The organism is Pseudomonas sp. zfem002, assembly GCF_032621685.1.
GTDB classification, from domain to species: domain Bacteria; phylum Pseudomonadota; class Gammaproteobacteria; order Pseudomonadales; family Pseudomonadaceae; genus Aquipseudomonas; species Aquipseudomonas japonica.
Map to the genome: position 1 here is coordinate 565008 of NZ_JAVYJH010000002.1, position 54388 is coordinate 619395.

Consider the following 54388-nt stretch of genomic DNA (forward strand, 5'->3'; position numbering starts at 1 on the left):
TCGAATCGCCATGACTCGGCGTCCCGCCCGGGGCCGTGTATGATGCTCAACCCATGTCAGGCGGATTCTCACGCCTGCGTAGTCAAATTCAACACCATCAGGAGATATCGAATGAGCGTGCTCGTTGGCAAAAAAGCCCCGGACTTCACCGTCGCCGCTGTACTGGGCAATGGCGAAATCGTCGACAGCTTCAACCTGGCTTCGGCTATCAAGGGCAAGTACGGCCTGGTGTTCTTCTACCCACTGGACTTCACCTTCGTCTGCCCGTCCGAGCTGATCGCCCTGGACCACCGCATCCCCGAGTTCCAGGCGCGCAACGTCGAAGTCATCGGCGTTTCGATCGACTCGCACTTCACCCACAACGCCTGGCGCAACACCCCGGTCAACAACGGCGGTATCGGCCCGGTCAAATACACCTTGGCCGCCGACATCTCCCACGAGATCTGCAAGGCCTATGACGTCGAGTCCGAAGGCGGCGTGGCCTTCCGTGGCGCCTTCCTGATCGACACCAACGGTGTCGTGCGTTCGCAGATCGTCAACGACCTGCCGCTGGGCCGCAACATGGACGAGCTGCTGCGTCTGGTCGACGCCCTGCAATTCCACGAAGAGCACGGCGAAGTCTGCCCTGCCAACTGGAAAAAAGGCGACAAGGGCATGACCGCTTCGCCAGAAGGCGTTGCCGCGTACCTGAGCGAGAACGCTGGCAAGCTGTAATTGCCATGCATAAAAAAACCGGCCTCGATGGCCGGTTTTTTTATGCGCGGGAAAACGCCTTCAATCGTTGAAGTCGTGCCAGCCGCCCATTTCCTTCCAGCGGTTGACGATGCCGCAGAACAGCTCGGCGGTCTTCTCCGTGTCGTAGCGGGCGGAGTGCGCCTCGCGTCCGTCGAAGTCGATGTCGGCGCTCTGGCAGGCCCGTGCCAGCACGGTCTGACCGTAGGCCAGGCCGGCCAGGGTCGCGGTGTCGAAGCTGGAGAACGGATGGAACGGGTTGCGCTTCATGTCGTTGCGCGCCACCGCGGCGTTGAGGAAGCCGAGGTCGAAGCTGCTGTTGTGGCCGACCAGGATCGCCCGCTTGCAGCCGTTGGCCTTCAGCGCCTTGCGTACACCGCGGAAGATGTCGGTCAGCGCGGCTTCTTCGCTCACCGCCATGCGCAGCGGGTGATCGAGCTTGATCCCGGTGAACTCCAGGGCTGCCTGTTCGATGTTGGCGCCTTCGAACGGCTCGACACGGAAGAAGTAGGTGTGTTCCGGGAACAGGAAACCCTTTTCGTCCATGCCGATGGTGACCGCGGCGATTTCCAGCAGCGCGTCGGTGGCGCAGTTGAAACCACCGGTCTCGACATCCACCACGACCGGCAGGTAGCCGCGAAAGCGCGCTGCCATCGGGTGGCGCGAACCACCGCCGCCCAGACCTTCCTGGTCGTCGTCGAACTGATCGTCACTCACACGTTGTCCTCCAGCAGGCGCCAGCGCATCTGCTCACCGGCGCGCAGCGGAACGACGGTCTGCTCGCCGAACGGCAGGCTGTCGGGGGCGGTCCAGCTTTCGCGGACCAGGGTGATGGTGTCGGTGTTCGCCGGCAGGCCATAGAAGGCCGGGCCGTGCAGGCTGGCGAAACCTTCCAGCTTGTCCAGCGCATTGCGCTGCTCGAAGGCCTCGGCGTACAGCTCGATCGCCGCGAAGGCGGTGTAGCAGCCGGCGCAGCCACAGGCGGCTTCCTTGGCGTGACGGGCATGCGGGGCCGAGTCGGTGCCGAGGAAGAACTTGCTGTTGCCGCTGGTGGCGGCGTCGAGCAGGGCGACCTGGTGGGTGTTGCGCTTGAGGATCGGCAGGCAGTAGAAGTGCGGGCGAATGCCGCCGACCAGCATGTGGTTGCGGTTGTACAGCAGGTGCTGGGCGGTGATGGTCGCGCCGACGTTGGCCGGGGCTTCCTTGACGAACTGCGCGGCATCGGCGGTGGTGATGTGTTCGAACACCACTTTCAGGGTCGGGAAGCGTTCCACCACGCGACGCAGGTGTTCGTCGATGAACAGCTTCTCGCGGTCGAACACGTCGATCTCGCTGCGCGTCACTTCACCGTGGACCAGCAGGAGCATGCCGACTTCGGCCATGGCTTCGAGGGCCGGGAAGATCTTGTCGATGCTGGTGACGCCGGAATCCGAGTTGGTGGTGGCACCGGCCGGGTACAGTTTGGCGGCGTAGACGAAGCCGCTGGCCTTGGCCGCGCGGATGTCTTCCGGCTGGGTACGGTCGGTGAGGTACAGCACCATCAGCGGCTCGAAACGGCTGCCAGTCGGGCGGGCATCCAGGATGCGCTGGCGATAGGCGCCGGCTTCGGCGGCATTGCGTACCGGTGGCACCAGGTTGGGCATGATGATGGCGCGGGCGAAGGTGCGCGCCACGTCGCCGACGGTATGAGGCAGGACGGCTCCATCGCGAAGATGGATGTGCCAGTCATCGGGACGCAGAAGGGTCAGGCGATCGGACATTGGGCTTTCCAGGCGGTTCGAACTCTGGGCGAATGCTACCGGAAAAGCCTGTTCCGAGCACTCGCTATCAAGTTTTGCCGATGCCGTCCGATAGCCTGCAGGTAAGTCGAGAGAATTTTGTGGAGCCGCCCCGTGCGCCAGCGTTATCTAGCCCTGCTCAGCCTGTTCGCCAGCCTTCCGGCCGCCGCGCTCACGTTCCAGACGCGCGTGGAAAACATCGAGTGGAAGGTCGAAGGCGATCAGTTCGAGTGCCGACTGATCCAGCCCATTGCCGACTTCGGCAGCGGCGAGTTCGTGCGGCGCGCCGGCGAGCAGGCGACCTTCCGCCTGCGCTCGACCAGCAACGTGCTCGGTGCCGGCTCGGCGACCCTGCTGGCCGCCGCCGCACCGTGGCAGCCGGGGCGCGGCGACATCAACCTCGGTTCGATCCGCATGGCTCGCAGCGGTGTGCTGTTCAACAGTTCCCAGGGCCAGGCCAGCCGCCTGATCAACGGCCTGCTCGATGGCCGCAGCACGGTGGTGCGCAACTATGCCGGCGAGGCCGGACAGAGCATGGAAGTGCGTCTGCTGCCGGTGAAGTTCAACAAGGCCTATGCCGATTACCAGGCCTGCTCGGTCAAGCTGCTGCCGATGAACTTCGACCAGATCCGCCAGACCCGTGTCGGCTTCCCGGGCAACGGCATCGACCTGGATGCCGACGCCCGCGCGCGACTGGACGTGCTGCTCGATTTCCTCAAGGCCGATCCCACGGTCAACCACATCGAGCTGGACGGTCACTCCGACAACAGCGGCAACCGCCTGACCAACCGCGACCTCTCCCGGCGCCGTGCCCTGGCGGTGCAGGAGTACCTCAAGGCGCATGGCGTGCCGGAGGAGAGCATCGTCGTGCGTTTCCACGGCGAGCGTTATCCGCTGGCGGCCAACAACTCCCCGGCCAACCGCGCGCGCAACCGCCGGGTGAACATCCAGCTGGATCGTGTCACGCCCGTGGAGAAACCCGCCGCGGAAAAACCGGCGGAGCCCGCGGCACCGACGCCGCCGTCAAGCGCCCCGGCGAGTCCCGCGGCCCAGGCCCAGCCAGGTAAACCCGCGATCAAGTCCTGAGTGCGACGGTCCGTCGCGCTCACGACAGTTCCTGTCGCTTTGTCGTCACAAGCTGTCGCCCCACTGTAAATTTCATGGCGGGATGGTAGACTCTACGGTTTTCCGTACAACCCCGTGGAGTGATGGCATGGCGGACGTAAAAAAGGTCGTACTGGCGTATTCCGGCGGCCTTGATACTTCGGTGATTCTCAAGTGGCTGCAGGATACCTACAACTGTGAAGTGGTGACTTTCACCGCCGATCTGGGGCAGGGCGAAGAGGTCGAGCCGGCCCGCGCCAAAGCCCAGGCCATGGGCGTCAAAGAGATCTACATCGATGACCTGCGCGAAGAGTTCGTGCGAGACTTCGTGTTCCCGATGTTCCGCGCCAACACCGTCTACGAAGGCGAGTACCTGCTGGGTACTTCCATCGCTCGTCCGCTGATCGCCAAGCGCCTGATCGAAATCGCCAACGAAACCGGCGCCGACGCCATTTCCCACGGTGCCACCGGCAAGGGCAACGACCAGGTCCGCTTCGAGCTGGGCGCCTACGCGCTGAAGCCGGGCGTCAAGGTCATCGCGCCATGGCGTGAGTGGGACCTGCTGTCCCGCGAGAAGCTGATGGACTACGCCGAGAAGCACGGCATCCCGATCGAGCGTCACGGCAAGAAGAAGTCGCCGTACTCGATGGACGCCAACCTGCTGCACATCTCCTACGAGGGCGGTGTCCTGGAAGATACCTGGACCGAGCACGAGGAAGACATGTGGCGCTGGAGCGTTTCCCCGGAAAACGCCCCGGACCAGGCGACCTACCTGGAACTGACCTACCGCAACGGTGACATCGTCGCCATCGACGGCGTCGAGATGAGCCCGGCCACTGTCCTTGCCGAACTGAACCGTATCGGCGGCGCCAACGGCATCGGCCGTCTGGACATCGTCGAGAACCGTTACGTCGGCATGAAGTCCCGTGGCTGCTACGAGACCCCTGGCGGCACCATCATGCTCAAGGCCCACCGCGCCATCGAGTCGATCACCCTGGACCGCGAAGTCGCTCACCTGAAGGATGAGCTGATGCCGAAGTACGCCAGCCTGATCTACACCGGCTACTGGTGGAGCCCTGAGCGTTTGATGCTGCAACAGATGATCGACGCTTCCCAGGTCAACGTGAACGGCGTGGTACGCCTGAAGCTGTACAAGGGCAACGTCATCGTCACTGGCCGCAAGTCCGACGATTCGCTGTTCGACGCCAACATCGCGACCTTCGAGGAAGACGGCGGCGCCTACAACCAGGCCGACGCCGCAGGCTTCATCAAGCTCAACGCCCTGCGCATGCGCATTGCCGCGAGCAAGGGCCGTTCGCCGCTCTGATTCGGCAGCGTCACTGAAAAAACCCGGCATCGATGCCGGGTTTTTTTATTCGCAGATCGGTGGGGAATGATTTTGTGGCGTCTCGGCGACGATACTGATGCGTTTCCCCGATTCCAGATTGTGCAGCGTCAGCGTTCCCGTCGTTGTGTTCTGCAGGGCATGCCGCGCGATAACTTCCAGAAGCGCCTGTGAACCGGGGCCGGACAGGGTCACCGTGGTCAAGGTTGTTGCGTGTGAAAACGGAAGTGCAAGTGTCGGAGAACTTTCCAGGTTGCGTGCATCCGCTGCAGGGGATGACGTTGCCATTGTTTCCGTTGTCGTGTTTTCCGCCGTCTGATCCTCCGGACCATAAAGACTTTTGGTGTTGAAGTTCAGGGTAAGAAAAAACAGCAATGTCAGAAACGGAGGAAAGCCAACCAGGAACCAGGTGTAGATACTCTGGCTGCTTTCATCCAGAAACGGCAGAGACGCCAGCGCCGATGCTTCGATGATTCCGGCGAAGATGGCGATGATGGTCAGTGGACTCTTCGGTTCTGAGCTGCTCATGGGCGGTGTTCTCTGCGCTGTCGCGCGTCTGCTCGCGGCTGTTCGGGCCGCGTGGTCCGGGGGCTTTGCCGCGAGTCTGGCGCACAATGCGCTGGCTCATCACCGGGTGATGGCTCTTGCCGAGGAAGTCTTTCGGGGGGGCGGCTTGGGACCGCAGGCGACTGGGGCCAGGTGGATCGGACTTATTTCGTGCTTATTAGGGAAATTTCCTTCAAGCAGTCAGTCGTTATTCGTAACGATATTTTTGATGTGCATGGCTAGCATCCGTTGATGCCTTGGTGGCTTCGCACAAGGCGCGCGAGAACCGTCAAACAAAACAGTCTGTAGGAATATTCTGTAAGAGCATTCCCTTATTTATGTAGTACTTGTCTTTGCGTGCAAGTGTTCGCCACAGACATCATGCATTGCACGGACTGACTGGGCTATTGTTGCGGGCCTCTAATAAGTCGAATAGTTAATAATGGATCTTGCCCATGAATAAAGTGCTGATCGTCGATGACCATCCGGTCATTCGCTTGGCCGTGCGTATGCTGATGGACCGGCATGGTTATGAAGTGATTGGGGAAACGGACAACGGCGTGGATGCGCTGCAACTGGCCCGGGAGCACCTGCCGGATATCGTCATTCTGGACATCGGGATTCCCAAGCTCGATGGTCTGGAAGTCATTGGCCGGCTGACGGCCAATGGCATCGTCATCAAGGTCCTGGTGCTTACCTCGCAGGCGCCGGGGCATTTTTCCATGCGCTGCATGCAGGCGGGGGCGGCGGGGTACGTGTGCAAGCAGCAGGATCTCACCGAGTTGCTCAGTGCGATCAAGGCGGTGCTGTCCGGCTACAGTTACTTCCCCAACCAGGCGTTGCATTCGGTGCGTTCGAACCTGGGCGGATCCAGCGAGGCGGACATGGTCGGACGCTTGTCCGGAAGGGAAATGATGGTGTTGCAGCAACTGGCCCGCGGCAAGTCCAACAAGGAGATCGCCGATGGCATGTTTCTCAGCAACAAGACGGTAAGTACCTACAAGACGCGCCTGTTGCTCAAACTCAACGCGCGCTCACTGGTCGACCTGATCGAGCTGGCGCAACGCAACGGTCTGGTCTGATGTCGGTACAAAACGCAAAAAGCCTCCGGTAATGGAGGCTTTTGTTTTTTCAGGCCCATAACGTTTCAAAGATCGAAGTCGTAATCAGCCAGTTGCTTCTGCAAACGGCGCTCTTCCAGCAGATTGTCGATGGTACGACGCTTGCTCAGGTTGGTTTTCGCCGCTTCTACGGGAGTGTCGGAAGCAAACTCTTCAGGCGCTGCGGATTCATCATCAATATCAAGGTCTTCTTTATCAGTGCTCATGTGTCACTCCGTTCCAAGAGGGCCGTTGGCGCTCCTTATAACGATATTCCAGACACGGGTAAAAAAGATTTTTTCAATCAATGGGGCAGGAATTCCCTATTTCGTCAATCGTCGGAGGTCTTCTGCTTGTATTCGCACAAGTCCTCGATCCGACAACTTCCGCAGCGCGGCTTGCGGGCCTGGCAAACATAGCGTCCGTGCAGGATCAGCCAGTGGTGGGCATCCAGCAGATAGGCCTTGGGCACGAACTTCAGCAATGCCTTTTCCACGTCCAGGACATTCTTCCCGGGCGCGATCCCGGTGCGGTTGCTGACGCGGAAAATGTGCGTATCCACCGCCATGGTCAATTGCCGGAAGGCCGTGTTGAGGACGACGTTGGCGGTCTTGCGTCCTACGCCGGGGAGGGCTTCCAGCGCCTCGCGGGTTTCCGGGACCTGACCGTCGTGCTGCTCCACGAGAATGCGGCAGGTCTCGATGACGTTCTTCGCCTTGCTGTTGTACAGGCCGATGGTCTTGATGTACTCGGACAGGCCTTCCACGCCCAGGGCATGGATGGCCGCAGGGGTGTTGGCCACCGGGAACAGTTTCGCGGTGGCCTTGTTGACCCCGACGTCGGTGGCTTGTGCCGAGAGAATCACGGCGATCAGCAGCTCGAAGGGTGAGCTGTAGGCCAGTTCGGTCTTGGGTTCGGGATTGTCTTCATGCAGCCGGCGGAAAATCTCCAGGCGTTTGGCGGCGTTCATCGATCAGCGGTTTCCTTCACGGTCTTGGATGGCCTGTTGCGACAGGCTCGATTGATCAGGGCCAGCAGCAGGCCGAGCAACAGCAGGGCGCCCGGTGCGAGGCTGGCGAGATGCAGGCCGGTGCTGCCCGACCCGCCGGTAAATGAAAGGTGCAGTGCGCCACTGGCCAGCAGTTCGCGGCTACATCCCAGCAGCAGGAACAGCGCGCTGTAGCCAGCCAGCAGCATGGCCACGCGACGCCATTGCCCGGCGTTGCCGAGGCTCTGTTCGAACAGCAGGCAGCTCACGGCGATGAGTTCCGGGTAGATGCCCAGCGCCTGGCGCAACTCCAGGGCCCAGGCCTGCAGGGCCAGGGTCTGGCAGGTGACCACCAGGGCGGCCAGCAGGATACTGGCGAGCCTGCTGCTGGTCGTGTCCAGGCGGCTGCGCAGCGGGGTCATCAGGCCGCGATGGATGCCGATCGCCACGACGCTGAGCAACGCCATGCTGGCGCCCTGGACCAGCGTCTGGCTTGCGCCCAGCAGTGGTGCCAGGCTCAGGGCGGCGAGCCAGGACCTATTCATGAGTGCCATCCTCCGCCAGCCACAGCCGCGCATGCCCGTCGAAGTAGCGCAGGGCGTCCTGGATGGCCTGAATTACCGCCCGTGAGGTCACGCTGGCTCCGGCCAACTGATCGAACTGGCCATTGTCGCGCTTCAGCGCCCAGGCGCCTTCCGGTGTATTGCCCTGGCTGCGACCGTTGAAGGCCTGCAGCCAGGCATTGCCCGGCTCCGCCAGGCGTGCGCCCAGGCCCGGGGTTTCCTGTTGTTGCAACACCCGGCTGGCGAGCAGCCGGCCTTCGCGGTCGATGGCGATCAGCAGGTCGATCGGGCCCCCGTAACCCTGGAAACGGCTATGCAGCACCACTGCGTTGGGGCGGCCCTGCAGTGTGGCGAGATAACCGGCCTGCAGGCGGCTGTGTGGCAATTGCGGATCGGGCAGGGTCAGTGGTTGTTGCAGGGGCTGGTTGTCGTAGCTGCCCTCGGGCAGCACGCTGAGCCAGGTGCGGGCCTGCAGGCGCTGCTCTGCGGCGCTGATCCGCGGCGCGCAATAGTGCTGCCAGGCAACGCTGGCACCCACCGTCAACACGGCGAGGAGCAGGACCAGCAACAGGCCGCGACGCTTCATGTCGCCTCCGGTTGCCGACGTTCGCCCCAGCGATCCAGCGCCGGTACGCAGAGGTTCATCAGCAGCACGGCGAAGGCCATGCCGTCGGGGTAGTTGCCCCAGGTGCGGAGCAGGTAGACCAGCACGCCGACGCCCGCGCCGAACAGCAGGCGGCCCCATGGGGTTTTCGCGCCGCTGACTGGCTCGGTGACGATGAAGAAGGCGCCGAGCATGGTCGAGCCGGCCAGCAGATGCAGGAGCGGCGAGCCGTTGGAGTCGGAGCCCGAGCCGTTCCAGCAGAGCAGGCTGATGACGAACAGGCTGCCCAGCAGCGCCAGCGGTGCGTGCCAGCTGATCACTTTGCGTTGCAGGAGGAACAGGCCGCCGGCGAGAAAGGCGAGACTGGCCCATTCGCTACCGCGCCCGGCGAAATGACCAAAACCGGGGTGACTGGCGAACAGTTCGTCGATGGTCAGACTGCGGTTCTGCCGCAGTCCGTCGAGCACGGTGGCCTGGGCCCAGGCGTCGGGTCGTTCGCCGAGGCTGAACAGGGCATCGAGGCTGTGGCCGAGGTCCGGCGCTTGCGGCGCCGGCCAGTGGGTCATCTGCACCGGGAAGGACAGCAGCACCACGGCATAGCCGAGCATCGCCGGGTTGAGCGGGTTGCGCCCGACCCCGCCGTACAGCTGCTTGCCGAGGGCGATGGCGCTGCTGGCGGCAATCAGCGGCAACCACCACGGCGCCTGGGCGGGCAGGGCGATGGCCAGCAGGACCGCGCTGACCAGCGCGCTACCGTCATTCAGTGCTGGCCGTAGCGGGCGCTGACGCAGCCGCAGCAGCGCGGCTTCGGTCAACAGCGCGCCGGCGGCGGCGAGCAGCAGGTTGAACAGAACGCCCCAGCCGTAGGTCCAGAACAGCACCAGGAACCCCGGCAGACAGGCCAGCAGCACCAGTTGCATGGCGCTGCGCAGACGAACGTCGGTCTCAACCGCGGGCATGGCCATCGACCGCTTGCAGGGCGTCCAGACGGGGGGCGCTGACGATGGACACCACCTTGCTGCTTGCGCCCAGCGGCAGCAGGGCGTCGATGCGTTGAATCAGGCTCATGATGTGAACAATCCATTGAAACCGAGAAAAGCCATGGCCATGATCCCGGCGCCCATCAGCTCGATGGGCAGGCCGCGGAAGGCCAGGGGCACATCGTCATGCTGGCTGCGCTGGCGCAGGTCATCGAACAGCGCCAACACCAGCCAGAAACCCAGGCCGCTGCCGAGTCCGACCAGCAGTGCAGGGAGTACGCCGCGGTTCGCGTCACTCAACTGCAGGCATAGCCCGAGCAGCGCGGCATTGCCAGCGAGCAGCGGCTGGAGGCCGTCGAAGCGCCAGTGTTTCAGGCCGCGGCGCAGCCCCGCGAGAATCGGTGCGGCGCTCAGCACGCCGAGGGGCAGGAAGACAAACAGACGCAGGTAGTCGAGGTGCAGCGGGCGCAGGCCGTACTGGTAGAGCAGTTGCCCGAACGTGCTGACCAGCAGCATCGCTACCAGCGTGGCCAGCCCCAGCGCGTGGACCCGCGGCCGGGTCGGCGCGGCGTCCTCGCGCAACAACGGATCGAGCGCCAGCGTGTGCTGCAGGACGATGTTGTTGATCAGGGCTGCGCCGATCAGCGCGAGGATCAGTTCGGTCATGACGGTGCCAGCGGCAAGGTGCAGGAGGCCATTATCCGGCAATGACGAGGCAATGAGAACGCCCCGGCGGGTGAGGCCGGGGCGTCGGGCTTACTTGATGCGCTGACCCGGCTTGGCGCCGCTGTCAGGGCTGAGCAGGTAGATTTCCTCACCGCCAGGACCGGCGGCCATGACCATCCCCTCGGACACGCCAAAGCGCATTTTGCGTGGCTTGAGGTTGGCGATCATCATGGTCAGGCGACCTTCCAGCTTGGCCGGGTCCGGGTACGCCGACTTGATCCCGGAGAACACGTTGCGCTGCTCGTCACCGATATCCAGGGTCAGGCGCAGCAGCTTGTCGGCACCTTCCACGGCTTCGGCCTTGACGATCAGGGCGACGCGCAGGTCGACCGCGGCGAAGGTGTCGAATTCGATTTCCGGCGACAGCGGATCCTTGGCCAGCTCGCCGTTGCCGGCTGGCGCAGGGGCAGCCTGGCTGGCGGCCAGGTCTTCCTTCGAGGCTTCGACCATGGCTTCGACCCTGGCCGGCTCGATACGGGTCATCAGCGCCTTGAACGGGTTCAACTGGTGGTTTTCCAGGCGGGTCAGGTGGTCGTTCCAGGTCAGCGGCGCGACGTTGAGGAACGCCTCGGCCTCGGCGCTCAGCACCGGCAGCACCGGCTTGAGGAAGATCACCAGCTGACGGAACAGGTTGATGCCCTGGGCGCAGATGGCCTGGACCTCGTCCTGCTTGCCTTCCTGCTTGGCCAGCGACCACGGTGCCTTGTCGGCGATCCAGGCGTTGGCACGGTCGGCCAGGGCCATGGTTTCACGCATGGCGCGGGAGAAGTCGCGGGCCTCGTAGGCTTCGGCGATGCCCGGGGCGGCGGCGAGGAAGGCCTCGGTCAGCTCCGGCGCGGCGTCGCCGGCGACCATCACGCCGTCGTTGCCCTTGTGGATGAAGCCGGCGCAACGGCTGGCGATGTTGACCACCTTGCCGACCAGGTCGGAGTTGACCTTCTGCACGAAGTCCTCGAGGTTCAGGTCGAGGTCATCGACGCCGCGGCCCAGCTTGGAGGCGTAGTAGTAGCGCAGGTATTCCGGCGCCAGGTGGTCCAGGTAGGTGCGCGCCTTGATGAAGGTGCCGCGGGACTTGGACATCTTCTGGCCGTTGACGGTCAGGTAGCCGTGCACGTTGATCGCGGTCGGCTTGCGGAAACCCGCGCCCTGGAGCATGGCCGGCCAGAACAGGGCGTGGAAGTTGACGATGTCCTTGCCGATGAAGTGGTACAGCTCGGCCGTCGAGTCCTTGTTCCAGAAAGCGTCGAAGTCCAGCTCGGGACGGCGCGCGCAGAGGTTCTTGAAGCTGGCCATGTAGCCGATCGGCGCATCCAGCCAGACATAGAAGTACTTGCCCGGCTCGCCCGGGATCTCGAAGCCGAAGTACGGCGCGTCACGGGAGATGTCCCACTCCTGCAGGCCGGAGTCCAGCCATTCGGCCAGCTTGTTGGCCACGGCGTCCTGCAGGGTGCCGCTGCGGGTCCACTCCTGGAGCATGGCCTGGAAGTCCGGCAACTTGAAGAAGAAGTGCTGCGAGTCCTTGAGGACCGGGGTGGCGCCGGAAATCGCCGACTTCGGGTTCTTCAGCTCGGTCGGTGCGTAGGTGGCGCCGCATTTCTCGCAGTTGTCGCCGTACTGGTCCTCGGCCGCGCATTTCGGGCAGGTGCCCTTGATGAAGCGGTCGGCCAGGAACATCTTCTTGTCCGGGTCGAAGTACTGGGTGACCGAGCGGGTAGCGATGTGACCGGCGTCGCGCAGGGCCAGGTAGATCTGGTTGGACAGTTCGCGGTTTTCTTCGGCGTGGGTCGAGTGGAAGTTGTCGAAGTCGACGAGGAAGTCGGCGAAATCGCCGGCATGTTCCTTCTGCACGCCGTCGATCAGCTGTTCCGGGGTGATGCCTTCCTTTTCCGCGCGCAGCATGATCGCCGAGCCGTGGGCGTCGTCAGCGCAGACGTAGATGCACTGGTTGCCACGGTGCTTCTGGAAACGCACCCACATGTCGGTCTGGATGTACTCGAGCATGTGGCCAAGGTGGATGGAACCGTTGGCATAGGGCAGGGCACTGGTAACGAGGATCTGGCGTGGCTCGGACATGGGGGCTCGGCTACTTTATTCGGCTATCAAGGGAAAACGGTGATCGGCCACTATAAAGGGCCGGCAACTATTTTTCACCCCGTGGACGTCCCGGCGCTGACACACGGGTTAGCATAGCGGCCTGTTCGATCCAGTCTTTTATCGGGAGTCTCCATGAGCGCCGTCACTCGCGCAGCGGTTGAAGCCGTCCTTCGTCAATACACCGACCCTTACCTGAACCAGGACCCTGTCAGCGCCGGCTGCGTGCGCGCCATCGTCATCGAGGGCGATCGGGTCGGCGTGCTGTTGCAACTGGGGTATGCCGCCGGCCTGTTCAAGAATGGCTGGGCGCAGGTGCTGCAGACCGCTATCGAAGGGCTCGACGGCGTCAGCGCCGCCAAGGTGACCATCGACTGCGTGATCGACGCGCACAAGGCCCAGGCGCAGGTGCCGGGCCTGGCCAACGTGAAGAACATCATCGCCGTGGCCTCCGGCAAGGGCGGCGTGGGCAAGTCCACCACCGCGGCCAACCTGGCCCTGGCCCTGGCTCGCGAAGGCGCGCGGGTCGGCATCCTCGACGCGGACATCTACGGCCCGAGCCAGGGCGTGATGTTCGGTATCCCCGAGGGCACCCGGCCGCAGGTCAAGGAGCAGAAGTGGTTCGTGCCGATCAAGGCCCATGGCGTGGAAGTCATGTCCATGGCCTTCCTCACCGACGACAACACGCCGATGGTCTGGCGTGGTCCGATGGTTTCCGGCGCGCTGCTGCAACTGGTGACCCAGACCGCCTGGGACAACCTCGACTACCTGGTGATCGACATGCCGCCGGGTACCGGCGACATCCAGCTGACCCTGGCGCAGAAGGTCCCGGTGGCCGGTTCGGTGATCGTCACCACGCCGCAGGACCTGGCCCTGCTCGACGCGAAGAAGGGCGTGGAGATGTTCCGCAAGGTCAACATCCCGGTGCTCGGTGTGGTCGAGAACATGGCCGTGCACATCTGTTCCAACTGCGGGCACGCCGAGCACCTGTTCGGTGAAGGCGGCGGCGAGAAGCTGGCGGCGCAGTATGGGGTCGAGCTGCTGGCGTCGCTGCCGCTGTCGATGCTGATTCGCGAGCAGGCGGACAACGGCAAGCCGACGGCGATCGCCGAGCCGGAGAGCCAGATCGCCATGGTCTACCAGGAGCTGGCGCGGTCGGTAGGGGCGCGGCTGGTATTGCAGGAAGCGTCGGCGCCGGCGATGCCGAACATCACCATCAGCGACGATTGAAAATACTTCCCGTAGGAGCGTGGCTTGTCGGTGTGCCGAACCACCGCGAAAGGGCCGCAGCGCGGCCCCGAAGATCGTACTGGCGGTATCCATTTGGGACCGCTGCGCGATCCTTTCGCGGTGGTTCGGCACACCGACAAACCGCGCTCCTACGGAGGCACCGGGCGCAGCGGCATGCAGGCAATAAAAAACCCCGCCATCAGGCGGGGTTTTTTCAAGCGCGAAACGAGGGCGATTAGCCTTCTACGCGAACTTGCTCAGCTTGCATGCCTTTCTGGCCGCGGGTAGCGACGAAAGAAACTTGCTGGCCTTCTTTCAGGCTCTTGAAGCCATCAGCTTCGATAGCCTTGAAGTGTACGAACAGGTCGTCACCGGATTGTGGGGTGATGAAGCCGAAGCCTTTTTCATCGTTGAACCACTTGACGGTACCGGTTTGGCGATTGGACATGGTCTGTCTCCTTGGACAAAGTTGATTACGGCTCAGGAACGCCCTGGCCGGGACTGAGTGCAAAAAGACAGAAAATTCATGGATGGGTGATCGAAATCATGCATCAAGTAGAGATTCTCAGTGACAACGTGCAGCACAGTGGCGGCACCTTAACCCTTTTTTTCCAAGGTGCCAATGGTCTCGACGGCCTTTTGCGCAATTCATGACTGACGGCGGCATCCGTGGCCTCCACCGGTCCGTCCGGCGAGCGGATGCAGGCTAAATCTTTGAAGCCGGCGCGCGTCCCGGTAAGATGCGCGTCACCTTTTTCACCCCGCTATTTCAGGACCCCCGCCATGAGCATCAAATCGGACAAGTGGATTCGCCGCATGGCGCAGGAACACGGCATGATCGAACCGTTCGTCGAGCGCCAGGTACGCAGCGACGGCAACGACCGCCTGATCTCCTTCGGTGTCTCCAGCTATGGCTACGACGTGCGTTGCGCCGACGAATTCAAGGTCTTCACCAACATCAACTCGGCCACCGTCGATCCGAAGAACTTCGACGCCGGCAGCTTCGTCGACGTCAAGAGCGATGTCTGCATCATCCCGCCGAACTCCTTCGCCCTGGCCCGTACCGTCGAGTACTTCCGCATCCCGCGCAACGTCCTGACCATCTGCCTGGGCAAGAGCACCTACGCGCGCTGCGGCATCATCGTCAACGTCACCCCGCTGGAACCGGAATGGGAAGGCCACGTGACCCTGGAGTTCTCCAACACCACCACGCTGCCGGCGAAGATCTACGCCAACGAGGGCGTGGCGCAGATGCTCTTCCTCGAGTCCGATGAGGAATGTGAAGTCTCCTACAAGGATCGTGGCGGCAAGTACCAGGGCCAGCGTGGCGTGACCCTGCCTCGCACCTGACACGCAGCGCCTGATCCGACGAACCGGGGGGAATTCCCCCGGCGTTCGGTACTCCAACGAGATGAACCGTCCCGGCGCGCACGAGGCGCGTCGGCTCTCGTCAGGAGCAGCCAATGAAACTCGACCCCAGCATCAGCGCCAAGCTGGCCCTGCTGCAGCCCAACCAGATCGGGCTGCCGGCATGGTCGCTGCTGGCGCATCCGCCCATGCAGGTCGGTGGCGTGCCAGGCCAGCCCGACCCCGACACCCCGCAACCGCCACAACCCGGTGAAACCCCGCCCATGGAGCCGGGAGAGCCGACCCTGCCGGATGAACCACCACCCGCCCCGGTCGCCTGAGTCAGCGCGGCAACGGCCAGACCTGGCCGTCGCCCGCCACATAGAGGCGCGCCGGTGCGCTGGGCATGACCTCCCAGCCACCGGTGAACTCGCCGAACGCCGGCAGCAGACTGACCTGCTCGTCGATCACGAAGCACGGCAGGCGCAGACGCTGCCGGGCACGACCGCGCAGCACGCAGACCGGATGCACATGACCCGCCAGCACTGGCCGGGTCGCATGCACGGTCGGTTCGTGCTGCAGGGCAAACGGCTCCAGTAACCAGGGTTGATCCAGCACCTCGATGCCCAGTTGCGCCGGTGGATCGCCGGCGTGGCGGTCGTGGTTGCCACGGATCAGGCCGATGTGCAGTGCCGGGTGACGCTCGCGCCAATCCCGCAGCAGGCCCAGGGTCGCCGGCGCGCGACCGGAGCGGGCGTGGATGAAGTCGCCGAGCACGAACAACTGCTCGCAGGGATAGGCCGCCAGCAGCGCCTCCAGGCGTGCGAGGGTCGCCGCCGTGGTTCCGCGCGGCACCGGCTGATGCAGCGCGCGGTAGCTGGCGGCCTTGCCGATGTGCAGGTCCGCCACCAGCAGCGCGCGCCGCGCCGGCCAGTACAGTGCGCGGTCGGCCAGCAGCCACAGGCGCGCGCCACACAGTTCGATTTCAACGTGGGCGGGCATGAGCTTGTTCCTTGTCCGCGGCCTTCTCCAGGTCGGCGACCATCCGCGCGATACGGTCGGCGAGTTTCTCCGTGCTCAGGGTTTCGCGCATGCCCTCCACCACCAGGGCGAAGGCCAGCGGGCCCGGGCGGCGCAGGACATGCAGGTCGAGGCGCAGGTCATTGATCTTCAGCAACTGGCGCTGCAGGCGTTCGATTTCCAGCTCCTCGCGCAGCACCTCGTCACGGGCCTGGCCGAGCAGCAGGTTGTCGGCGTCATGCCGTCGAAAGACCTCGAAGAACAGCCCGCTGGAGGCCTGGATCTGCCGGGTGCTCTTCTGCGCGGCCGGGTAGCCGCCGAACACCAGGCCGGAAATCTGCGCGATCTCGCGAAAGCGTCGTTGCGCCATTTCACCGGCATTCAGGCTGGCCAGCACGTCCTCCAGCAGATGCTCCGGGCTCAGCGCCACCGGCAGCAGTTGGGCCCAGTCCAGCGCGCTCGGGGTGAGCAGTTCGAAGCCATAGTCGTTGACCGCGATGGACACGCTCAGCGGCCGCTCGCGACTGGCGCGCCAGGCGATCAGGCTGGCCAGGCCGAGGTTGGCCATGCGCCCGGCGAACGGGTAGAGAAACAGGTGCCAGCCCTGGCGCGAATGCCAGGTTTCGGCCAGCAGGCTGCTGCGGGTTGGAATGGCCGACCATTGCGCCTGCAGTTCCAGCAGCGGGCGCACGGCCTGCATCTCCGGGCCACTGTAGCGACCGTGGGCGGCGGCGTCGAGTTGTGCCACCAGGGCATCCGCCAGTTCGCTGGAGAGGGGCATACGCCCGCCATTCCAGCGCGCCAGCGCGGCCTTGCGCGAGGTGCTGCGGCGCACGTAGGCGGTCATGTTCTCCACCCGCACCAGCTCCAGCACGCGCCCGGCGAAGACGAAGGCGTCATCCGGGCGCAGGCGGGCGATGAAGGCTTCCTCGACGCTGCCCAGGCTGGCGCCGCCACCGCCCTTGCTCCAGAACTTCAACTGGATGCTGGCGTCGCTGACGATGGTGCCGATGCCCATGCGATGGCGTCGCGCCAGGCGCTCGCTGGCGACCCGCCAGACACCGTCGGCGCCGGGCTCGACGCGCTGGTAGTCGGGATAGGCGGTCAGCGAGCTGCCGCCATGGCGGACGAAATCCAGCGCCCATTGCCACTGGCTGTCGCGCAGCTCGCAATAGGCCCAGGCGCTGCGTACCTCCGCCAGCAGCTCCACGGGCCGGAAGCCGCTGCCCAGGGCCATGCTCACCAGATGCTGGACCAGCACGTCGAGGCACAGCCGTGGTGACTGCCGCGCCTCGATCTGCCCGGCGGCCAGGGCGTGTCGGGCGGCGGCGGCCTCCACCAGCTCCAGGCTGTGGGTCGGCACCAGGGTGATCCGCGAGGCGCGTCCCGGTGCGTGCCCGGAGCGCCCGGCGCGCTGCATCAGGCGCGCCACGCCCTTGGCCGAGCCGATCTGCAGCACCCGTTCCACCGGCAGGAAATCCACCCCGAGGTCGAGGCTGGAGGTACAGACCACGGCCTTCAGGCCACCCTCCTTGAGACTGCGTTCGACCCAGTCCCGCGTGCTGCGCGCCAGCGAGGCATGGTGCAGGGCGATCAGCCCGGCCCAGTCCGGTCGTGCCTCGAGCAGCGCCTGGTACCAGCGCTCGGCCTGGGCGCGGGTGTTGGTGAACACCAGGCAGCTGTGGCACGCATCGATTTCCGCCGCCACCTGTGCCGCCTGGCTCAGGCCCATGTGCCCGGCCCAGGGAAAGCGTTCGATGGCCCGGGGCAGCAGGCAGTCCACCTGCAGGCGCTTGTCCTGGCGTCCCTCGACCAGCCGACCGCCCTCCGGCAGCAGCACGTCGAGGGCGTGCTGCAGATTGCCCAGGGTCGCCGACAGCCCCCAGACCGCCAGGCCCGGATGCCAGCGGCGCAGGCGCGCCAGGGCCAGTTGCAACTGCACGCCACGCTTGTTGCCGAGCAGTTCGTGCCATTCGTCGACTACCACCATGCGCAGGCTGGCGAAGTCGTTTTCGGCTTGGGCGCGGGTCAGCAGCAGGGTCAGGCTTTCCGGTGTGGTGATCAGCGCCGAAGGCAGGCGTCGGGCCTGGCGCGCGCGCTCGGCGCTGCCGGTGTCGCCGCTGCGCACGCCGACGCTCCATGGCAGGCCGAGGTCGTCCAGCGGGCGCAGCAGGGCGCGGGCGGTGTCGGCGGCGAGGGCGCGCATGGGCGTGATCCACAGCACCTGCAGGGGCGCAGGCTGTTGGCCGGGCGCGCTCGGGCGGTTGCCGAAGGCGCGCAGGGCGGCGAGCCAGACCGCATAGGTCTTGCCCGCTCCGGTGCTGGCGTGGAGCAGGCCGGATTCGCCGCGGCCCAGCGCCGCCCAGACCTGGCGCTGGAAGGCGAACGGCGTCCAGCCGCGGGCGGCGAACCAGGCATCGGCGAGATTGGGCGTGACAGGCATGCGCGTGGCCGGTGGGGTCTGTGTCTTCACAGACCTCCGGCGACGGCCATTGGTTTTATTTCAGATTGCCCCGCAGGAACTGCTGCAGGCGTTCGCTCTTCGGTTGGCCAAGGACTTCGGCGGGCGGCCCCTGTTCTTCCACCAGGCCCTGATGGAGGAACATCACCTGGCTGGAGACCTGGCGGGCAAAGGCCATTTCATGGGTGACCATGATCATGGTGCGGCCCTCCTCGGCCAGTCCCTGGATCACCCGCAGCACTTCGCCGACCAGTTCCGGGTCGAGGGCCGAGGTGGGTTCGTCGAACAGCAGCACTTCCGGCTCCATGGCCAGGGCGCGGGCGATGGCGACGCGCTGCTGCTGGCCGCCGGAGAGGAACGCCGGGTACTGGTCGGCGACCCGCGACGCCAGGCCGACCTTGTCCAGGTAGCGCCGCGCCCGTTCCTCGGCCTCCTGCTTGCTCACCCCGAGCACCCGCCGCGGCGCCATGCAGATGTTTTCCAGCACGCTGAGGTGGCTCCACAGGTTGAAGTGCTGGAACACCATGGCCAGCCGCGTGCGCAGGCGCTGCAGCTCGTTGGCGTCGGCCACGTGCATGCCGTGGCGGTCGTGGGCCATGCGGATGTCCTTGCCATCCAGGGTCATGCGCCCGTCGTCGGGCTGTTCGAGAAAGTTGATGCAGCGCAGGAAGGTACTCTTGCCCGAGCCGCTGGCGCCGATCAGGCTGATCACGTCGCCGGTCTTCGCCTGCAGCGAGACGCCCTTGAGCACCTTGTGCTCGCCGTAACTCTTGTGCAGGTCTTCGATGGTCAGTTTGTACACGCACGATCCCTCATGGCGACAGCAGATAACCGCTACGGTAGGCCTCGCGCCCGGCGACATGGGCAATCACCATGCCGGCGCTGGCCATGCGCCGCAGCGAGCGGGCGTAGAGCAGGCCGGCCTGGGTGTTGCGCACCGGCGTGACGCGGTCGTTCAGCGGGTCGATGACCTCGGCCACCAGTTGCCCGGCTTCCAGGTATTCGCCCGGCGCGACATGGAACACCAGCAGCCCGCCCAGCGGCGTCGCCACCGGTTCCACCGCGGCCAGCGGCGTGGCGGGGTAGAGCAGCGGCGGCAGCGGCGCCGGTTCGCCCTCGATGGCGCCGAAGCGGGTCAGGTACTGCAAAATCGCCTCGCAGTCGGCCTGGGCCAGCGGATGGCTGACATCGCCCTGGCCGCGCAATTCAACGGTCACCGAGAAGCTGCCCATGGGGATCGGGAACTGCTTGCCGAAGCGCTGCTGCAGTTGCCACCAGACCAGGGTGAAGCACTCGTCGAACGACTGCCCGCCGGAGTCGGTGGCGAGCAGACTGGCCTGCACGCCGAGGTAGCGCGACAGCGGTTCGACCTGGGCCCAGGCTTCCGGTGTGGTGTAGAGGTGCTCGACGGCCTCGAAGTCGCAGTGCAGGTCGAGGACCATGTCGGCGTCGCAGGCCAGGCGCTGCAGGGTCAGGCGCTGCGATTGCAGCGGGGTGGCCGCCGGGTGGGCGTCGAGGCCGCGGCGCAGGTATTCGCGGATCAGGTCCAGGTTGTGCTGCGGGTCCTGGGTCAGGTGAGCCTCGATCTGGTCGCCGATCTGGTCGCTGAGGTCGACGAAGCGGCGGTTGAAGTTCTCGCCGCTCTGCATTTCGTAGCGGCCCAGGGGCACGTCCATCAGTACCTGTTCCAGGCCCACCGGGTTGGCCACCGGCACCAGGACGATCTCGCGGCGCAGCAGGCCCTGGGCCTCGAGCTCGGCGAGACGTTGCTTGAGGTGCCAGGCCACCAGCATGCCGGGCAGTTCGTCGGCGTGCAGCGAGGCCTGGATATAGATCTTGCCGCCGGCGCGCGGGCCGAAGTGAAAGCTGTGGATCTGGCGGGCGATGCCGGGCACCGGGGCCAGCAGGTCGTGGGTCTTGTGATGCATGGAAAGTCCTAGTGAGCGGGGCCGAGGAAGGCTAGCCAGCGCCGTTCGGCGAGGCGGAACAGGCCGACCAGGGTGAACGTGACGCACAGGTAGATCAGCGCTGCGATGCCGAACGACTGGAAGGTGAGGAAGGTCGCCGAGTTGGCGTCCCGCGCCACTTTCAGGATATCCGGCACGGTGGCGGTGAAGGCCACGGTGGTCGAATGCAGCATCAGGATCACCTCATTGCTGTAGAACGGCAGCGAGCGGCGCAGCGCCGACGGCATGATGATGTAAGCATAGAGTTTCCAGCCGTGCAGCCCGTAGGCCCTGGCCGCCTCGATTTCACCGTGGTGCATGCTGCGGATCGCCCCGGCGAAGATCTCCGTGGTGTAGGCGCAGGTGTTCAGGGCGAAGGCGAGGATGGTGCAGTTCATCGCATCGCGGAAGAACGCATCCAGCAGCGGTTGTTCGCGCACCGCGGCGATGCTGTAGATCCCGGTGTAGCAGATCAGCAGCTGGATATAGAGCGGCGTGCCGCGGAACAGGTAGGTATAGAACTGCACCGGCCAACGTATCCAGAAGCGCCGCGAGACGCGGGCGATGGACAGCGGGATCGAGGCGACGAAGCCGAATGCCAGCGACGCGCTGAGCAGCCACATGGTCATCGCCAGGCCGGTGATGTTGCTGCCGTCGGTGTAGAGGAAGGCGCGCCAGTATTCCTGCAGCAGTTCGATCATCGCAGCGCCTCCCGGGTGCCGACGTTATAGCGCCGTTCCAGCCAGCGCAGGACCAGGTTCGAAGCACTGGTGATCAACAGGTAGATCAGCGCCGCCACCACCAGGAAGTAGAACAGTTGGTAGGTGCTCTTGCCGGCGTCCTGCGCCGCCTTGACCAGGTCGGCGAGGCCGATGATCGAGACCAGCGCGGTGGCCTTGAGCATGACCATCCAGTTGTTGCCGATGCCCGGCAGGGCGAAGCGCATCATCTGCGGGAAGACCACGAAGCGGAAGCGCTGCATGCGCTTGAGGCCATAGGCCGTGGCCGCCTCGACCTGGCCGCGCGGCACGGCGAGGATGGCGCCGCGAAAGGTCTCGGTGAAGTAGGCGCCGTAGATGAAGCCGAGGGTGATGACCCCGGCAGCGAACGGGTCGATCTCGATGTACTCCCATTCCATGTAGTCGGTAAGGCTGGTGAGCCAGGTCTGCAGGCTGTAGAAGATCAGCAGCATCAGCACCAGGTCCGGCACGCCGCGGATCAGCGTGGTGTAGAACTGTGCCGGCAGGCGCAGCAGGCGGATCGGCGAGAGCTTGGCGCTGGCGCCGATCAGGCCGAGGCCGACCGCCACCAGCAGGGAGACGAAGGACAGTTTCACGGTCATCCAGGTGCCCTGCCAGAGCAGTGGGCCGAAGCCTTTCAGACTGAATGCGGAAAGCCCGAGCAGGGCGAGCAGGTCGTCGAGCATTGACGCGAACCCCAAGGCAGAAAAAAGAAGTGCCCGCCATCGCAGGGCGGGCACCGGTTGCGCGGTTACTTGCCGCTGTAGAGGTTCAGGTCACCGAAGTGCTTCTTCTGGATTTCGGCATAGGTGCCATCATCGTGTAACGCTTTGATACCTTTGTTCAGGAGCTCCTTCAGCTCGGTGTTACCTTTGCGGATGCCGACCGCGGTCTTCGACGGCAGCAGTTCGCTGTCCACGGGCTGGCTCACTTCGTAGCCGGCGCCTTTCTCGGACTTGAGGAAGCCCAGCTCGGCCTGGAGCATGTCCTGGATCGAGGCATCGAGGCGGCCGGAGAGCAGGTCGGCATAGACCTGGTCCTGGTTGGCGTAGGCCTGGGTCTTGACCCCGGCCTTGTCCAGCACGGCCTTGGCGTAGGCCTCCTGGATGGTGCCTTGCTCGTAGCCCACGGTCTTGCCCTTGAGCGAGGCCAGGTCGGTACTCAGGCCCGAGCCTTTCTTGTAGACCAGCGAGGTCGGGCCGGAGAACAGCTCGTTGGAAAAGTCGATGACTTTCTCCCGCGCGTCGGTGACGGTCATGGATGAGATCACGCCGTCGAACTTGTTGGCCTTGAGGCCCGGAATCATGCCGTCGAAGTCACTTTCGACCCATTTGCAGGTGACTTTCAGTTCCTTGCAGATGGCATTGCCCAGATCGATATCGAAGCCCACCAGGCTGCCGTCGGCGGCCTTGGATTCGAAGGGGGCGTAGGACGGATCGACGCCGAAGCGCAGCTCTTTGTATTCCTTGGCCAGGGTACTGCCGGCAGCCAGACACAGAGCAACAGCGGAAAGCGTCAGCCATGCTTTTTTCATCGTGTAGTCCTTGAGATGCGGCGAATGTTGGAGTTGGCCGTGCACCGTTACCGGTCGCGGCCTGACTTCACAGTGATAGCAAGTTCCGCACCAGTGTGCCCGGGGCGCTGATTGTGTTGCTTGACCTGGCCTTGTCGATAAGGCCGCATGCCCCGTGGCAGGGCGGCTGCGCGCGGGGTGTGCGGGGTGTCGGTGCGTGCGGGGTCAAATGCTGAAACATTTGCATCGGGGGGAAGCGTTGCCGCTGCCGGGGTCGGCTGGATAGGGTCCGGACCTTGGCTCCCGCATCGACGGCGTACACCGAACCTTGTGGGAGCTGGCTCTGGAGGGCACAGGAGAGTGCCGACATGCACCTGACAAGGATCAGCCAGTGAGCGCCACCCCCGACATCCTGCAATGGTGGCTCACCACCAACGCCCGCTTCGACGATTGCTGCACTCCCGAAGAACTGTTCGCCGAAACCGCCCGCCAGGTACGCAGCCTGGGCTTCGAGCGCTTTGCCCATGGCCGTCGCCCGCGGCTGCCGTTCAGCCAGGCGCGCACACGCTTCAACGGCAACTATCCCGCCGACTGGCGCGACGACACTGGCGCCAGCACGACCCTGCGTCCGGGCCTGCTGATCTGGGACCGTTATGGCCAGGCCCCCGGCGACCTGCGCGAGCACGGCTATGCCAGCGGCGCCACCTGCATCCAGCGCGGTGCCGATGGCGCCTGGCAACTGCTGTGCGTGGCCCGACGCAAAGGCTCGATAAAGTCCCGGGAACTGCTGCCCCTGAAGTTGCAGCTGCGCAGTTTGCTGGAGTTGCTCGACGAGCATCTGCAACGTGTCGAAGGCCTTCCGCCGAAGATCATCCTCAGCGAGCGGGAAACCCAGATATTGCGCTGGATCGCCGATGGCAAGTGCTCCAAGGGCATCGCCGGGATCCTGCAGCTTTCCGAACACACGGTGAACTTCCACATCAAGAGCATCCTGCGCAAGTTCGACTCGCCCAACCGCGTACTGGCGGCGGCCCATGCCGCGGCATTGGGCCTGATCTGAGGCTCCGTTCGTCGTCTTGCGGCGAATGTCGGGCGGCCTGTTTAGGCCGGGGTCGACCAGGGCAAACGTCATTGTTGAAAGCGATGGCGCCGCGAAAGATAACGATCTTCGTCAATCAGGAACTATCAGCTGGGATATTTCCTACAACGTGCAGCCTACCTGTTCCGGCAGTTGTTGCTGAGCCCCATTGCCCCTAGTGTCTGCGCCGTGCTGTCGAGTGGATGAGCCGCGAGCGAACAATCCCACCCTTTGTTCGCTCTCGGCTCCCCCCTGACATTTCGGACGGGTTCGAGGCAAGTCGGCAGCTTGTCTCCTGGCGCTGCCCCCGCGTGCCAGCCGTCCCGTTTTTCGCTTTCGCAATTGCTGGAGACAACCATGATTCATGACGTTGTTGTGGTCGGCAGCGGTGCTGTCGGCGCATCCATCGCATTCGAACTGGCGAGCCGCGGGCTGAGCGTCTGCCGGGTTGGCGAGGTCAGTCGGCGCAATGCTGCCTCGCGCGCCGCGGGCGCCATGAACGGCTGCTTCGGCGAGGTCACTCGCGGTCTGCTGGCCAGCGAGCCCGGTCGCCTGAAACTAGCGATGGATATCCAGGCCAAGGGCCTCTGGGCGCACTGGAGCGAACGCCTGAGTCGCGCCAGCGGCAACCCGGCCGGCCTGCTCAGTGCCTGCGGCACCCACGTGATCCTCAATTCCGCCGGCCTGGGCGAGATCGATAGCGGCAACTACGCAGCCATCGAGCAGGCCCTGCGCGACTACCAGACCTTCTACACCCCGCTGGCGCCGGAGCAACTGGAGTGGGTCAGGGCCAACGAGCTGGTGCGGCCGATGCAGGCCTTGCTGATTCCCGACGAGAACGCCATCGACGCGCCCTTGCTGCTGGACAAGCTCGACGCCGCGCTGCTCGGCTGTGGCGGCGAGATCATCGACGGCAACGCCCGCGCGGTGCTCAGCGAAGGCTGGAGCGTCACCGGCGTGGCGCTCGACGATGGCCGGCATCTGCCGGCCCGGCACGTGGTGGTGGCCGCCGGGGTGCACTCGCTGGAACTGCTCGAGGGCCTGGAGGAAATCCATCGGCACCTTCCGCCGCTGTTCGCCGGTTACGGCGTGTCCATCCTCCTGCGCCTGCGGCCCGGGCAGAGCCTGCCGCGCACGGTGATCCGCACGCCGAACCGGGCCTTCGCCTGCGGGCTGCATTGCGTGCCGCGGGGCGACGACCTGCTGTATGTCGGCGCTACCAATATCCTTGCCGAGCAACCGCGCAGCCATGCCCAGGTGTCCGACGTGCAGTTTCTCCTCGACTGCGCGGTCGACCAGCTCAACCTCGATCTGCATGACGCGGCCATCGTCGATATCCAGGTCGGCAACCGGCCGATCAGCGCCGATGGTTTCCCCCTGATCGGGCCCTGCGAGTACGACGGCCTGTGGCTGGCCACCGGCACCTACCGCGACGGCCTGCACCAGTCGCCGCTGCTGGCCGGCTGGATCGCCGACCGTATCGAAGGGCTCGACAACCCCCTCGACCTGAGCGGCTTCACCCCGCTGCGCGAACCCCTGGCCGGACTGCCGCGGGACGAGACGGTGGCGGAAACGGTGCGGCAGATGTTCGCCACGGGCTACGAGTATCGCTGGAACATCAAGCCGTACTGGATGCCGCTGCTCGACCAGGGCATGAGCGAGAACTACACGCGCCTGGTCACTTCGCTGCATCCGCGCTACACCCCGCCGCCAGAGCTGGTGGCCTTCTCCTGGCTGTACCGCTCGATGTACGAGCGCCTGGCCCGCTACTACGAGGCCTGGTCATGATTCTCTGTGCGTTCGAACACCATCAGGCCATGGCCCTGCGCAAACTCGACGGCGCCGGGGTGTGGGATCCGCTCGGCGACCTGCGGGCCCTCACCGACAAGCACTTCAGCCCCGACCGGGCCCTCGATGCGCAGCGCCTGGATAGTTTCCGCAGCGATGTCGCCGAGCGCTGCGCGCGCATTCCGCTGGGCCACATCCTCGGTTACGTCGACTTCGGCGAGCAGCGCCTGCTGGTCGGCAGCGGCACCTTCGTGCCACGCCGGCAGAGCCTGGCCATGGTGCGCTGGATCGAGCGCAACCTGGCCCTGAGTCGCGAATCGACGGTCTACGACCTGTGCGCCGGGGTCGGTGCCATCGGCCTGGCGATCTGGGCCGGCAGTGCCGCGCGCACGGTCTGCGTCGAGCACGACAGCACCGCGCAAGCCTATCTGCGGCGCAACATCCAGCGTGTCGATGCGCGGCACGAGGTCAGCCTGCTGGCGGCGGACATCACCTGCCCGGAGGCGTTCGAGCATGCCCGTGGCGGCGTCGATGTGGTGGTCAGTAATCCGCCCTACGTGCCCCATGGCACCGAGCTGCTGCCCGAATGGAGCCGGCACCATCCACCGGCTGCCGTGTTCGCCGGGCAGCGGGGTGGCGAGCTGATCGCCGCCAGCGCACGCCTGGCCGCGGCGCTGCTGCGCCCGGGCGGGGTGCTTCTGGTCGAGCACGGCGAGACGCAGTCGGCGCAGGTCGGCAGCCTGCTGGAAGCGCAGGGCTTCCACTCGATCCGGCACTGCCACGACGACGATTTCAGCGACGCGACGGGGCCCTCCGTCTTTACCGTGGGGAGAACGGCATGAATGACCACGCACCGGTGCCCGCCGGCACCGACGACAACTGGATGAACATCCGCCGCCAGCGCACTAGCCAGGCCCTGGACAGCGCGCTGGCCGAGGGCCTCACCGGCTTCGAGGTGATCGCCCGCAACGGCAAGCAACTGACCCTGGTGGACGGCAGCACCTGCACCGAGTTCGTCTCCTGTTCCTACCTCGGCCTGGAAAGCCATCCGGCGCTGATCCTCGCCGCCCAGGTGGCGCTGGAGCGGATCGGCGTACACCTGTCGTCCAGTCGCGGGGCGATGAGCCCGGTGTACCTGCGCCAGCTGGAGCAACTGCTCGGCGATATCTACGCCGGTTGCAGCGTCACCGTGTTCAGTTCCACCAGCAATGCCCATCTCGGCGTGCTGCCATTGCTCGGCAGCGGCGGCATGGACGGCTATGCCACCCGCGAGGCCGGGGTGATGTGGCTGGTGGACCGTACCGCCCATGCCTCGATGCAGGTGCTGCGCGGGGTACTGGCGCAGTTCGGCCCGGTGCAGCGGGTCGACAGCGCCGACAGCGATGCGCTGGACCAGGCCCTTGCCCAGTGCGATCGAGAGCGCCGCACCCCGGTGCTGCTGATCGATGGGGTCGGTTCGATGTCCGGCCTGCTGCCGGTGGCATCTCTCGCCGAGCGCCTGCGCGGGCACGCTGGCTATCTGTACGTCGACGATGCCCACGGCATCTCCATCAGCGGTCGCTATGGCGCCGGCTATGCCTTCGACAACCTCGGCCATGAGCTGCCGGCCAACACCCTGATCGCCGGCTCGCTGAGCAAGGCCTTCGGCGGCGCCGGCGGTTTCATCGTGCTCAAGCCCGGGGCCAATGTCGGGCAACTGCGCGCCCTGGCCAATCCCCTGGTATTCGGTCACAGCATCCCGGTGCCGCTGCTGGCGGCCAACGTCGCCGCGGCGCAGATCCACCTGTCCTCGGAGATCCAGCCGTTGCAACAGGCTTTGTGGGGCAACCTGCGACGCCTCGACGAGCGGGTCGAGCAGCCCCTGCTGAACAGCGGTCTGCGTGCGCCGATCCGCGGCGCGCTGTTCGACAACGAGCGCCAGGGCAGCATCGCCGCCAGTGCCCTGCGTGCCTCGGGGCTGGTGGTGTTCCCGGTGTTCTACCCGATCGTCGAGAGCGGCCGCGCCCTGCTGCGCTGCGCGGTTTCGGCGGCGCACAGCCCGGAGCAGATCGACTGCCTGGCACGCAAGCTCAACCTGCAACTGAGCCGGGCTCCCGGCCAACGTTGAACGCGGAGGCAGCGATATGTCAGGCATTCCTTTCGATCCGGCGTCCGCGGGGCTCCAGGACCTGCGGCCCTGCCGCGAGCAACTGGACCGGATCAACCTGCTGCTGGTCGACCTGCTCGCCGAGCGCATGACCATCTGCCGGGTCATCGCCCACATCAAGGCGCGTCGCGGCATGCCGGTCATCCAGCCGCAGCGTGTGGTGTCGACCCTGGAGCGGGTGCGCGAACTGTCGCGGACCCGGCAACTGCGCGCGGAATACCTCGAAGACCTGTTCCAGCTGATCATCGAGGAAACCTGCGACGAAGAGCTGCGGGTCATTACCGATCTGCAGCGCCTGGGCGAGGGCTGAGCCATGCGCGTGCTGATCGTCGACAACTTCGACTCCTTCACCAACAACATCGCCCAGTACCTCTATGAGGTCTGCGGCGAGCAGCCGGTGGTGGTGCCCAACACCCGGCGTTTCGAGCAGCTCGACCTGGCGTGTTTCGATGCCGTGGTGCTGTCGCCGGGACCGGGGCATCCGGCGCGGGCCGCCGACTTCGGGGTCTGTCGCGAGGTGCTGGAGCAGGCGAGCGTGCCGCTGCTCGGGGTCTGTCTCGGCCACCAGGGCATCAACTGCTTTTTCGGCGGCCGGGTGGAGCGCGCACCGCAGCCGGTACACGGCTATCGCACGCGCATCCGCCACAGCGCCGACGACCTGTTCGCCGGCATCGAGCAGGACTTCGAGGTGGTGCGCTATCACTCGCTGGTCTGCACCGAAGTCCCGGACTGCCTGGCGGTCACCGCGCGCTCGGCCTGCGGCCTGGTCATGGGCCTGGCCCATCGCGAGCGGCCGATCTGGGGCGTGCAGTTCCATCCCGAATCCATCGATTCGCAGTTCGGCCGGCAGATCCTGCGCAACTTCGTTCGCCTGGTTGACGAAAGGCGCGGCCTGCCCGATCAGGAGGCGATCGCCGCGGCCCTGGACGCCGCCGGCGGGCCCGCGCGGCTGCAGCTCGACTACCAGGCGCTGGCGCCCCTGCCGGCGCCGCTGGACGCCTTCGCCAGCCAGTTCGGCGACGCCGCCGCGGCCTTCTGGCTGGACAGCGAACTGGCCGACCCGGGCCAGGCCCGCTATTCGCTGATGGGGGCCTGCGATCCGGGCTCGGCGCTGGTGTTCCGCTATGACGTCGAGCGCTGCCAGCTGCGTATCGAGGGCCCTGGCGGACGCAGCGTGCTGCGCGGCGATTTCTTCGCGTTGATGAGCGGGATCATGGTGTGCTTGCGGCCAACGGGGGAGACGCAGGCGCCGTTTCCGTTCAGCGCGGGCCTGGTGGGCTACCTGGGCTACGAACTGAAGGCGCTGACCGGTGCCGACAACCTGCACGTTTCGGACCTGCCCGACGCGCTGTTCTACCTGCCGCAGAATTTCCTGGTGTTCGATCACCATCGCGACCAGGCCTGGCATTGCCACCTGTGGGGCGAGCGCCTGAGCCTGCGGCCGCCGCGTCAGGCCGAGCCGGGCAAGGTCCCCGAGTACTTTCCGGGGCCGGTGGCCGAGGCCGCCCTGGGGCTGGCGGATTGTTCCAGCGCCTATCAGGCCAAGGTGGATGCCTGCCTGCAACAGATCGTCGAGGGCGAGTCCTATGAAATCTGCCTGACCAACCGCGCGCGCATGCCCTGCGCCGAAGCACCGCTGCGCGTCTACCAGCGCATGCGGGCAATCAGTCCGGTGCCCTATGGTGCGTTCATCGACACGGGCGAGTTCGCCATCCTCAGCGCTTCGCCGGAGACCTTCCTGCGCATCGACCGTGACGCTCGGGTGCAGTCGCGGCCGATCAAGGGCACCCGCCCGCGTGGCTGCACCCCGGAGATCGACCGGCTGCTGCGCGAAGACCTCGCCGGTTCGGCCAAGGACCGTGCGGAGAACCTGATGATCGTCGACCTGGTGCGTCACGACCTCAACGCCATCTGCGTGCCGGGAACGGTGCGGGTGCCGCAGGCCTTTGCCATCGAAAGCTATTCCTCGGTGCACCAGCTGGTGTCCACCGTGGAGGGACGCCTGCGCGCCGATGTCGATGTCTTCGCGGCGATCCGCGCCTGTTTTCCCGGTGGTTCCATGACCGGTGCACCGAAGCGCCGGACCATGCAGATCATCGACCGCCTGGAGGCATCGGCGCGCGGTGTGTACGCCGGTGCCCTGGGCTGGATCGGCCTCGACGGGCACACCGAGCTGAGCATCGTCATCCGTACCGCGGTGCTCCGCGACGGCATCGCCCGCTTCGGCATCGGCGGCGCCATCGTCGCGGCCTCGGACCCCGAGCAGGAAATGCACGAGACGCTGGTCAAGGCCAGCGTGCCGTTCCACGCCATCAGGAGGTGAGACATGGACAAGTATCTGATCGTCGGCGGCGCCGGCATCGTCGGGCGCTTCATCGCCGGCCTGCTGGCCGACGCCGGGCATGCGCCGATCGTCATCGACCGCGAGCCGGCCGGACGGGCCTTCGACCAGCGGGTGATGGATGCCCTGGAGCTGCCCGAGGAGGCCCCGGAACTGCTCCAGGCCGCCACCGTGCTGGTCCTGGCGCTGCCGGAGGAGGTCGCCCTGCAGGTGCTGGAGCGCTATGCGCCGCGCCTGCCTTCGCTGCGCCTGCTGATCAACACCTGCTCGGTGCAGCAGCCCTTCCAGGCCCGGGCGGTACGGCTGTTGCCCGGCGTGCCGTCGCTGGGCGTCAACCCGATGTTCTCGCCGACCCTGGATTGTCGCGGGCGTCCACTGCTGCTTTGCGAGCGTGAACCTGGCGCGGCGGGCGATGACTTTGCCGGGCTGCTGCAGGCGTGCGGGATGCGGGTCAGCCGGTTGCGGCCGGATGAACATGACCGCCTCATGGCGGTTTGCCAGACCCTGCCGCACGCCGCGGTGCTGGCGTTCGCCCTGGCCGTGCAGCGCAGCGAATGCGATCCGGCGCTGCTCGCGGCGCTGGCGCCGCCGCCGATGCAGGCCCTGCTCGGCCTGTGCGCACGGATCCTCGACAACCCGCCGCAAACCTACTGGGACATCCAGCGCCACAACCGTCACGGTGCGCGCCAGCGCGAGTACCTGGCGGCGGGCCTGGACCTGCTGCACCAGTTCTGCCGCCAGGACACCCCGGACGCCTTCGTCGCCGAACTCGACGCGGTGCGCGACTACCTCGGCGCCAGCCACGAGCACCACGCACGGATGTGCGCCCGGCTTTTCAGTCTGTTGAACACCACTCAGGGAGAGACCCACGATGCAGCAAGCGGCAAGCCCTCTGTTCTCGATGCTCAGGGACCGCAGCAAGGGGACGGCGTTGCTGGTGATCATGCTGCCGGTGCTGCTGGTCACCATCGATAACACCATCCTCAATTTCGCCCTGCCGCGCATCGCCGTGGCACTCAACCCTTCGGCCGCGGCGCAGCTGTGGATGATCGATGCCTACTCGCTGGTGCTGGCCGCGCTGCTGGTGACCATGGGCAGCAGCGGCGATCGCTTCGGCCACCGCCGGCTGCTGTTCATCGGCTGCGGCGGTTTTGCCGTGGTGTCGCTGTTGCTGGCCCTGTCCTGGCAGGACTGGCAACTGATCGCCGGGCGGGCCTTGCTCGGGGTGTTCGGGGCGATGATCCTGCCCGCAACCCTGGCGCTGATCCGCAGCGCTTTCGACGATCGCGAGGAACGCCGCCTCGCCGTGGCGGTGTGGGCCACCTGCCTGACCCTCGGCTCGGCCCTGGGGCCGTTGCTCGGCGGGGTGCTGTTGCAGTTCTTCGACTGGCCATCGGTGTTTCTCGTGGCCCTGCCATTTCTCCTGCCGGTCCTGCTGCTGGCACCGTCGATCAACGACACCGAGCGACAGGCGGGCGGGGCGGTGGATGTGCCGAGCATCCTGCTCAGCCTGGCGGCCATGACCTGCGTGATGCTGGCGCTCAAGCAGGCCGCCACCCGCGGTTTCGATGCCCAGGCGCTGCTGTGCCTGCTGGCGGGGCTGGCCTGGGGCCTGTCGTTCGTGCGCCGGCAGTTGCAGCTGGAGCAGCCGCTGCTCGACCTGCGCCTGTTTCGGCACCGGGCGTTCAGCGTGTCGATCCTGGTCAACCTGGTGAGTCTGGGGTTGCTGGTCGGCTTCATCTTCTTCGCCACGCAACTGCTGCAACTGGTGTTCGGCCTGTCACCGCTGGCGGCGTGCCTGATCCTGGTGCCGGGGCAGGTGCTGGCCCTGCTGGCCGGGATGGCGGTAGTCACGCTTGCCCGCCGGGTTGCACCGAACCACTTGATCAGCGCCTGTCTGTTGCTGGCGGCGGGGGCGTTCGCCGTGATGGCACTGGTCGAGGCCAGCGTGGCGAGCCTGGGCATCGCCTTCCTGCTGCTGAATGTCAGCGTGGCGGCAATCACCAGCGTGTCCAATGACCTGGTGCTGTGCAGCGTGCCGGCGGAGCGGGCCGGCAGTGCTTCGTCGGTCAGCGAGACGGCGTATGAAGTGGGGGTGGTGTTGGGGACCACGCTGATCGGCGGGGCGGTGGCGGCGCTGTATCGCTTGTCGCTGGTGCTGCCGGAGGGTGTCTCCGAGGAGGTGCTGCGCGCCACCGCGACGCTGGGCGGGGCGCATGCGCTGCAAGAGGGCGGCGGCGTGCTGTCGGCGGTGAATGCCGCGTTTCGCGATGGGGTGAGCGTTACCAGCGGGGTGGTGGCGTTGGGCGTGGTGCTGTTTGCGCTTCTGGTCCTGCGCAGTTTGCGAGGAATGCCAGCGCCTGCAGGGACTAGCTGAGCAACGCCTGCAGCGTCGCCAGGTCGTCCGCTTCCTCCACCGGCTTGTCCTGGCGCCAGCGCAGCATCCGCGGAAAGCGCACGGCGATGCCGCTCTTGTGCCGTTTCGACAGGGCGATGCCTTCGAAGGCCAGCTCGAAGACCATGCTCGGGGTCACGCTGCGCACCGGGCCGAAGGTCTCGACGGTGGTCTTGCGGATGATGCTGTCGACCCCGCGCATCTCCACATCGCTCAAGCCGGAATAGGCCTTGGCGAACGGCACCAGGGTGCGTTCCGCGCTGCCGGGCGGGGCGTCCCACACGGCGAAGGTGTAGTCGCTGTAGAGGCTGGCGCGCCGACCGTGGCCGCGCTGGGCGTAGATCAGCACGGCATCGACGGTGAACGGGTCGATCTTCCATTTCCACCACACGCCCATGTCCTTGGTCCGGCCGACCCCATACAGCGCTTCCCGGGCCTTGAGCATCAGCCCCTCGACTCCCCGGCTGCGCGACGCCTCGCGCTGGCGGGCGAGGTCGGCCCAGTCGCTGGCCCGCAGTAGCGGCGAAAGCTGCAGGACCGCGCTCTGGCATTGCCCCACGACCTGTTCCAGTTGCTGACGGCGTTGCTGCTGCGTGCGGTTGCGCCAGTCCTCGCCAAGCCACTCCAGCAGGTCATAGGCCAACAGGACCACCGGCGCTTCGGCCAGCAGTTTCCTGCCCAGGGTCTTGCGTCCGATGCGCTGTTGCAACAGGGCGAAGGGCTGCACGGCGATCCCGTCGACGCGACTGTCGGGCTTCCACACGACGATTTCGCCGTCCAGCACCGTGCCGTCCGGCAGGCTCGCCGCCAGCGCGTGCAATTCGGGAAAGCGCTCGGTGACCAGTTCCTCGCCCCGCGACCAGATCCACAACTGCCCCTCGCGCTTGACCAGCTGCGCGCGAATGCCATCCCACTTCCACTCTGCCTGCCAGGCATCGACCGGGCCGAGCAGGGTGTCGAACTGTTCCACGTCCTGCTGCAGGGCGTGGGCGAGGAAGAACGGGTAGGGCTGGCCGCCACGCTGCGCATGTTCCTCGGCGCTGGGCGCGGCGATCAGGGCGCGGTAGGCGGCGGCGTCCGGCCTGTGCCGCAGGTCGGTGTAGCCAACCAGGCGCTGCGCCACCTGCTTGGCATCCAGTCCGGCCAGTTGCGCCAGGGCCCGGGTCACCAGCAGCTTCGACACGCCGACACGAAAACTGCCGGTGATCAGCTTCATGCACACCAGCAGGCTGTTGCGGTCCAGTTGCGCCCACAGCGATGGCAGGCGCTCGGCCAGCACCTCCGGGGCCAGGCCGCGCAGGGGCAGCAACTGCTGCTCGACCCAGTAGGCCAGGCCGGCGTCGCTGCTGTGAGGGCTTTGCGGCAGGAGCAGGGAAAAGGTCTCGGCGAGGTCGCCCACCGCCTGGTAGCTCTCCTCGAACAGCCATTCCGGCAGGCCTGACAGGCGCACCGCCAGTTCCCGCAGCAGGCGCGTCGGCACCAATTGCCGCGGGCGTCCGCCGGAGAGGAAGTACACCGCCCAGGCCGCGTCCTCCTCCGGCGCCTGGCTGAAATAGTCCTGCAGGGCCTGCAGCTTGGCGTTGCTGGAGGTGGTGGCGTCCAGGCGCAGGTAGAGCTCGGCGAACGCCTTCATGAGGCGGCCTCCGCATTGCCTGGCGCATCGTCTTCCTCGCCATATTCAGTGACGAAGGCGCGGGCATCGAGGCCCTGTTCGGTGAGATAGCGCACCAGCACCTGCACCGAGCCGTGGGTGACCATCACCCGTTGCGCCCCGGTCTGTTCGATGGCCCAGAGCAGGCCGGGCCAGTCGGCGTGGTCGGACAGCACGAAGCCGCGATCGACGCCGCGCCGCCGCCGCGTTCCGCGCAGGCGCATCCAGCCGCTGGCGAAGGCGTCGCTGTAGTCGCCGAAGCGGCGCATCCAGCTGCTGCCGCCGGCCGACGGCGGGGCGATGATCAGGGCCTGGCGCAACAGCGGGTCGTTGCGCGGGATATCCCCGGCGTAGCGGGTGGTCGGCAGGTCTACGCCGGCCTCGCGGTAGACCCGGTTCAGCGGCTCCACGGCGCCGTGGGCGAGGATCGGGCCGAGGCTGGCGTCGATGCCGTGGAGGATGCGCTGCGCCTTGCCGAAGGCGTAGCAGAACAGCACGCTGGCCTTGCCGCGGGCCTGGTTGTCGCGCCACCAGGCGTTGATCTGCTGGAAAATCTCGGCCTGCGGCGGCCAGCGGTAGATCGGCAGGCCGAAGGTGGATTCGCTGATGAAGGTGTGGCAGCGCACGGGTTCGAAGGGCGCGCAGGTGCCATCGGGTTCCACCTTGTAGTCACCGGAGGCGACCCAGACCTCGCCGCGGTATTCCAGGCGCACCTGGGCCGAGCCGAGCACGTGGCCGGCGGGGTGGAAGCTGAGGGTGACGCCGTGGTGGTCCAGGGGCTGGCCGTAGGGCAGGGTCTGCAGGTCGATGTCGCTGCCGAGGCGGGCCCGGAGGATGCCGGCACCGGCTTCGGCGCAGAGGTAGTGGCGATTGCCGGAGCGGGCGTGATCGCCATGGCCATGGGTGATGACCGCGCGGTCCACCGGGCGCCAGGGGTCGATGTAGAAATCCCCGGGTGGGCAGTACAGGCCTTCGGGGCGGGCGATGACGAGGTCCATGGCGATGGGCCTGGGTGGTGGGCTTGTAGCGGTAGAGCGGTGGCGGGCGGGAGAAGTTCTTTGATTTTCGGGACCTCATCGCTGGCTTGCCAGCGATGAGGTCCTTGAGGGCAATGGACGAGTTACTTGCCAGGCACCAGGGTCAGGCGCTTGCTGCCATACACCCGCTCGTAGTTCTGCCCCTGCAGCGGCACGCTCTGGTACTGCCCGCGGAACCAGGCATCCAGGCCGTTGGCGAACTGCGGGCTGGCCGGGTTACCTGATTGGCCGCTACTGCTCAGCAGCTGCAGCGGTTCGGCCTGGCCGAAGTCCACCACCAGGCGCTGCGCTGGCGCCAGGCTGGCCTTGAAGTCCTGGCCCCAGGCGAATGGCGAGGCGCTCAGGGTGCTGTGGTCGCCACCGCTGGCCTGGGCGCGGCGGTCGAGCTTGTCGCCGATGCCGAACAGATTGGCCACCGGCCACTGGTACTGGTGCAGCTTGCCCCACTGCCAGCCACGCCGGTCGCTGCCCAGCTGCTGCTCGCCCGCGCTGATCGCCGCGGCCAGGCTGCGGGCGAGGATGGTCGGCTTGTCTTCCACCGTCGGGGTCGTGCGGTCATCCCAGAACGGGCTGTCGTCGCGGCCCAGCAGGTGGTCGGCCTGGGCCGAGTAGGACAGCCGGGCATTGGCGACGAAGGCCTGCCAGGCCGCGCTGGATTCCGGCCCCAGCTCGTCGAGGAAGGTCAACCGCGCGCTCTGCTGCAGGAACAGCTCGTAGATCGCGGCGTCGGCGGAGGTCTGGCTCAGGCGACCGTCGAAGGCCATCAGCCGGGTATGGGCTTCGCGGGCCCTGGCCTGCTGCTCGGCGGGCAGGGCATCGATGGCCTTCTTCAGCGCCTGGGCCATGCCCGGGGCTTCGAACATCGCCTTGAGCTTGCCGGCGAACAGGGTGGTCTGGTCGTTCTGCATGGCGATCAGGCTGCGCGCGTCGTGCTTGCCGTTGCCGGCCAACTGCGCCAGGCGCTCGGCGCGCTCCGGGTAGGACCAGCTGTTGGACAGCTGCATGCCGTAGCCCCGGGGCGCGCTGCGCTGGGCGGCATTGCCCAGCCAGCCTTGGGGTGGATCCTGGTCGTAGGGGTGGAGCATGGCGTCGGCGTAGCCGTCCCAGTCGTAGCGGCTTTCCCAGCCCGGCGAGGGCACCAGGCCCTGGCCTTCGCGGCGGTTCGGGTAGCGCCCGGTGACCTGCCAGCCGACATTGCTGGCATCGGCGATGACCATGTTCAGCGGCACCGCGCCGATCTCGCGGCTGGCCTCGAAAGCCCGTTCGACGTTGCGTGCCCGCGACAGGTCGAAGAACGCATCCAGGCTTCTGTCGCCTTTGAGGTCCGGCATCTTCAGGGCCAGGCCGAGGCTGCCCTTGTCGCCGGTGAGCAGGGCGCCGTGGGCGGTTTCGTAGATCACTTCGCGCTGCGCACCGCGGCCCTTGATGAAGTAGGTCTCGTTGCGCACCCGCGCGTTCTGCCAGCGACCATCGGTTTCGTACTGCAACTGGCTGCCCTGGCGGCGCAGCTTTTCCAGGTACAGGTCCTGGTTGTCGCCCATGGCGGTACTGCCGCTCCAGGCCAGGGCGCCGTTGAAGCCGGAGAGGATCATCGGCAGGCCCGGCAGGCTGAAGCCGGCGGCCTGGTACTTGGTGGTGCGGATCTGCACCGGGCTGAGCGCCCAGGCGCCCTGGTTGTCGCTGGCCAGCAGGCTCTTGCCGTTGCGGCTGCGTTGCGCGGTGATGGCCCAGCTGGCCGAGTTGGCGCTGCCCAGCACATTGAATGCCGCCAGCTGTTCGCTGACCGCCGCCACGGGCGCCAGGCCGCTGAGCTGGCTGGTGAGGTTGAGGCCCTTGAGCTTGGCCGCCTCGGCGTCGTTGAGCGGTTCGTCCGGGTAGTTCGGCAGCAGCCAGGCGAGTTTGTCGGCACCGACTTTCTGCGCCAGGGTCAGGGCGGCGAGCTCTTCCTGCAGGTTGACCGACTGGCTGAAGCTGTACAGGGCGAAGAGCAGCGCCGAGTCCTCGGCCTTCCAGTATTCCGCACGGTAACCGGCCACCGGCGCCGGCAGCTTGTCGCGGTAGCGGAACAGGTAGGCGTTGACCCCGCGGGCATAGACCTCGAAGAAGCGCTTCAGGCGTGGCGAAGCATCGGCGTAGAGCTGGTTGGCGCTCTGGCGCAGGTTGGTCGCGCGCATGAAGCGGTCGACTTCCAGGGCGTCGGCGCCGGCCATCTCGGACAAGCGTCCCTGGGCCAGCAGGCGCATGCCGAGCATCTGCCCGATGCGGTCGGAGGCATGCACGTAGCCGAGGCTGAACAGCGCATCGTGGAACGAGCTGCTTTCGATCAGCGGCATGCCCTGGGCATTGCGCCGTACCGAGACGTTCTGCGCCAGGCCCTTGAGCGGTTGCACCCCGACCGTGGGCGGTACGCTGTCGGCGTAGTTGCCGGTCTGGCAACCTGCCAGGCCGAGCGCGGCCGCGACGACGCCGAGGCGAAGACGGGAAAGGGAAAAGGCTGGCGAGGCCATGGCAAAGCTCCTGCAAGGGGGTGGCGGCTGAAAGGCGCTACGTTAGTGAGCGCTCGCACGCCGTGCAAGCAGGGGCGGGCGCTTTATTTTCAAAGCGCCGCGCTGGCCGTGAGGCTTAGTTCTGCGGCGGATTGATCCTGTCGACCAGGGCGTAGGCGCGCTGGGTCGCCGGACGCGCCTGAATTCGCTCGAACCAGGCCTTCAGGTGAGGGAAGTCGTCAAGATCCTGCTGCTGGAAGGTGTGCGGCACGATCCACGGGTAGATCGCCATGTCGGCGATGCTGTAGGACTCGCCGGCGACGAACGGTCGGTCGCCCAGGCGTTTGTTCAGTACACCGTACAGCCGCGCGGTCTCGTCGACGTAGCGCTTGATCGCGTAGGGCACCTTTTCCGGTGCGAAGCGATTGAAGTGGTGGTTCTGCCCGGCCATCGGGCCGAGGCCGCCCATCTGCCAGAACAGCCACTGCAGGGTTTCCTGGCGGCCGCGCAGGTCCCGGGGGATGAACTGGCCGGTCTTTTCCGCGAGATAGAGCAGGATCGCGCCCGATTCGAACAAGGCCAGCGGCTGGCCGTCCACGGCGTCGTTGTCGACGATGGCCGGGATGCGGTTGTTGGGGGCGATTTTCAGGAAGTCGGCGGCGAATTGCTCGCCCTTGCCGATATTGATCGGATGGATCCGGTAGGGAAGGCCGGTCTCCTCAAGGAACAGGCTGATCTTGTGGCCGTTGGGGGTGGTCCAGTAATACAGATCGATCATGAGGCGCTCCGTCAGGAGACGGCAGCAGGATGAGCGCTGCCGTCGGTCTGCCGCGCTGGCGCGCAGCGGTCGGTGCAATGGATATCACAAAGCCAGACCGCTGTTACAGAGCGGCGCGCTCAGGCGCCGTGGCACTTCTTGAATTTCTTCTCGCTGCCGCATGGGCAAGGGTCGTTGCGGCCGACATCCTTCAGCGCGTTGCGCACCGGCTCCTGCGGGCCGTGGTTGCAGTGCGGGCCATGCACGTGGCCGTGGTCATGGTGATGATGGTCGTGGTCGTGATTGCAGTCAGGACCGTGGACGTGGGGTTGCTGGCTCATTGCGGGTTGCTCCGGGAAAAAATCGCCGGGGATTATCGCACCACTGCGCGACGAGCGCAGCCCGCCGCGCATCGCCGTTCAGGCAGCGACGTAGCTCGAGCAGCACTTCTTGTACTTCTGCCCGCTGGCGCAGGGGCAGGCATCGTTGCGTCCGGCCTTGAGGCCCACGGTCGGGTCGATGAAGTACCAGCGGCCCTGGTTCTGCACGAAGGCCGAGCGCTCGCGGTGGCTGTGTTCGCCATCGAGGTCGTGCCAGCGCGCGGTGAAGGTCACGAAGGCATGCTCGGGCTGGCCGCCGAAGACTTCCGCCGATTCCACCTCCAGGCCGAGCCAGGTGCTTTGCGCGCTCCAGGCGGCGATGCTCTGGCGATCGAGACCGGCCTGCTGCACCGGCAGGGTGGTGGCCACCAGGTAGTCCACCAGGCCCAGCACATAGGCACTGTAGCGCGAGCGCATCAGGGTCTGCGCATCCGGGGCCGGCTGGCCGGCGTGATAATGCCCGCAGCAGGCGTCCAGCAGATCGCCGCTGCCGCAGGGACAAACCGAAACACTCATCGCGTCACCACCAGTACTTGCCGAAGTTTTCCGGATTGGCCCAGAACTTGGCGTTGAGCCAGTCCGGGACCTGCTTGTAATCGCGCAGATCGTAGGTGTACAGGCCGAGTACCTGTTCCTCGCGCTGGAAGCGTTCGTTGGCCTGCAGGGCCAGTGCGTAGAAATCGGTGTCTGCCCAGCCGCTCGCGGCGAGGTCGGCGAGTACCGCGATGCGACTCGAATTGAGATTGCGGATGCCGCCGAGCAGTTGCAGGCCGCTGCGCTTGGGCAGGTGCTCGAGGCAGTCCACCAGCAGGGCCAGGTCGTAGCGCTTGCCGGCCAGTTCGCTCGGCAACGGCCCGGGAGCGGCGACGTCGATGCTGGACTGCGGGTGCGCGCTGGCGAAGGCGTCCAGCGCGGGGAAGCGCGCGCCGACCAGCAACAGGCGTTGCGGCGCATGGTGTTCGAGCAGCGCGGCCAGGGCCTGTTGCGGCGTGCGCGAAGAAAAGCTTTCGGTCATCGAAGGTCCTCATCTGATCCCGCCAAGACTAGCGGGCAACCACGCTCAGGCAAAGGGGGCGTAATGGCTTATCGCTGGCGGAGATGGTTTCAGCGGTCTTTACTCCCATTGATCGGTTCCCACCGAGTTCCCCCCATGGAGACGCAACAAATGAGCATAGTTCGCACAGTTTTACCTCTGGTTCTGCTGACCAGCGTTTTGACTGGTTGCGCAGGTTTGCAAAAAACCGACTGGCCGAAGTGTGCCGCCGTCGGGGGTGTAGGCGGCGCCGCGCTAGGCGCTATCGAGAGCAGCAGTTGGGCCGGTTGGGGCGCCCTGGTCGGTGGCACCATGGCCGCCGCCTATTGCTGGGTTCACGGCGATGGCGACGAAGACGGCGATGGCGTACCGGACAGCCGCGACAAGTGCCCTGGCACCCCGCGTGGCGTGCAGGTCGATGCCAACGGTTGCCCGCCTGAGCCGGCCGCGCCAGTGGTCGAAGAAGTGGTCGTGGTCAAGGAAGAAACCATCGTCATCCGCGATGTGCACTTCGCCTTCGACTCCGACAAGCTCACCGCCAGCGACAAGCAGCGCCTCAACGTCATCGCCGAGCGCCTGCGTCAGGAATCGGCGAGCGCCCGTCTGACCGTCACCGGGCATACCGACAGCGTCGGCTCCGATGCCTACAATAAGCGGCTCTCCGACAAGCGGGCGCACTCGGTGGTGCGTTACCTGGTCGAAAGCGGCGTGCCGCAGGCCAGCTTCGTTTCGGTGAGCGGCATGGGTGAAAGCCAGCCTGTGGCCGACAACAGTACCGCCGATGGCCGTGCGCAGAACCGCCGTACCGAGATCAAGATCCAGCGTTGAAACCTCGCCGCCCGTGGCTTGTGAAGTGCCATGGGCCGGTCTTTACTCCTGTGTGACCGGTAATAGCCGGTAACACAGGAGGCATTTCCCCATGACCGCACTTACCAAGGTCGCGCTGCCCGTGCTGTTGGCGGCGGGCCTTCTTTCAGGATGTGCAACCCACAGCGATGGCAGCGCGCCGCTCAACCAGCGGACCTGGCCGATCTGCAGCCTGCTTGGCGGCCTGGTCGGTGGCGGTCTCGGCGCCATCGAAAGCTCGGCCTGGGCTGGCGGCGGCGCGGCCGCCGGCGCGATCGCCGGTGGGTTGATCTGTTATGCCCAGGATGGCGACGAGGACGGTGATGGGGTATTCGACCGCCGCGACCGCTGCCCGGACACGCCGGCCAACACACCGGTGGAACACAACGGCTGTCCGACACCGCAGTATCCGCCTTCGCAGAAACCCGCCGAACCGGAAGCGTCCCCGTCGGAGGTGATCACCCTGAGCGATCAGGGCAACGTACTGTTCGCCTTCGACTCCGCTGAGCTCACGGCGGCCGCCCAGCAGCAGTTGCAGGGGTTGGTCGAGAAGTTGAGCAATCCGCAGGTGCGCACCGTTCGCGTGGTCGGGCACACCGACAGCCAGGGCAGCGATGCCTACAACCAGGGACTTTCCGAGCGCCGCGCGGGCAGTGTCGCGACCTACCTGATCAATGCCGGGATCACGCCACAGAAGGTCAGCAGCGAGGGGCGTGGCGAAAGCGAGCCGGTGGCCGATAACGAAAGCGATGCCGGTCGGGCGCAGAATCGCCGGGTAGAGCTGCACCTCAATTGATCGAGGGGACGCCAGCGGCTATGGTGGCAGTCTGTCTCCGGGCGGGCTGCCACGGCTGACGCGAACCATTGAAGAGGTAAGGCGATGAAAGGCTTGCTGGGATTCTTCAAGGCCCTGACCGTGGTGTTCTGGTGGGTGGTGCTGGTGAATCTGCTGATTCCCGCGGAAAAACCCTTCCACCAGCTGATCAACCTGGCCGGGGCGGCGTTGCTGGGGCTGCACTTTCTCGAAGTACTGTTCTACAACGGTCGCCTGCGCGAGCGCAGTCACCGCTGGTTCGACCGCCTGCAGATCCTGCTGGTGGGCATCTTCCATATTCTTTCCATCCCCGCACCCCGCAAGGAAGTTCCGCATGCGTAAGCTGATGCTGTTGACCGCGTTGTTCAGCCCGCTGGTCCTGGCCGATTCCCTGAGCGTGGCACCGCATTCGGTGTTGCGCCTGGCGAGCAAGGCCAGTGTCGTTCACCTGGAGCGCCTCGAGGTGGCGGAGGCGGCCAGCCTGGTGCTGCCGGCGAGCCTGGTGGAACTGAGGATCGATCAACTGACGCTGGGACGCGATGCGCGGATTTCCGTGGTCTCGGCCGAAGATCCCCTGCGCGTCGAGGTGGCCCGGGCGCAGTTGGCCGAAGGCAGCCTGATCAGCGCCACCGGGGCAGCGGGCAACTACGAGCGTGCGGCCAGGCCGGGACGCAGCCTGGACCTGCGTCTGCGCCAGTTGCAGGCGCCGCTGCTGTCGATCGACGCCCGCGGTGGTGCGGGGGCGCCGGGGTATGTCGGCCTCGATGGGGCCAACGGCAAGGCCGGTGGCTGCACCTGGGGTTCGGCGAGTCGCGGGGCCAATGGCGACGATGGCGGCAATGGCCATGATGGCGCCGCGGGTGGTCGGGTGCATTTGGTCGTGCCGGCAGATTATCCGGCCGAGCGGATCAAGGTGCGCCTGGAAGGCGGTGCGCCGGGCGTCGCGGGTGCGGCCGGCAAGGCCGGGCAGGGCGGGGCGAGCAAGGGCTGCCTGGTGTATCGCACCGAGGCCGGGGCCAATGGCCGGCCCGGGGCGGCCGGGCAGCCGGGGATGGCGGGGGCGGCTGGAGAACTGAGCGTTCAGCGCCTCTGATCATCTTTGTTCTCGATGGCCTCATCGCTGGCAAGTCAGCGATGAGGCCATCGAGTCAGAAGGACAACCTCGAGGTCGCCACCAGCACCACGGCAATCCCCAGCAGCAGATTGATCCCCACCAGCCTGCGAATCCGCCCCAGCACCGCGGCGCCCGCCGCCCAGTCACCGGCTTCCACCGCCTTGCGCAATTCCGGCAGCAGCAGGCTCTGGATCCGCATGAACAGGGCGAACATCGCGATCCCGCCGCCAATCATCACCTGTACATGGCGCGGTGCACTATCCAGCGTGCCGAAGTGCATGTGCAGCATGCCGACGCCACTGATCGCCAGGACGAGGATCGCGATCCATACCCAGCTGAAAAAACGCGGAAACACTTCCAGCCACAACTGCAGGCGGGCGGGGCCTTCGAGGACGCTGGCGGCCGCCGGGCGCAGGACCATCCAGGCGAAGAACATGCCGCCGACCCAGACCAGGGCGGCCAGGACATGCAGGCTGTAGGGAAGGGCAAAGGCGGTCATCGGGCACTCCGTTCGGCGCAAAGGACAATAGCGGGGTATGATAGCCGGCTCATCGAAAACACTGAAAATATATCCAGCCCTCCGCGGGCGCCCGAGACCATGATCAGCAACGAACTCAAGTCCCAGATTCAGGGCGCCTACTCGCGTTTCCTCGAAGCCAAGAGCCTCAAGCCGCGCTATGGCCAGCGCCTGATGATCGCCGAAGTCGCCAAGGTGCTCGGCGACATCGACGTCGACGACGAAGGCCGGCGTAGCGGCGATCCCGCCGTGGTCGCGGTGGAGGCCGGCACCGGTACTGGCAAGACCGTGGCCTACAGCCTGGCCTCGATCCCCGCGGCCAAGGCCGCCGGCAAGCGCCTGGTGATCGCCACCGCCACCGTCGCCCTGCAGGAACAGATCGTGTTCAAGGACCTGCCGGACCTGATGCGCAACAGCGGCCTGAATTTCAGCTTCGCCCTGGCCAAGGGCCGCGGTCGCTACCTGTGCCTGTCCAAGCTCGACCTGCTGCTGCAGGAAGGCCATGCGCAGAGCGCCACCGCGCAGCTGTTCGAGGAGGAAGGCTTCAAGATCGAAGTGGACGAGGCCAGCCAGAAGCTGTTCAACAGCATGATCGAAAAGCTCGCCGGCAACCGCTGGGACGGCGATCGTGACAGTTGGCCCACCGCCCTCGAAGACCAGGACTGGGCGCGGGTCACCACCGATCACAGCCAGTGCACCGGGCGCCATTGCCCGAACTTCGGCCAGTGCACCTTCTACAAGGCCCGCGAGGGCATGGGCAAGGTCGACGTGATCGTCACCAACCACGACATGGTCCTCGCCGACCTGGCCCTGGGCGGTGGCGCCGTGCTGCCGGATCCGCGCGACACCATCTACGTGTTCGACGAGGGCCACCACCTGCCGGACAAGGCCATCGGCCACTTCGCCCACTACAGCCGCCTGCGCTCCACTGCCGACTGGCTGGAGCAGACCGCGAAGAACCTGACCAAGCTGCTGGCCCAGCACCCGCTGCCGGGTGATCTGGGCAAGTACATCGAACAGGTGCCGGAGCTGGCACGGGAGATCAAGACCCACCAGCAGTTCATGTTCAGTGCCTGCGAGCAGGTGGCCGATTTCCGCCCCGGCGAGGACGTGGAGGGCCGCGAGCGTCCGCGTCACCGTTTCGTCGGCGGGGTGGTGCCGGAGCATATCCGCGAGATCGGCATCGAACTGAAGAAGGGCTTTGCCCGCCTCAACGACCTGTTCACCCGTCTCGCCGACCTGCTCAAGGAAGGCATGGACGGTGAGGTCAACATCGGCATCGCCAGTCACCAGGCCGAGGAGTGGTATCCGCTGTTCGGCACCCTGCTGACCCGGGCCCAGGGCAACTGGGAACTGTGGACCGCGTTCACCGCCGAAGACCCGCAGGACAGCCCGCCCATGGCGCGCTGGCTGACCCTGGCCGAGAGCGGGGCGCTGTTCGACATCGAGGTCAACGCCAGCCCGATCCTCGCCGCCGAGATGCTCCGGCGCAATCTGTGGAGCGTCGCCCACGGCGCCCTGGTGACCTCCGCGACCCTGACCGCGCTGGGTACCTTCGACCGTTTCCGCATGCGCTCCGGTCTGCCCAAGGCGGCGATCACCGCGGTGGTGCCGAGCCCGTTCCACCATACCGATGCCGGTGTGCTGCGAGTGCCCGACCTGCGCGCCGACCCGCGGGATGCCGCCGCCCACACCGCGGCGATCATTCGCGACCTGCCGGACCTGGTGGAAGGCTCGCGCGGGTCGCTGGTGCTGTTCTCCTCGCGCAAGCAGATGCAGGACGTATTCGACGGCCTGGATCGCGACTGGCGCCGGCAGGTGTTCATCCAGGGCAACCTGTCCAAGCAGGAAACCCTCAACAAGCACAAGGCGCGGGTCGACGACGGTGAATCCAGCGTGCTGTTCGGCCTGGCCAGCTTCGCCGAGGGTGTCGACCTGCCGGGTGCCTACTGCGAACACGTGGTCATCGCCAAGATCCCCTTCGCCGTGCCGGATGATCCGGTGGAGGCGGCCCTGGCCGAGTGGATCGAAGCGCGGGGCGGCAACCCGTTCATGGAGATCGCCGTGCCGGATGCCTCGCTCAAGCTGATCCAGGCCTGCGGTCGGCTGCTGCGGACCGAAGAGGACCGCGGGATCATCACCTTGCTGGATCGTCGGGTGGTCACCCAGCGCTATGGCAAGGCTATCCTCAATGCGTTGCCGCCGTTCCGGCGGGAAATCTCTTAGTGTTCCGGGCCTGCTTTGCAGGCCTTCGCGGGCAAGCCACGCTCCTACAAAGCGAAAGGACCGCAACGCGGTCCCGAATTCGTTGTCTACTCGTCGGAATCAAGGCCGAACCCGGCCCTCTCAAGGAGAACCACACCCCCATGCTGCGCCGTACCCTGCCTGCCGTTATCGCACTGTTGATCAGCCAGCCCCTGCTGGCCGGGCAACAGACGCTGTTCAACTTCGTGCGTCCGACCTCGGTGGTCACGGTGGCGACCGGAGATGCCAGCCTGCCGCAGTACAACGCGGAGCAGACGGCCGAAGGCGAGGTGCTGCGGCGGGTGGTGTTCAACCCGGCACCGCGGCCGAACCTGCGCATGAGTCCGCAGACGGGCGTGTGGGACTGGTCGGCGCAGAAGGCCCTGACCCTGCGCCTGCAAAGCGGCATGGACTGGGCCCTGACCGTCGATGTCAGCATCGAGAGCGCCGACGGCAAGATCCTCACCAGCCGCATCGACCTGCCCGCCGGCCCGGCGCAGACCGTGGTGGTTCCGCTGCAGGCCAGCTCGCCGCTGAGCCAGGGCATGCGCGCCGGTCCGCCGATGCCCTGGACCTTCGAAGGCCAGCGCGTGCTGGTCGGCAGCAGCAGCGGTGAGCTGGACCTGAGCCGGGTCAGCGCCGTGACCCTGTCGATGAACCAGCCGAACGTCGCCCAGAGCGTGCTGATCGAACGGATCAACGTGCAGGACGACGATCGCCTGCAACAGGCGGCCTACGCCGGGCTGATCGATGGCTACGGCCAGTTCTCCCGCGGCCGCTGGCCGGAAAAGGTCGGTAGCGACGAACAACTGAAGAGCGCCGCGGCCAGGGAGCAGCAACAGCTGAAGACCTGGCTGGCCGAGCGCCAGAAGCAGCCACTGGACCGCTTCGGCGGCTGGACCGGCGGGCAGACCTTCGATGCCAAGGGCTTTTTCCGCACGGTCAAGCGCGATGACCGCTGGTACCTGGTGACCCCGGAAGGCCATCCGTTCTACTCCCTGGGAGTCAATGCGGTGAACGACGAGCCGGGCCGCACCTACGTGGCCGGCCGCGAGCCAATGTTCAGCGAACTGCCGCCAGCGGATTCGCCCCTGGCGACCTTCTACGGCGAGGGCAACAACAACGACGGCAATGCCTCGTCCCGGGGCCGCGCCTTCAATCAGGGCCGCTGGTTCGACTTCTATGCCGCCAACCTCGAACGTGGCCATGGCCAGCCCTGCGCGAAACCGGCTGCCGAGCAGCCCGCCGCGCCTTGCCCGGCGCCGGCCTTCGACGCCGCGCGCTGGCAGAGCCACAGCCTCGATCGCCTGCAGGCCTGGGGCTTCAACACCCTCGGCAACTGGAGCGAGGCCAGCCTGGGCCAGGCGCAGCGGGTGCCCTATACCCTGCCGCTGGCCATCGTCGGTGACTACGCCAGCATCAGCACCGGCATGGACTGGTGGGGTGCCATGCCCGACCCGTTCGACCCGCGCTTCGCCATGGCCACCGAGCGCGCCGTGGCCATCGCCGCCCGCGACCACCGCGACGATCCCTGGCTGATCGGTTACTTCGCCGACAACGAACTGGCCTGGGCCGCCCCTGGCGACGATCCCAGGTCGCGCTACGGCCTGGCCTACGGCACCCTGCGCCTGACCACCGACGTGCCGGCCAAGCGGGCCTTCCTCAAGCAGTTGCGCGACAAGTACCGCAACCAGGAGGGCCTGTCCAAGGCCTGGGGGATCCAGCTCACGGCCTGGGAACTGATGGAGGACCCGGGCTTCGAGCCGCCGCTGCCGAGCCCCGAGCACCCGCAGATCGAGGAAGATTTCAAGCACTTCCAGCGCTCGTTCGCCGATGCCTATTTCAAGACCATCTCCGATGCGCTGAAGTGGCATGCGCCGAACCATCTGCTGCTCGGTGGCCGCTTCGCCGTCACCACCCCGGAAGCGGTGGCCGCCTGCGCCCAGTATTGCGATGTGCTGAGCTTCAACTTCTATACGCCCAAGCCGCAGGACGGCTACGACTTCGCCCAGTTGCGCGCGCTGGACAAGCCGATCCTGGTTTCCGAGTTCCACTTCGGCTCCCGCGATCGCGGGCCTTTCTGGCCGGGGCCGATGGAGGTCGCCCGCGAGGAAGACCGCGGCCCGGCCTATGCGGCCTTCCTCAAGGCAGCCCTGGCCGAGCCGGCGATCGTCGGCGCGCACTGGTTCCAGTTCTTCGACCAGCCGGCCAGCGGACGCCTGCTGGATGGCGAGAATGGTCATTTCGGCCTGGTGGCCATCACCGATGTGCCCTATCAGGGCTTCATCGACCAGGTGCGCAAGGCCAACCTGCAGGTGGAGAAGGCGATCGTCGGTACGCCGCCAGCGCCCCGTGAGGCGCAGGCTGAAGCGGTCAAACCCTGAATCCCAGATGAATAACGACGCGGTCTGACCCGCGTCTGTTCCCAAATCCCTCGCGGGCTGAAACAATGCCCGCCACTTTTCAGACAGGTTGTGCAGGAGTCGCCGGGTGCAGATTCAGGGTCATTTCGAGCTCGAGTTCGAGGCGGTACGCGAGGCCTTCGCGGCCCTTTTCGACGATCCCCAGGAACGCGGCGCGGCGTTGTGCATCCAGGTCGGTGGCGAAACCGTGCTGGACCTGTGGGCCGGCAGCGCCGACAAGGACGGCCAGGAGGCCTGGCACAGCGACACCATCGCCAACCTGTTTTCCTGCACCAAGACCTTTGCCGCGGTCACCGCCCTGCAACTGGTGGGCGAGGGCAAGCTGCAACTGGATGCGCCGGTGGCCCGCTATTGGCCCGAGTTCGCCCAGGCCGGCAAGGAAGCGGTGACCCTGCGCCAGTTGCTCTGCCACCAGGCCGGTCTGCCGGCGATCCGCGAACTGCTGCCCGCCGAAGCGCTGTACGACTGGCAGGCCATGACCGACGCCCTGGCCGCCGAAGCGCCGTGGTGGACGCCGGGCACCGCCCATGGCTACGCGGCGATCACCTATGGCTGGCTGATCGGCGAACTGATCCGCCGGGTCGATGGTCGTGGTCCGGGTGAGTCCATCGTCGCGCGCACCGCCAGACCCCTGGGGCTGGACTTCCATATCGGCCTGGACGACGCGGAATTCCACCGCGTCGCCCACATCGCCCGGGGCAAGGGCAACCTTGGCGACGAAGCGGCGCAGCGCCTGTTGCAGGTGACCATGCGCGAACCCCAGGCTCTGTCGACTCGCGCCTTCACCAACCCGCCGGCGATCCTCACCAGCACCAACAAGCCGGAATGGCGGCGCATGCAGCAACCCGCGGCCAATGGCCACGGCAACGCCCGCAGCCTCGCCGGTTTCTACGCCGGCCTGCTCGACGGCAGCCTGCTGGAGTCGGAATTGCTTGACGAGCTGACCCGCGAGCACAGCCTGGGCGACGACAAGACCCTGCTGACCCGCACCCGTTTCGGCCTGGGCTGCATGCTCGACCAGCCGGACGTGGCCAACGCCACCTTCGGCCTCGGTGCCCGTGCCTTCGGGCATCCGGGGGCTGGCGGATCGGTGGGCTTCGCCGACCCGGAGCACGATGTCGCCTTCGGTTTCGTCACCAATACGCTCGGCCCTTACGTCCTCATGGACCCTCGCGCGCAGAAACTGGTGCGGGTCCTGGCCAGCTGCCTTTGATCGGTTGCCGCTGTACCCGGCAGCCTCATTGGCTATCCTGCAACCACTTCGTTGGTATTTTTTCTTTCATTTTCATGGTGTATCGCTGATGTCTTCACATAAAACCTTAGCTCTCGCTCTGTGCCTGGCCATCACTGGTTGCGCCCAGCATCCCCAGAACGACAGCGCTGCCGGCGGTAGCAGCTGGTGGCCGTTCGGCTCGGACAAGGTGGCCGACCAGGAAGTGAAGGACGCGGTGAACGAGAAGGTGGCCAAGGCCGAAGCCAAGTCGGAAGCCAAGTCCGAAGGCGGCAGCTGGTGGTGGCCGTTTGGTGGCAGCGACGACAAGGCCGCCGCGAAGACCGCCGCGGTACCGAAGATCGACGTCAAGGCGACCCAGGCCTGGCTGGACAGCTACGAGCCGAAGCTGCGCGAGGCGATCAAGGACAGCAAGCTGGAGCTGGAGCGCCGCGAAGACGTGCTGGTGGTAACCCTGCCGGTGGACAGCGGCTACAACCCGGACCGTCCGGCCATGCTCCTGCCGATTTCCCTCGGCCCGATCACCCGGGTCGCCAAGATCATCGAAACCGACAGCAAGACGGCCGTGCTGGTCCTCGGCCATGCCGACAGCAGCGGTGCCGCCGTGGCCAACCAGAAACTTAGCCTGGAGCGCGCCCAGTCGGTGTCGGCGATCTTCCGCCTGAGCGGCCTGCAGCGTGACCGCCTGAACCTGCGCGGCATGGGCGCGGTGGCGCCGCGCGCAGCCAACGACAGTGTCCAGGGCCGTTCGCTGAACCGTCGGGTGGAAATGATCCTGACCCCGCAGGCGACCATGGTCGCGCTGCTCGCCAAGTACCAGCAGCCGACGCCGAGCCCGGCCGAACTGGTCGCCGTGCAGGACGCCAAGCCGGCCGCCGCCGCCAAGCCAGCCACCAAGGCCGCCGCCAAACCCGCGGCGAAAGCCCCGGCCAAGGGCACTGCAGCAAAGAAAGCCGCGCCGGCGAAAACCGCCGCGGCCCCGAAAAAAGCGGCTCCAGCCAAACCGGCTGCGAAAAAAGCCGAGCCCGCGGCGAAGAAGGTCGCGGCCAACAACAGCCCTGCGAAGACCAACTGATCCTCTCAAGGAACGCTGTAGATGACTCAATCCCTGGCTGATATGCGCCGTGACTACACCCGCGATGGCCTGGCCGAGGCCCAGGCCCCGACCGAGCCCTTCGCGCTGTTCCACCAATGGTTCGCCGACGCGGTGAAGACCGAACAGGCCCCGGTGGAAGCCAATGCGATGACCCTCGCCACCGTCGACGCGCAAGGCCGGCCGCATTGCCGCGTCCTGCTGCTCAAGGGCCTCGACGAACAGGGCTTCACCTTCTTCACCAACTACGAGAGCGCCAAGGGCCAGCACCTGCAGGCCAATCCGTTCGCCGCCATGACGTTCTTCTGGCCGGCGCTGGAGCGCCAGGTGCGTATCGAGGGGCGGGTGGTCAAGGTCTCGGCCGAGGAGTCCGATGCCTATTACCAGGTGCGCCCGCTGGGCAGTCGCCTGGGTGCCTGGGCTTCACCGCAGAGCCAGGTGATTGCCGATCGTGGTGAGCTGGAAGACCTGCTCAAGGCCACCGAGCAGCGTTTCAGCGACAGCCAGCCGGACTGCCCCGAGCACTGGGGGGGCTACCGCCTGCTGCCGGAGCGCATCGAGTTCTGGCAGGGACGCGCCAGCCGCCTGCATGACCGTCTCAATTACCGCCTGCAAGACGGCGCCTGGCTGCGCGAGCGGCTGGCGCCTTAACCGCCCTGATAGCCGGCGGCCTCGCGTTCCAGCCAGGTCGCCAGCTCCTTGCGTTTGACCTTCTGCGTCCGTGCGGCCTCCAGCCGTTGCAGCATGAATGCGCGCTTGCCTTCGTCCTTGCCGGCGAACGACAGGGCCAGGTCGCGGTCGGTCCAGCGTCTGATCCGCACATACAGCCAGCCGTGGAAATACAGGCCGGCCACGGTGGTGACGGCGATGATGAAGTAATCCATGTCTATTCTTGTTTCCCAAGTCTTCTGAGGGTTCAGGGTCTGCTGCCTGTACTGAAGCTGAATGGAAGCAATTTTTCCCTGGGTGCATCGTGACAGTCGTCAATGCGCGCAGTCTAATGAGCACCTGTCTTGAGGAGATGATCCTATGCGTAAATCTGTACTGCTGGTCGCATCGTTCACCACGATGTCACTGTTGCTGGGCGGTTGTGCCTCCAACCTGTCCGGTGATTCCTATTCCCGGGACGAGGCGCGTCGCGTGCAGACCGTTCGCGTGGGCACCATCGAATCCCTGCGTCCAGTGAAGATCGAAGGCACCAAGACCCCGATCGGCGGTGGCGCCGGCGCGGTCGTCGGTGGTGTCGCCGGTAGCGCCATCGGTGGCGGCCGCGGCAGCATTGTCGCCGCGGTGATCGGTGCGGTCGCCGGTGGCCTGGCGGGTTCCGCCGCGGAAGAGGGCCTGACCCGTACCCAGGGCGTGGAAATCACCGTGCGCGAGGACGACGGCAGCATGCGCGCCTACGTGCAGCAGGTTCAGGAAAACGAGATTTTCCGGGTCGGTGAGCGCGTGCGCATCATGACCGTCAACGGTACCAGCCGCGTCAGCCACTGAGCGATAGCACCAGAAAGCGAAAACCCCGAGCCGGCTCGCGCCGCTCGGGGTTTTTTCTTGCCTGCGAATCAGTGGGCCGGCTGTTTCGGGCTGGACAGCGCGGTGATGGTGTAGCCGATGATCGCGGCGAGGATCGAGCCGGTGAGGATGCCCATGCGGTCCATGCCTACGTATTCGCTGACACCGGGCACGAAGGCCAGGGAGCCGACGAACAGGCTCATGGTGAAGCCGATGCCGCAGAGGATCGCCACGCCGAGGACCTGTCCCCAGTTGGCGCCGGCGGGCAGGGCGGCGAGGCCGAGCTTGATGGCGATCCAGGTCAGGCCGAACACGCCGATGGTCTTGCCCGCCAGCAGGCCGACGGCGATGCCCATGGGCACCGCGTGGGTGAAGCTTTCCAGGGTCACCCCGGCCAGCGAGACGCCGGCGTTGGCGAAGGCGAACAGCGGCAGGATGCCGTAGGCCACCCACGGATGCAGCGCATGTTCCAGGCTGAGCAGCGGCGAGGTCTCGGCATTGCGCGTGCGCAGCGGGATGCACAGGGCCAGGGTGACGCCGGCGAGGGTGGCGTGGACGCCGCTCTTCAGCACGCAGACCCAGAGGATCAGGCCGATCACCAGGTAAGGTCCGAGCTTGACCACGCCGAGCCGGTTCATGGCGATCAGTGCCACCAGGCAGGCCGCCGCCAGCATCAGCGACAGGGTGGACAGGGCGCCGGAGTAGAACAGGGCGATGATGATGATCGCGCCGAGGTCGTCGATGATCGCCAGGGTCATCAGGAAAAGCTTCAGCGATACCGGCACGCGCTTGCCGAGCAGGGCCAGCACGCCGAGGGCGAAGGCGATGTCGGTGGCGGTGGGAATCGCCCAGCCGGCGATGGCGGCGGGATTGTCACGGTTGAGGAACCAGTAGATCAGCGCCGGCACCAGCATGCCGCCGAGGGCCGCGGCACCGGGCAGGACCACCTGGGACGGCCTGGACAGGTGGCCTTCCACCAGCTCGCGCTTGACCTCCAGGCCGATGAGCAGGAAGAACAGGGCCATCAGGCCGTCGTTGATCCACAGCAGCAGCGGCTTGGCGATGCTCAGCGCACCGATCTGTACCGCCACCGGGACTTCGAGCAGGCCGTTGTACAGCCAGGACAGGGGTGAATTGTTGACGATCAGGGCCAGCACCGCGGCGGCGATCAGCAGCAGACCGCTGGCGGCTTCCAGCTGGAAGAATCGGGTAAATGTGCTACGCAGAGGCAAGGTCGCTCCTCCATCGAATTGCAAAAAGGCTGAACACCCTAACCGGTTGTGTTATTCAATAAAATAAAAATTATATTCTTTTTTGTTATAAGCTATTTCAAGTTTTCCATGGCTATCGGGCTTTTCTGGCAAGCGTGTAGGGATTTGCTTGTAAGGACGGTAGTCGCTTCTACAGTCTTTCGCCCTCATCCCGGAGAACCGCCTATGAACCATCACCGCACCTGGGTTCGTGAAGCCATCCGCATCATCGAAGCCGATTTCCAGCGCAGCGCCGATACCCATCTGATTCCGCTGTCGATGGCCGGCTTTCCCGATGTCGACCTGTATTTCAAGGACGAATCCAGCCATCCCACCGGCAGTCTCAAGCACCGTCTGGCCCGCTCGCTGTTTCTCTATGCCCTGTGCAATGGCTGGCTGCGTCCCGGTGCGCCGGTGATCGAGGCGTCCAGTGGTTCCACGGCGATTTCCGAAGCTTATTTCGCCCGCCTGCTCGGCCTGCCGTTCATCGCGGTGATGCCGGCGACCACCTCGCGGGAGAAGATCGCCCAGATCGAGTTCTATGGTGGCAAGCCGCATCTGGTGCAGGATCCGACGCAGATCTACGCCGAATCCGAGCGCCTGGCGCGGGAAAGCGGTGGGCATTTCATGGACCAGTTCACTTACGCCGAGCGCGCCACCGACTGGCGGGCGAACAACAACATCGCCGAGTCGATCTTCAGCCAGATGCACTTCGAGCGACATGCCGAGCCGGCGTGGCTGATTTCCAGTCCGGGCACCGGCGGTACCACTGCGACCCTGGGGCGCTACGTGCGTTACCGCCGGCATCCGACCCGGGTACTGTGCGCCGATGCCGAGCGTTCGGTGTTCTTCGACTGCTATCGCACGGGCGACCGCGAACTGCGCCTGGACTGCGGCTCGCGGATCGAGGGCATCGGTCGGCCGCGGGTCGAGGCGTCATTCCTGCCGGCGGTGATCGACGCCATGGTCAAGGTGCCGGATGCCCTGTCGCTGGCGGCCATGCATTACCTGGCCAGACGCCTGGGCCGGCGCGTGGGAGGATCGAGCGGGACCAACCTGGTCGGCGCATTGCAGGCAGCGTTGCATATGCAGTCGGCGGGGGAGTCGGGATCGATCGTGGCGATCCTCTGCGACAGTGGTGAGCGTTATGCGACCACCTACTACGATGAGGATTGGCTCAAGGCCCAGGGCTTCGAACTGGAGCGGTTGATTGCGCTGGTGGCCGGGTGTGTGGAGCGGGGGGAGGCGTTGCCGGAGAGTGTGCTGCGCGAAGGGATCTGAGAACAGCAGTGGCCTCATCGCGGGCAACGCCCGCTCCCAGTGTGCCCGGCATGGGCCAAAATCAGTCACCTGAAAGCGGTGACCAGAATGAGTGACGACAACTGTAGTGAAACGCAAGGTGGACGCCGTGAGGCCAAGCTGAAAGAAGCGCGTAGCG

General features: G+C 66.0%; 56 protein-coding genes. 27 read left to right on the forward strand and 29 right to left on the reverse strand.

What is annotated here, in order from left to right; translation table 11 throughout:
• Window positions 1-111: 111 nt before the first annotated feature.
• Window positions 112-714: a peroxiredoxin gene (locus tag RTI28_RS05870; protein WP_009399747.1), complete on the forward strand. Its 603-nt coding sequence runs from the start codon at window positions 112-114 to the stop codon at window positions 712-714.
• Window positions 715-774: 60 nt separating this feature from the next.
• Here the strand turns inward: RTI28_RS05870 and rnt are convergent, their stop codons facing one another.
• Together rnt and pyrC are read right to left on the reverse strand one after the other, a co-directional pair.
• Complete coding sequence (gene rnt / locus RTI28_RS05875; RefSeq protein WP_316919558.1) at window positions 775-1449, reverse strand: ribonuclease T; 675 nt, start codon at window positions 1447-1449, stop codon at window positions 775-777.
• A complete protein-coding gene (pyrC, locus tag RTI28_RS05880) occupies window positions 1446-2492 on the reverse strand; it encodes a dihydroorotase (protein WP_316919559.1) in 1047 nt (348 codons plus the stop codon). Before pyrC ends, rnt begins: the two co-directional genes overlap by 4 nt.
• A 132-nt stretch (window positions 2493-2624) precedes the next feature.
• Here pyrC and RTI28_RS05885 point away from each other — a divergent pair, with 132 nt between their 5' ends.
• Both RTI28_RS05885 and RTI28_RS05890 read left to right on the forward strand, forming a co-directional pair.
• Window positions 2625-3596, forward strand: a complete 972-nt coding sequence (locus RTI28_RS05885) for a flagellar protein MotY (protein WP_316919560.1) — start codon at window positions 2625-2627, stop codon at window positions 3594-3596.
• Window positions 3597-3723: 127 nt separating this feature from the next.
• Window positions 3724-4941, forward strand: a complete 1218-nt coding sequence (locus RTI28_RS05890) for an argininosuccinate synthase (protein WP_042122758.1) — start codon at window positions 3724-3726, stop codon at window positions 4939-4941.
• Between the two features lie 45 nt (window positions 4942-4986).
• Here the strand turns inward: RTI28_RS05890 and RTI28_RS05895 are convergent, their stop codons facing one another.
• Complete coding sequence (locus RTI28_RS05895) at window positions 4987-5487, reverse strand: hypothetical protein (protein ID WP_316919561.1); 501 nt, start codon at window positions 5485-5487, stop codon at window positions 4987-4989.
• A gap of 473 nt (window positions 5488-5960) precedes the next feature.
• Here RTI28_RS05895 and RTI28_RS05900 point away from each other — a divergent pair, with 473 nt between their 5' ends.
• Window positions 5961-6587, forward strand: coding sequence for a response regulator transcription factor (locus RTI28_RS05900; RefSeq protein WP_042122760.1), 627 nt, complete (start codon window positions 5961-5963; stop codon window positions 6585-6587).
• A 65-nt stretch (window positions 6588-6652) separates the two neighbouring features.
• Here RTI28_RS05900 and RTI28_RS05905 read toward each other — a convergent pair whose 3' ends face one another.
• The 8 genes from RTI28_RS05905 to metG all read right to left on the reverse strand — a co-directional run bounded on the left by RTI28_RS05905 (window position 6653) and on the right by metG (window position 12539).
• Window positions 6653-6832 (reverse strand): PA3496 family putative envelope integrity protein, encoded by a 180-nt coding sequence (locus RTI28_RS05905; protein WP_042122761.1) that lies wholly within the window; start codon window positions 6830-6832, stop codon window positions 6653-6655.
• Between the two features lie 104 nt (window positions 6833-6936).
• Window positions 6937-7575 (reverse strand): endonuclease III, encoded by a 639-nt coding sequence (gene nth / locus RTI28_RS05910; RefSeq protein WP_316919562.1) that lies wholly within the window; start codon window positions 7573-7575, stop codon window positions 6937-6939.
• Entirely contained in the window at window positions 7572-8138 is a 567-nt protein-coding gene (locus RTI28_RS05915) for an Rnf-Nqr domain containing protein (protein ID WP_316919563.1), read from the reverse strand. The genes nth and RTI28_RS05915 overlap by 4 nt, the downstream gene beginning before the upstream one ends.
• Window positions 8131-8742, reverse strand: a complete 612-nt coding sequence (locus tag RTI28_RS05920; protein WP_316919564.1) for an RnfABCDGE type electron transport complex subunit G — start codon at window positions 8740-8742, stop codon at window positions 8131-8133. Before RTI28_RS05920 ends, RTI28_RS05915 begins: the two co-directional genes overlap by 8 nt.
• Window positions 8739-9719 carry an RnfABCDGE type electron transport complex subunit D gene (locus tag RTI28_RS05925; RefSeq protein WP_316919565.1) on the reverse strand — a complete coding sequence of 327 codons (981 nt, stop codon included), beginning with the start codon at window positions 9717-9719 and terminating at the stop codon, window positions 8739-8741. Before RTI28_RS05925 ends, RTI28_RS05920 begins: the two co-directional genes overlap by 4 nt.
• Window positions 9706-9828, reverse strand: a complete 123-nt coding sequence (locus tag RTI28_RS05930; RefSeq protein WP_316919566.1) for a hypothetical protein — start codon at window positions 9826-9828, stop codon at window positions 9706-9708. Before RTI28_RS05930 ends, RTI28_RS05925 begins: the two co-directional genes overlap by 14 nt.
• Entirely contained in the window at window positions 9825-10406 is a 582-nt protein-coding gene (locus RTI28_RS05935) for an Rnf-Nqr domain containing protein (protein ID WP_316919567.1), read from the reverse strand. Before RTI28_RS05935 ends, RTI28_RS05930 begins: the two co-directional genes overlap by 4 nt.
• Before the next feature lie 90 nt (window positions 10407-10496).
• On the reverse strand, window positions 10497-12539 hold the full coding sequence (metG, locus tag RTI28_RS05940) for a methionine--tRNA ligase (protein ID WP_316919568.1): 2043 nt from the start codon (window positions 12537-12539) through the stop codon (window positions 10497-10499).
• Window positions 12540-12692: 153 nt separating this feature from the next.
• Here metG and apbC point away from each other — a divergent pair, with 153 nt between their 5' ends.
• Window positions 12693-13787, forward strand: a complete 1095-nt coding sequence (gene apbC, locus RTI28_RS05945) for an iron-sulfur cluster carrier protein ApbC (RefSeq protein WP_316919569.1) — start codon at window positions 12693-12695, stop codon at window positions 13785-13787.
• 235 nt (window positions 13788-14022) lie between these two features.
• On the opposite strand, the gene RTI28_RS05950 is transcribed toward apbC, so the two are convergent.
• On the reverse strand, window positions 14023-14235 hold the full coding sequence (locus RTI28_RS05950) for a cold-shock protein (RefSeq protein WP_316919570.1): 213 nt from the start codon (window positions 14233-14235) through the stop codon (window positions 14023-14025).
• An 11-nt stretch (window positions 14236-14246) separates the two neighbouring features.
• Here RTI28_RS05950 and RTI28_RS05955 point away from each other — a divergent pair, with 11 nt between their 5' ends.
• From RTI28_RS05955 to RTI28_RS05965, 3 genes are all read left to right on the forward strand, one after another.
• Window positions 14247-14441 carry a hypothetical protein gene (locus RTI28_RS05955; RefSeq protein ID WP_316919571.1) on the forward strand — a complete coding sequence of 65 codons (195 nt, stop codon included), beginning with the start codon at window positions 14247-14249 and terminating at the stop codon, window positions 14439-14441.
• 129 nt (window positions 14442-14570) lie between these two features.
• Window positions 14571-15137 (forward strand): dCTP deaminase, encoded by a 567-nt coding sequence (dcd, locus tag RTI28_RS05960; RefSeq protein WP_316919572.1) that lies wholly within the window; start codon window positions 14571-14573, stop codon window positions 15135-15137.
• 113 nt (window positions 15138-15250) lie between these two features.
• Window positions 15251-15475 (forward strand): hypothetical protein, encoded by a 225-nt coding sequence (locus RTI28_RS05965; protein WP_316919573.1) that lies wholly within the window; start codon window positions 15251-15253, stop codon window positions 15473-15475.
• A gap of 1 nt (window position 15476) precedes the next feature.
• Here the strand turns inward: RTI28_RS05965 and pdeM are convergent, their stop codons facing one another.
• The 7 genes from pdeM to RTI28_RS06000 all read right to left on the reverse strand — a co-directional run bounded on the left by pdeM (window position 15477) and on the right by RTI28_RS06000 (window position 22835).
• Complete coding sequence (gene pdeM, locus RTI28_RS05970) at window positions 15477-16136, reverse strand: ligase-associated DNA damage response endonuclease PdeM (RefSeq protein ID WP_316919574.1); 660 nt, start codon at window positions 16134-16136, stop codon at window positions 15477-15479.
• Complete coding sequence (locus RTI28_RS05975; RefSeq protein WP_316919619.1) at window positions 16120-18597, reverse strand: ligase-associated DNA damage response DEXH box helicase; 2478 nt, start codon at window positions 18595-18597, stop codon at window positions 16120-16122. Before RTI28_RS05975 ends, pdeM begins: the two co-directional genes overlap by 17 nt.
• A 55-nt stretch (window positions 18598-18652) precedes the next feature.
• Window positions 18653-19417, reverse strand: a complete 765-nt coding sequence (locus tag RTI28_RS05980) for an ABC transporter ATP-binding protein (RefSeq protein WP_316919575.1) — start codon at window positions 19415-19417, stop codon at window positions 18653-18655.
• Window positions 19418-19427: 10 nt separating this feature from the next.
• Window positions 19428-20543 (reverse strand): M14 family metallopeptidase, encoded by a 1116-nt coding sequence (locus RTI28_RS05985; RefSeq protein WP_316919576.1) that lies wholly within the window; start codon window positions 20541-20543, stop codon window positions 19428-19430.
• An 8-nt stretch (window positions 20544-20551) separates the two neighbouring features.
• Window positions 20552-21262, reverse strand: a complete 711-nt coding sequence (locus RTI28_RS05990) for an ABC transporter permease (RefSeq protein ID WP_316919577.1) — start codon at window positions 21260-21262, stop codon at window positions 20552-20554.
• Entirely contained in the window at window positions 21259-21987 is a 729-nt protein-coding gene (locus RTI28_RS05995; protein WP_316919578.1) for an ABC transporter permease, read from the reverse strand. Before RTI28_RS05995 ends, RTI28_RS05990 begins: the two co-directional genes overlap by 4 nt.
• Before the next feature lie 65 nt (window positions 21988-22052).
• On the reverse strand, window positions 22053-22835 hold the full coding sequence (locus RTI28_RS06000; protein ID WP_316919579.1) for a transporter substrate-binding domain-containing protein: 783 nt from the start codon (window positions 22833-22835) through the stop codon (window positions 22053-22055).
• 370 nt (window positions 22836-23205) lie between these two features.
• Here RTI28_RS06000 and RTI28_RS06005 point away from each other — a divergent pair, with 370 nt between their 5' ends.
• The 8 genes from RTI28_RS06005 to RTI28_RS06040 all read left to right on the forward strand — a co-directional run bounded on the left by RTI28_RS06005 (window position 23206) and on the right by RTI28_RS06040 (window position 32544).
• Window positions 23206-23874, forward strand: coding sequence for a LuxR C-terminal-related transcriptional regulator (locus RTI28_RS06005; RefSeq protein ID WP_316919580.1), 669 nt, complete (start codon window positions 23206-23208; stop codon window positions 23872-23874).
• A 375-nt stretch (window positions 23875-24249) separates the two neighbouring features.
• Complete coding sequence (locus tag RTI28_RS06010; RefSeq protein WP_316919581.1) at window positions 24250-25680, forward strand: FAD-dependent oxidoreductase; 1431 nt, start codon at window positions 24250-24252, stop codon at window positions 25678-25680.
• Window positions 25677-26522, forward strand: a complete 846-nt coding sequence (locus tag RTI28_RS06015; RefSeq protein WP_316919582.1) for a N5-glutamine methyltransferase family protein — start codon at window positions 25677-25679, stop codon at window positions 26520-26522. The genes RTI28_RS06010 and RTI28_RS06015 overlap by 4 nt, the downstream gene beginning before the upstream one ends.
• Entirely contained in the window at window positions 26519-27787 is a 1269-nt protein-coding gene (locus RTI28_RS06020) for an aminotransferase class I/II-fold pyridoxal phosphate-dependent enzyme (protein WP_316919583.1), read from the forward strand. The genes RTI28_RS06015 and RTI28_RS06020 overlap by 4 nt, the downstream gene beginning before the upstream one ends.
• Window positions 27788-27803: 16 nt before the next feature.
• Entirely contained in the window at window positions 27804-28136 is a 333-nt protein-coding gene (locus RTI28_RS06025; protein ID WP_316919584.1) for a chorismate mutase, read from the forward strand.
• Window positions 28137-28139: 3 nt separating this feature from the next.
• Window positions 28140-30149, forward strand: a complete 2010-nt coding sequence (pabB, locus tag RTI28_RS06030) for an aminodeoxychorismate synthase component I (RefSeq protein ID WP_316919585.1) — start codon at window positions 28140-28142, stop codon at window positions 30147-30149.
• 3 nt (window positions 30150-30152) lie between these two features.
• A complete protein-coding gene (locus tag RTI28_RS06035; protein ID WP_316919586.1) occupies window positions 30153-31142 on the forward strand; it encodes a prephenate dehydrogenase dimerization domain-containing protein in 990 nt (329 codons plus the stop codon).
• Entirely contained in the window at window positions 31039-32544 is a 1506-nt protein-coding gene (locus RTI28_RS06040; protein WP_316919587.1) for an MFS transporter, read from the forward strand. Before RTI28_RS06035 ends, RTI28_RS06040 begins: the two co-directional genes overlap by 104 nt.
• Here RTI28_RS06040 and RTI28_RS06045 read toward each other — a convergent pair.
• The 7 genes from RTI28_RS06045 to RTI28_RS06075 all read right to left on the reverse strand — a co-directional run bounded on the left by RTI28_RS06045 (window position 32537) and on the right by RTI28_RS06075 (window position 39888).
• The gene (locus RTI28_RS06045) at window positions 32537-34195 is read right to left on the reverse strand and encodes an ATP-dependent DNA ligase (protein ID WP_316919588.1); all 1659 of its coding nucleotides are present in this window, start codon (window positions 34193-34195) and stop codon (window positions 32537-32539) included. The two genes, RTI28_RS06040 and RTI28_RS06045, sit on opposite strands and share 8 nt — an antisense overlap.
• Entirely contained in the window at window positions 34192-35211 is a 1020-nt protein-coding gene (locus tag RTI28_RS06050) for a ligase-associated DNA damage response exonuclease (RefSeq protein WP_316919589.1), read from the reverse strand. The genes RTI28_RS06045 and RTI28_RS06050 overlap by 4 nt, the downstream gene beginning before the upstream one ends.
• Before the next feature lie 122 nt (window positions 35212-35333).
• Window positions 35334-37757 carry a penicillin acylase family protein gene (locus RTI28_RS06055; protein ID WP_316919590.1) on the reverse strand — a complete coding sequence of 808 codons (2424 nt, stop codon included), beginning with the start codon at window positions 37755-37757 and terminating at the stop codon, window positions 35334-35336.
• A gap of 115 nt (window positions 37758-37872) precedes the next feature.
• Window positions 37873-38514, reverse strand: a complete 642-nt coding sequence (locus RTI28_RS06060; protein WP_316919591.1) for a glutathione binding-like protein — start codon at window positions 38512-38514, stop codon at window positions 37873-37875.
• 119 nt (window positions 38515-38633) lie between these two features.
• Window positions 38634-38834: an SEC-C metal-binding domain-containing protein gene (locus RTI28_RS06065; protein ID WP_316919592.1), complete on the reverse strand. Its 201-nt coding sequence runs from the start codon at window positions 38832-38834 to the stop codon at window positions 38634-38636.
• A gap of 78 nt (window positions 38835-38912) precedes the next feature.
• On the reverse strand, window positions 38913-39389 hold the full coding sequence (locus RTI28_RS06070; protein WP_316919593.1) for a YchJ family protein: 477 nt from the start codon (window positions 39387-39389) through the stop codon (window positions 38913-38915).
• A 4-nt stretch (window positions 39390-39393) separates the two neighbouring features.
• Window positions 39394-39888: a DUF6231 family protein gene (locus tag RTI28_RS06075; RefSeq protein WP_316919594.1), complete on the reverse strand. Its 495-nt coding sequence runs from the start codon at window positions 39886-39888 to the stop codon at window positions 39394-39396.
• Between the two features lie 150 nt (window positions 39889-40038).
• Here RTI28_RS06075 and RTI28_RS06080 point away from each other — a divergent pair, with 150 nt between their 5' ends.
• From RTI28_RS06080 to RTI28_RS06095, 4 genes are all read left to right on the forward strand, one after another.
• Window positions 40039-40734 carry an OmpA family protein gene (locus tag RTI28_RS06080; protein WP_316919595.1) on the forward strand — a complete coding sequence of 232 codons (696 nt, stop codon included), beginning with the start codon at window positions 40039-40041 and terminating at the stop codon, window positions 40732-40734.
• Between the two features lie 91 nt (window positions 40735-40825).
• A complete protein-coding gene (locus RTI28_RS06085) occupies window positions 40826-41548 on the forward strand; it encodes an OmpA family protein (protein WP_316919596.1) in 723 nt (240 codons plus the stop codon).
• Window positions 41549-41632: 84 nt separating this feature from the next.
• Window positions 41633-41908, forward strand: coding sequence for a DUF1145 domain-containing protein (locus tag RTI28_RS06090; protein WP_316919597.1), 276 nt, complete (start codon window positions 41633-41635; stop codon window positions 41906-41908).
• The gene (locus tag RTI28_RS06095) at window positions 41901-42659 is read left to right on the forward strand and encodes a collagen-like protein (protein WP_316919598.1); all 759 of its coding nucleotides are present in this window, start codon (window positions 41901-41903) and stop codon (window positions 42657-42659) included. Before RTI28_RS06090 ends, RTI28_RS06095 begins: the two co-directional genes overlap by 8 nt.
• A gap of 55 nt (window positions 42660-42714) precedes the next feature.
• On the opposite strand, the gene RTI28_RS06100 is transcribed toward RTI28_RS06095, so the two are convergent.
• A complete protein-coding gene (locus RTI28_RS06100; protein ID WP_042122808.1) occupies window positions 42715-43179 on the reverse strand; it encodes a CopD family protein in 465 nt (154 codons plus the stop codon).
• 99 nt (window positions 43180-43278) lie between these two features.
• On the opposite strand from RTI28_RS06100, the gene dinG reads away from it, so the two are divergent.
• The 5 genes from dinG to pdxH all read left to right on the forward strand — a co-directional run bounded on the left by dinG (window position 43279) and on the right by pdxH (window position 50839).
• Window positions 43279-45423 (forward strand): ATP-dependent DNA helicase DinG, encoded by a 2145-nt coding sequence (gene dinG, locus RTI28_RS06105; RefSeq protein ID WP_316919599.1) that lies wholly within the window; start codon window positions 43279-43281, stop codon window positions 45421-45423.
• A 140-nt stretch (window positions 45424-45563) separates the two neighbouring features.
• Window positions 45564-47825: a beta-galactosidase gene (locus RTI28_RS06110; RefSeq protein ID WP_316919600.1), complete on the forward strand. Its 2262-nt coding sequence runs from the start codon at window positions 45564-45566 to the stop codon at window positions 47823-47825.
• A 106-nt stretch (window positions 47826-47931) separates the two neighbouring features.
• Window positions 47932-49077: a serine hydrolase domain-containing protein gene (locus RTI28_RS06115; RefSeq protein WP_316919601.1), complete on the forward strand. Its 1146-nt coding sequence runs from the start codon at window positions 47932-47934 to the stop codon at window positions 49075-49077.
• 88 nt (window positions 49078-49165) lie between these two features.
• Window positions 49166-50170 carry an OmpA family protein gene (locus RTI28_RS06120; protein WP_316919602.1) on the forward strand — a complete coding sequence of 335 codons (1005 nt, stop codon included), beginning with the start codon at window positions 49166-49168 and terminating at the stop codon, window positions 50168-50170.
• A 21-nt stretch (window positions 50171-50191) separates the two neighbouring features.
• Window positions 50192-50839, forward strand: coding sequence for a pyridoxamine 5'-phosphate oxidase (gene pdxH / locus RTI28_RS06125; RefSeq protein ID WP_316919603.1), 648 nt, complete (start codon window positions 50192-50194; stop codon window positions 50837-50839).
• Here the strand turns inward: pdxH and RTI28_RS06130 are convergent.
• On the reverse strand, window positions 50836-51072 hold the full coding sequence (locus RTI28_RS06130; RefSeq protein WP_316919604.1) for a hypothetical protein: 237 nt from the start codon (window positions 51070-51072) through the stop codon (window positions 50836-50838). The genes pdxH and RTI28_RS06130 overlap by 4 nt on opposite strands.
• Window positions 51073-51217: 145 nt before the next feature.
• Here RTI28_RS06130 and RTI28_RS06135 point away from each other — a divergent pair, with 145 nt between their 5' ends.
• Window positions 51218-51682, forward strand: coding sequence for a glycine zipper 2TM domain-containing protein (locus tag RTI28_RS06135; protein WP_042122822.1), 465 nt, complete (start codon window positions 51218-51220; stop codon window positions 51680-51682).
• Window positions 51683-51750: 68 nt separating this feature from the next.
• Here the strand turns inward: RTI28_RS06135 and nhaA are convergent, their stop codons facing one another.
• Window positions 51751-52932, reverse strand: a complete 1182-nt coding sequence (gene nhaA, locus RTI28_RS06140; protein ID WP_316919605.1) for a Na+/H+ antiporter NhaA — start codon at window positions 52930-52932, stop codon at window positions 51751-51753.
• Window positions 52933-53136: 204 nt separating this feature from the next.
• Here nhaA and RTI28_RS06145 point away from each other — a divergent pair, with 204 nt between their 5' ends.
• Window positions 53137-54231 carry a PLP-dependent cysteine synthase family protein gene (locus RTI28_RS06145; protein ID WP_316919606.1) on the forward strand — a complete coding sequence of 365 codons (1095 nt, stop codon included), beginning with the start codon at window positions 53137-53139 and terminating at the stop codon, window positions 54229-54231.
• Window positions 54232-54388: the final 157 nt, after the last annotated feature.

What these genes read in the sequence shown, in the direction of transcription:
- RTI28_RS05925 (WP_316919565.1), bottom strand. Translation starts at nt 9,719, where the DNA reads ATGCCCGCGGTTGAGACCGACGTTCGTCTGCGCAGCGCCATGCAACTG.
- RTI28_RS06060 (WP_316919591.1), bottom strand. Translation starts at nt 38,514, where the DNA reads ATGATCGATCTGTATTACTGGACCACCCCCAACGGCCACAAGATCAGC.
- RTI28_RS05995 (WP_316919578.1), bottom strand. Translation starts at nt 21,987, where the DNA reads ATGCTCGACGACCTGCTCGCCCTGCTCGGGCTTTCCGCATTCAGTCTG.
- RTI28_RS06095 (WP_316919598.1), top strand. Translation starts at nt 41,901, where the DNA reads ATGCGTAAGCTGATGCTGTTGACCGCGTTGTTCAGCCCGCTGGTCCTG.
- RTI28_RS05990 (WP_316919577.1), bottom strand. Translation starts at nt 21,262, where the DNA reads ATGATCGAACTGCTGCAGGAATACTGGCGCGCCTTCCTCTACACCGAC.
- RTI28_RS06050 (WP_316919589.1), bottom strand. Translation starts at nt 35,211, where the DNA reads ATGGACCTCGTCATCGCCCGCCCCGAAGGCCTGTACTGCCCACCCGGG.
- RTI28_RS06065 (WP_316919592.1), bottom strand. Translation starts at nt 38,834, where the DNA reads ATGAGCCAGCAACCCCACGTCCACGGTCCTGACTGCAATCACGACCAC.
- apbC (WP_316919569.1), top strand. Translation starts at nt 12,693, where the DNA reads ATGAGCGCCGTCACTCGCGCAGCGGTTGAAGCCGTCCTTCGTCAATAC.
- RTI28_RS05950 (WP_316919570.1), bottom strand. Translation starts at nt 14,235, where the DNA reads ATGTCCAATCGCCAAACCGGTACCGTCAAGTGGTTCAACGATGAAAAA.
- RTI28_RS06020 (WP_316919583.1), top strand. Translation starts at nt 26,519, where the DNA reads ATGAATGACCACGCACCGGTGCCCGCCGGCACCGACGACAACTGGATG.
- RTI28_RS06055 (WP_316919590.1), bottom strand. Translation starts at nt 37,757, where the DNA reads ATGGCCTCGCCAGCCTTTTCCCTTTCCCGTCTTCGCCTCGGCGTCGTC.
- pyrC (WP_316919559.1), bottom strand. Translation starts at nt 2,492, where the DNA reads ATGTCCGATCGCCTGACCCTTCTGCGTCCCGATGACTGGCACATCCAT.
- RTI28_RS06010 (WP_316919581.1), top strand. Translation starts at nt 24,250, where the DNA reads ATGATTCATGACGTTGTTGTGGTCGGCAGCGGTGCTGTCGGCGCATCC.
- dinG (WP_316919599.1), top strand. Translation starts at nt 43,279, where the DNA reads ATGATCAGCAACGAACTCAAGTCCCAGATTCAGGGCGCCTACTCGCGT.
- RTI28_RS05975 (WP_316919619.1), bottom strand. Translation starts at nt 18,597, where the DNA reads ATGCCTGTCACGCCCAATCTCGCCGATGCCTGGTTCGCCGCCCGCGGC.
- RTI28_RS06135 (WP_042122822.1), top strand. Translation starts at nt 51,218, where the DNA reads ATGCGTAAATCTGTACTGCTGGTCGCATCGTTCACCACGATGTCACTG.
- RTI28_RS05965 (WP_316919573.1), top strand. Translation starts at nt 15,251, where the DNA reads ATGAAACTCGACCCCAGCATCAGCGCCAAGCTGGCCCTGCTGCAGCCC.
- RTI28_RS06120 (WP_316919602.1), top strand. Translation starts at nt 49,166, where the DNA reads ATGTCTTCACATAAAACCTTAGCTCTCGCTCTGTGCCTGGCCATCACT.
- RTI28_RS06085 (WP_316919596.1), top strand. Translation starts at nt 40,826, where the DNA reads ATGACCGCACTTACCAAGGTCGCGCTGCCCGTGCTGTTGGCGGCGGGC.
- RTI28_RS06080 (WP_316919595.1), top strand. Translation starts at nt 40,039, where the DNA reads ATGAGCATAGTTCGCACAGTTTTACCTCTGGTTCTGCTGACCAGCGTT.
- RTI28_RS05900 (WP_042122760.1), top strand. Translation starts at nt 5,961, where the DNA reads ATGAATAAAGTGCTGATCGTCGATGACCATCCGGTCATTCGCTTGGCC.
- RTI28_RS05985 (WP_316919576.1), bottom strand. Translation starts at nt 20,543, where the DNA reads ATGCATCACAAGACCCACGACCTGCTGGCCCCGGTGCCCGGCATCGCC.
- RTI28_RS06130 (WP_316919604.1), bottom strand. Translation starts at nt 51,072, where the DNA reads ATGGATTACTTCATCATCGCCGTCACCACCGTGGCCGGCCTGTATTTC.
- RTI28_RS05915 (WP_316919563.1), bottom strand. Translation starts at nt 8,138, where the DNA reads ATGAATAGGTCCTGGCTCGCCGCCCTGAGCCTGGCACCACTGCTGGGC.
- RTI28_RS06015 (WP_316919582.1), top strand. Translation starts at nt 25,677, where the DNA reads ATGATTCTCTGTGCGTTCGAACACCATCAGGCCATGGCCCTGCGCAAA.
- pdeM (WP_316919574.1), bottom strand. Translation starts at nt 16,136, where the DNA reads ATGCCCGCCCACGTTGAAATCGAACTGTGTGGCGCGCGCCTGTGGCTG.
- RTI28_RS06145 (WP_316919606.1), top strand. Translation starts at nt 53,137, where the DNA reads ATGAACCATCACCGCACCTGGGTTCGTGAAGCCATCCGCATCATCGAA.
- pdxH (WP_316919603.1), top strand. Translation starts at nt 50,192, where the DNA reads ATGACTCAATCCCTGGCTGATATGCGCCGTGACTACACCCGCGATGGC.
- RTI28_RS05935 (WP_316919567.1), bottom strand. Translation starts at nt 10,406, where the DNA reads ATGACCGAACTGATCCTCGCGCTGATCGGCGCAGCCCTGATCAACAAC.
- RTI28_RS05930 (WP_316919566.1), bottom strand. Translation starts at nt 9,828, where the DNA reads ATGAGCCTGATTCAACGCATCGACGCCCTGCTGCCGCTGGGCGCAAGC.
- RTI28_RS06100 (WP_042122808.1), bottom strand. Translation starts at nt 43,179, where the DNA reads ATGACCGCCTTTGCCCTTCCCTACAGCCTGCATGTCCTGGCCGCCCTG.
- RTI28_RS06110 (WP_316919600.1), top strand. Translation starts at nt 45,564, where the DNA reads ATGCTGCGCCGTACCCTGCCTGCCGTTATCGCACTGTTGATCAGCCAG.
- RTI28_RS06070 (WP_316919593.1), bottom strand. Translation starts at nt 39,389, where the DNA reads ATGAGTGTTTCGGTTTGTCCCTGCGGCAGCGGCGATCTGCTGGACGCC.
- RTI28_RS06045 (WP_316919588.1), bottom strand. Translation starts at nt 34,195, where the DNA reads ATGAAGGCGTTCGCCGAGCTCTACCTGCGCCTGGACGCCACCACCTCC.
- RTI28_RS05920 (WP_316919564.1), bottom strand. Translation starts at nt 8,742, where the DNA reads ATGAAGCGTCGCGGCCTGTTGCTGGTCCTGCTCCTCGCCGTGTTGACG.
- RTI28_RS06000 (WP_316919579.1), bottom strand. Translation starts at nt 22,835, where the DNA reads ATGAAAAAAGCATGGCTGACGCTTTCCGCTGTTGCTCTGTGTCTGGCT.
- dcd (WP_316919572.1), top strand. Translation starts at nt 14,571, where the DNA reads ATGAGCATCAAATCGGACAAGTGGATTCGCCGCATGGCGCAGGAACAC.
- RTI28_RS05895 (WP_316919561.1), bottom strand. Translation starts at nt 5,487, where the DNA reads ATGAGCAGCTCAGAACCGAAGAGTCCACTGACCATCATCGCCATCTTC.
- RTI28_RS05905 (WP_042122761.1), bottom strand. Translation starts at nt 6,832, where the DNA reads ATGAGCACTGATAAAGAAGACCTTGATATTGATGATGAATCCGCAGCG.
- nth (WP_316919562.1), bottom strand. Translation starts at nt 7,575, where the DNA reads ATGAACGCCGCCAAACGCCTGGAGATTTTCCGCCGGCTGCATGAAGAC.
- RTI28_RS06090 (WP_316919597.1), top strand. Translation starts at nt 41,633, where the DNA reads ATGAAAGGCTTGCTGGGATTCTTCAAGGCCCTGACCGTGGTGTTCTGG.
- metG (WP_316919568.1), bottom strand. Translation starts at nt 12,539, where the DNA reads ATGTCCGAGCCACGCCAGATCCTCGTTACCAGTGCCCTGCCCTATGCC.
- RTI28_RS05870 (WP_009399747.1), top strand. Translation starts at nt 112, where the DNA reads ATGAGCGTGCTCGTTGGCAAAAAAGCCCCGGACTTCACCGTCGCCGCT.
- pabB (WP_316919585.1), top strand. Translation starts at nt 28,140, where the DNA reads ATGCGCGTGCTGATCGTCGACAACTTCGACTCCTTCACCAACAACATC.
- RTI28_RS06025 (WP_316919584.1), top strand. Translation starts at nt 27,804, where the DNA reads ATGTCAGGCATTCCTTTCGATCCGGCGTCCGCGGGGCTCCAGGACCTG.
- RTI28_RS06075 (WP_316919594.1), bottom strand. Translation starts at nt 39,888, where the DNA reads ATGACCGAAAGCTTTTCTTCGCGCACGCCGCAACAGGCCCTGGCCGCG.
- RTI28_RS06040 (WP_316919587.1), top strand. Translation starts at nt 31,039, where the DNA reads ATGCAGCAAGCGGCAAGCCCTCTGTTCTCGATGCTCAGGGACCGCAGC.
- RTI28_RS06035 (WP_316919586.1), top strand. Translation starts at nt 30,153, where the DNA reads ATGGACAAGTATCTGATCGTCGGCGGCGCCGGCATCGTCGGGCGCTTC.
- RTI28_RS05890 (WP_042122758.1), top strand. Translation starts at nt 3,724, where the DNA reads ATGGCGGACGTAAAAAAGGTCGTACTGGCGTATTCCGGCGGCCTTGAT.